Below are 57,671 nucleotides of genomic sequence, written 5' to 3'. Positions count from 1 at the left end.
TGATGATCTTGCGGGACAATGGACGCCGCAGATTATTGCGGATAACACCCGCCAGTGGCCGCGCCCCGTATTGCGGTGCAAAGCCTAACAAGGCTAAATGTTTTTTAGCCGCATCCGTCAATTGCAATATAATACCCTGTTTATCGAGTGAACTGTATAAACCACGTAATTGAATGTTGAGGATGCGTTCAACCATCTCATTGGTCATCGGTGCAAACGGACAGATCTCCGTTAACCGGCCCAGGAACTCTGGCCTGAAATAATTGCTCATGATCTCCATCAGCTGGGTAGAAGATGGAACCTGTTTTTTGTTAAACGAATCTACCACATATTGACTGCCGATGTTAGAGGTAAAGATGATCAGCGCATTGGAGAAATCGCCCTCCTTCCCCAGCTTGTCGTGCAGTTTGCCTTCATCCATGATCTGTAAAAAGATATCGAAGACCGACTGATGGGCTTTTTCAATTTCATCAAAAAGGACTACGGAATACGGTTGCTGCCTGATCTTGTTGATCAACAGACCGCCCTCTTCATAGCCAACATATCCGGGCGGTGCGCCGTATAACAAGGCGGCGGAATGTTCTTCCTTGAACTCCGACATATCGAAGCGGATCATAGACGCTTCATCCTGGAACAGGAAATCAGCCAGGGCTTTGGCCAGCTCCGTTTTACCGGTACCGGTAGGCCCAAGGAAGAAGAAGGAACCAATGGGTTGACCGGGTTTACCCAAACCTGCTCTCGATTCGAGAATGGCCTCGCTGATAGATCTGATGGCATGATCCTGCCCTACCACCCGTTGTTTCAGTATCTCCTCCATTTTCAATAAGCGCTCTTTTTCCTGCGCCTGTACCTTACCAATGGGAATACCGGTTTTATGCGCAACGATGGCTGCCACATCGGTATTATGCAATGTCTGGCGGTCATCGGCAGCCATTATCGACAACGAGTCATAAGCCATAGTCAGGTAAGCGATGATCTCAGCTGCGTCCGTCATTTGCATAGGATCCGCTTCTGCCTGTAGGGCCGCCCATAATATGGGGCTTATCTTGTTCCGCAGCTGGTTGTAATGCCATTTCCAATCGTCGGCAATATATTTTTCCGGTTCTTTGTTCATGTCATCAAAAGCCGCTTTCATTTCTTCCACCACCTGTTTACCGGTATCGCGGGCAAGCCGAAGGGCTGCCATGGAATGATCGGCCAGGTCAATAGCGGCATCGGGCAGGCGACGGTCTTTTACATAGCGCTTTGCCAGGCGAATGGTGTCATGAAGCGTTTCTTCGTCGATGGCTATTGCGTGGTGTTTACTGTAATGCGGCATGATCATTTGCATCATCCGGAACGTGGTGGCTGCATCGGGTTCCTCCACCTGTATTACATCAAAGCGCCGGGCAAATGCTTCATCTTTTTCAATATGCTTGCGGTATTCTTCCAGTGTGGTAGCGCCAATAACGGTGAGCTCGCCTCGCGCCAGTTCGGGTTTTAATAAATTGGCGGCGCCGGCCATGGCGCCCTGCTTATCCATCAGCACATGCATTTCATCAATGAACAGGATGGCCTTGTCAAATTGTTTCACTTCCTGGATAATATTCTTCAATCGCTCTTCCACTTCGCCTTTATACGAAGCGCCTGCTGCCAGTGCGCCGTTATCCAGCTCGAACACCTGGGCATTTTCGAGAAAGCGTGGTACTTTCTTTTGTTCTATGGCCAGTGTAAATCCATCTACCAAAGCCGATTTGCCAACACCTGGTTCGCCAATGATCAATACATTGGGTTTTGAACGGCGGCCCAGGATCTCCGCCATCGCCCTGATCTCTTTATCGCGCCCCGTAATGGGATCGATCTTACCTGCTTTGGCGCGTTCATTTTTATGTGTACAATATTTCAATAAAGCCTGGTGATTGCTTTGCTTTGCCTTACCATTGGTTGGCAAACTACCGGTGATCGCATTCAGGCTTGTAGCTGCAACGGACTGCTGTAACAGTTCCTGCCGCTGAACGGGAAAGGTTTTCAACTGCTCATAGCTGAATCCAACGCCGGGGGTGCTCAGTGCTGCCAGTACATGCAGCGTCTCCAGTTCATTGCTGCCTGTCATCAGCCGGATGGTATCGGCTTCCTCCATCACGGCTTTTACCGGCTCATCGGCGGTAAGCGTATCATCGAGGCGGGTAGCTTTTGGCAGCGATTCCAGCCGCACATCCGCCCATTCTTCCATATAATAAATGTCTTTATCCAGTTGCTTTAACAGGGATTGCAATCCGGCATCTTTATGCAGTAGTGCTTTTAACAAATGGGGTGGTGCTATATGCGGATGCATATGCTCGCGGGCAATTGCCTGCGCTATATGGTTCATTTTTTTAAACGAATCAGAAACCGTTATTCCTAATAATTGGTCAGTCATTTCTCTCTTTTTAAATTAACTAATCTTTATTTCTGATTCCGGGATTTAGAGATTTCGAGATTTACTTTTTTTGCAGTCTCATAACTGTTTCGGAATTACTAAATCTCAAAATCTCGAAATCAGAAATCTCGAAATCCTAAAATATGCCGAGAAATTCTTTTTTCATTTTCAGGCTTACATTCAGTCCGATCAGGCAATTGGTCTCGCTGCTCTTGATCTGTTGCACATTCAGTTGTTTGATCTTTTTATCTGTTTTGATAGAACTGAGTTTGTTACAGAACTGGGTAAATGTTATTTCGGTTCCATTCAAACTTACCGGTACATTCAGGTTGTTACAGAAGTAGGCCGAGAAATTTTCTGCTGTTAAATAATTGTTCACCACGCCACGCAGTTTCGTTTCCAGTTCCTGCTTGCTGATGCTTACACCCTGCGGTTTGGGCGGTTCTGTAATGGCAGGTTGCGGGCGGCTCTGTTCTTCCAGCGTTGGGGATTGCGGCCTGGCCGGCACTACGACGAAGGATGGCTGGCGCGACGGCATTCGTGCATTTGATCTTGCAGGCGCCACCGTTTTATCATTCACATACACTTTACAAACCCCCAGCTGTTTGGGATCATTGTTCAGGATGAGGGAAATGGTTTTTAAACCTGGCGTTTTATACACATAACTGGCGGTTGATGACGTAGCGTCAACTACAGCTGTTTCGCCAAAACGCCATTCCCAGCTATGGGCACCCGCGGTAGTATCCTGGAAAGTCACCGGCTTGCCTACTTCGGCCATTTGCGGACAAATAAACCGCGGCATCAACAGCGGGTTCTCCAATTTGGGCGCCTTGCTGATGTAGATGGTTTTGTATTCGGTGCAGGTACCATTGATGGTAAGGGCAACCGTATATTCGCCCGGCAGGTTATACGCATGAACCACCGAGCTGATGTTGGTCTGGCTGTTCTCATCGTCGCCAAAATCCCACTGAAATTCTTTGGCATACAGCGCATCGGTCTCAAAGCGTATGGGTTCATCGGTGCGGAAAAAGTTCGCTTTTGCTTTTATGTGAAAATCGAAACAATGTTCGTAGTTCTTGTATTTAAAGCCGGTGATCACGAGGCCCAGCAATGCCGTGATGATCATCGTAAGAATGACCTTTTCGTCGAGATAAGCCAGCTGTATTTTTTTATTTTCCATAATTTTACTTTTTCGTTCCCATTAGGTTTTGAGGGTGCGTTTTTTAAAACCGTATTTCTGTCAGCTATGAAACGAATCAATTTTCTTCCATACAGTTACCGTTCTGTTTGTAGTGCTCGCCTGCTGGCTTTTGCCACCAGCACTTTGTTGATTTTCCTGGCTTCCTGTTCCGGTTCCCGGAAATCAGCAAACACGTACGAGACCATTGTCGTAAAGCCGGCCGATGCTTCGCTGACCCTGCCCAATGCCAGCGCTGAAAAAAAGCTGATCGCCAAGTATGCTGCCTATCTGAAAACAGCGCCGGATAGTCTTTCGAACATCGTACTGTACTCGTTCATTGATAAATGGATGAAAACGCCGTACAAATATGGCGGCACTGATGAAAAAGGGATCGACTGCTCGGCTTTTATCCAGCGCCTGTTGGGTGATGTATACAATATTCACGTTCCCCGTACATCGGCGCAACAGTTCTTTACAAAAAATGTGGAGCCTTTTCATGATAAAACCTTTTTTTCTGAAGGTGACCTGGTTTTCTTTTCTACAGTTCCCGGACAACCTATTTCTCACGTTGGTATGTACCTGCGCAACCACTACTTCATCAACGCTTCTACTTCCAGTGGGGTGAGCCTGGCCAGCCTGGATGATCCTTACTGGAAGAAGCGCTTTGTGGCTGCCGGCAGAGTCAGGATCAACAGGCAACAGACAAATAAGCAATAAGCAAAAGGCAAAGTCATTAAGCGTGAAACCGGAAATAGGTTATAATTTTCGAGTTGTGGAAAGTTGTTGATTAATCCGAAAGTTGATAGCCATTCACCATTCACCATTGACCATTCACCAGCCTAAAACCCCGCTGCCGTACTGGCCCTTCTCAACAGATCAATATCCCGGCGAGCCTGGTCGAGGTCGCGCTGTGTTTGTTCAAACTTTGCTTTATAATCTTCCAGTTGTTTTGGCAGATCGCCCATGCTTACTACTTTATTGGTAGCGTCCTGGTAACGCAGGTACAGGTCGAGCACATTCTTGTTCATCCTGCTGTACATGCTGCTGTCCTTGTATTGCAGGTCGGTGAGCTCCCGCAGTTTGGCAGCGATCTGCTGGTTCAGGTACATGCTGTTAACACCTGGTTGTTTCAGGGAGTCGATCAGCATTTTGGCCTGATCCATACTGGTTACAAATTTTTCCTGGGCAAGGCTTTGGTTGCGGTAGCGGGTAACCTGTTCGCGCAATACCTGGTTTTCCTTGTATGGAATGCGCATGTCGAAATAAACAGCTCCTACAATGAGCCAGACTGCAATGATGAAAAAGAACAAAAATTTTAAAAATGCACGGTTCCTTTCCTTGTGATTTAAAATGGTTGGCATTTTTCTATTGGTTTATTTTATGATGTTCGTTTAATGTTAATCTGCCAGGAAACTTCTTCTTTTCTTTACGGGAGCGGCCTCGGTTTGCGGTATCAATACCTGCTCTTTTACAAATATGCCGGTCTCTTTTTTCTTGCCGATGTATTCCAGGCGCGACAGGCTGCTGAACAACGCTGAAATGAGCTGCGTGAACCGTAATACCTTGTCCAGCGCATCATTTATATCCAGGTGATTGTACTGGTAACTGCACAAGGTAGTGATGGCTGATTCCAGTTCGCCCTGGCTGACGCCGCACCATTCGGTGCAATAACTGATCAGTTCATCTTTGCTGGTGCCGGTATAAAAATCAATGGTGTTCTTGATAAGTCTTGCCATGCCTGTTACGGCTGTTATCATAAACACCGGTGGCTGGTAGATGTACGATAACTTAAAATTGGTGTACTCTGTAGCGGTGAACAGGCTCAGGTTCTCGCATATTTTATAAATGGCATCGGCCAGTTCGTTCTGTTGTTTTTTCTGCAATATTTTCTGAATGATCTGCAGGGCGTACAATTCCATCTGGCCAAAGAACTGTTCGAGCCCGGCATGTACTTCCAGTAATTCGAAATGACTGTTCACGGCAGTACAGGGCGGAATATAATTTTCCACCAGCCGTACGACCTGGTCTTCGACCATCACCTTGCCTACCGGAACCTGGAAATGCCCCAGCGAAAGCGCGCTGGTTTCCTGCGCCGGCAATAATGTAAGATCGTATACCGGCATGGTAAAAGGCATTCGTGGCGGCGTTTCCTTGGGATCGGCGGTACCAAACGGCACACGTTCATAGGGATCGATGCTTAACACTACATAATAGGAAGCTGACCGGTCTTTCAACTCACTGAAAGGAACCTGGAGCCCCGGGATGCCGGCTGACAACTGCTGGCCGGTGAGTGATGTATCCGTATCAAACTCCATAATGTAACCGCCTCTTGAAATAGCCCGGCATCGTTGAATGCGCAGGTGTACGGTTTGTTCATTATCCAGTGATAAAAATAATTTGGCTGATGTATGATGACGGTCAAATACGGGCAGTAAACCATAATTATGTTCGTTCAGGAAACTGCTTACTGTGTGCGCCTGGCGGTAAGTGAATGCATTGTCCTGTGCAATAAAATGCGTTTTATTGATCTTCATCCCATCTACCCAGTTTACGGGTAAGTATTCACGTGTTGGCTCCATGCGTAATATGTTAATTTGGTTCAACTTAATTTTCAATAATGCGGCTGCATACAATGACATCATTCTCCCGGATGCGGTTCAGGAAAATGGTCTTATCTGCATCCATATAAGTGGTTAATATGGTATACCATTTAGGCTTTTTGTAAAACATCCAGCCGTATGGTTTTCCACTGCCATTGGAATACAGGATCTGTCCCTGCGGATGGCGTTCGTTATAATCGTTTATGAAATAATAGAACAGCTGTCCCAGTTCCATATCTACCGGCGCCTTTGCCCTGAAATTGGTAAAATAGGATTCCTGGCCGTTCTTCTGAAATTCAAAGCTGATGAGCAGCATGTTCTTCAGTTTGCCTTCTTCAGGATCTTCCATGGGTTCATGTACCGGGTAATACCATTGGTTCAAAATTTTGGGCGGAATGGCCAGCGCCGACAAAAACGTATGCCATACAAATAATGGTATAATGAAAAACAGTGTCGACCACATCATTGGCAACTCCAGCCCTTCGCGGTTCACCCAGCGATAGGCTAACAAAAAGCAAATGGCGCCGGCCAGCAGGATGAGTGTGGTAAAGATGAAGTCGGGCAAAAAGGATTGCCTGTCTTTGCCCCAACTCATTTTCCGTTGCATCAGGTAAATGTGCAGGCTGCCATACGCCAGGAACATCACCTGGAAGAAGATAAAGTACCTGTTATAATTGGAAAAGAAACCGGCAGCAATGAATAGCCCGGTCAGCGCGAATACGGCCACTGAAATCAACAGATACCAGATAGCTCTTTTGCTGAATGGTTTGAAGCTGTTACGTATCTTTTTGGCAAACAGACCAATGATCGTTGAAAAGCTGATCAGGCCTATTCCCAGGTAAAGTAACAATCTGTTAAGTTCGGGTGATAACATAATATGATAATTTGCTAATGTGCTAATATGCTAATGAAATACAGTACCCTCTGGTTCTCTATAAAACCGCATAACCCAGGATCGGACTTTCTTCCTCATTCAACGCTACCAATGCCCGGGAACGGTCTACTTCTACATTGATGATAATATCTGCTTCTACCGGTGCGAAATAATTATTGAACACCTGCAACAGCAGGTCATTGTCGCCGCCGGTGCAATAATCAACAGGTTTTGAATGTTGCAAAGGACCAATATTGTATTGCAAACAGGGGTAATCCTCCGAGAATGTTTGTCCGCACACCAGGTCATTGCCCAGCTCACCGATGCCCAAACGAAATGCATCCCCCGGCGCTGTACATTCCCCCGGCGGCACCAATGCTATATTGACTTTTTCCTGCAACAGGATTTCGAGGCATTGCTGCATTAAATGCAGATCACCGGCAATGGCATGTGCATAGGGTAAAAGCAGCACGAGCAACATGGCCGAAGTTTTATTCAGTTTTTCCGGAAATTCCCAGAAAGTAAAAAAGTAATCATTCAGCAAGCCGTTGTTCATGCCGGCCAACAGGTTTTCTTCTTCCTGTTCTATCAGTACCCGTTGTCTGAAAAAACTGTTTTCAATGGGTTGAAAGAATTTCCGGGCGGCCATCTCTTTTTTGCGGTCAATGCGGCTTTGAGCGGCCATTTCCATCGCTGAGCTGTTTGGCCGGGCGTTATTGAACGGTTGGTGAAACAGTCCCTCGGGCACGAGATCATAGATACCTGACCGGGATAACCGAAGCTGTAATAACTGGCGCAGCCGGTTATCATCGATCATATTCATGGCATACAGATCGGTACGGTATTCCCGGTAAAAACGTCCATCGGGCAGCACGACAAAATCATCGGGATGCACGTGGTGCTGCAGCGCCTGGTTTACCAGCGCTTCTGCTTTGATATCGTAGACAAAAGCGGATAGCTCTTTGAGAAATGTTTCTATTGCGATTTGTCGGGTCATTGATTAATGTGCTGATTTGCTTATGTGCTGATTTGCTAATGAAATACAGGTTTGTGCTTCTGGCTTAAATTCGCATTTCTCCATCTTGTTCTATAAATACTCTAAATGGTGTTAAACTGGCCGATCTTTCTGTCAGCTGCAGCACCAGGCTGTCTTTCCAGTACTGAAGCTGGTTGTTGTCCTGTGCATCCATATAATCTTTCCGGCTCAGTTTGATGGTAACATCAATGGTTCGGGTAAAACCCTGTGATACCTGCCGGGGCACCATTACGCCTTTGACTACTTCAATGTGCTGGGCGATAGTACCCATTTGCAGGCGGCAGAATATTTTTATGTCTTCCAAACTGATCAGCCTGTCGCGCGACAGCAGGGCCGATTTGTAAGCCGTAATACTTTCTGATGCGCTCAGCCGGTTACGGCCGCCCAGGGTTGTTGTTACCAGGGTACAGCTGGTGTGGTATGGACTGTTCGTGTCATATACCTGCATGGTAGTGCCCGCTTTTATATCGTTGCCTTTATCACCACAGGTGCTCCAGTACTTGATGATCAGGTTGCTTAGTTTTTCATCGGCTTCTTTTCGTATCACCAGGAAGGGCGTGAACTCGCGGTTCAGGTCGCGGTTGATCATTTGCTGTTCCAGTTTGTAAATGATCTGCTGCAGCTGCTTCAGTTCGCCGGTCAAAAAACTGCGGCCTAATACAGAGAAGGCGGCGCCTTCATCGCTTAACAATTGCACAATGTGCTCGATGATCATCGAAGCATCCCGTTCATCGAACCGCCCTACTCCACCCTGCCGTAATATGACCGTTAGTTTCTCATGTACGTTTTTTTCGAGCGTGCGGATGTTGTAGATATTATCATCAAGGTCAGATATTTCATGCAGGTCAAAAAAAATGTCATTCGTGTACATAGGAACAATGTTCAATATGTCGCGAATGGCGTATGTGGTTTCATGTAATCTGGCATTCAGTACCGGAAAGCAATTGATATGGCATACTACGTCCTGTAATACGGTACTGGAAATATTTTCGGGGAACTGTATTTTGATCCAGTGCACTTTATCGGCCTGCAGGGCCTGCAAATCTTTCTTATCAAATGCCTGCGCCAGTGCTGCTGGCCAGCCGGGGTTTCCGCTTATCTTATGATTGTCCGGGTGGCGAACGGTAATGAATTTTTGTTTGTAATAGGCATTTACAAACTCCTTGAATTTCCAGGAGGCCGTGTTCTTTCTTACCAGCAATTGCTCAATATCCAGCAGTTCACCGCTGACGTTTTCCTTATTGTAACCGGGGCGTACCTGTAATTCCAGGTCGCCAAAGTACCAGCGGGCCTGTGGCAGGTTCTTATAAAATAATTCTTTGTTTACTTCATTCCTGATCTCAAAAAAGAATTGGGTATTGTGCAGGTTTATATGATCACCCGTGAGGCCGATCCATAATACCCGTTGCTCCAGCTCTTTTTCAGGCAGGCAATGGGTGATCACTTCTTTGGAGATCATCTCGCGGTAGCGGAACAGTTGATGCCCGGTAGCCAGGTAATTAACGGTAGCAGAAGTTATTTGAAAGTTAGCGGCAGGTGCAAAGTAGAAGTCCCTGTATCCGGCACCGGTAGTTTCATAAGAATTGCCTGTTTTTTGGGAGGTCAGGAACTGGTCGCTTTCGAGCAGCCAGGCTACTTCTTCCACTGTTTTGGCATGCATCACGGCATGGGCGGGCAGCGGCCCGCTCAATACTTCGGGTGATAACAATTGCACCATACGTTCCAGTAAGCGGGCCCGTGAGGTATGTACTTCATTGGAGATCTTTTCCAACTCCAATGCGCAGGCGGAGAACAGCACGTTCACCAGTGGATCGAAAGACGATTCGGTTTCATCTTCCGGATATCCCCACAGGCGCGCAGCCGTTTTCATCATCCGGTTCTTTATTTGCTCCCGATTTTCCATGTATGATTTTATCCTTTATTTTTTGGCTTCATGCCTGATCGCAGATGGCTGAAATTCCAATTTTTCGATTTTGAGATCTTTAGATCTTGCGATTTGTCAGACGGTCAATTTCAACTGAAACTGAAAACTGAAAATCCGGAAATCTCAAAACCTGCCTGCCGGCAGGCAGGTCGTCAAATCCCGAAAGTCTTAAAATGTTACGGATTATAGTTTATAACCACGCTACTTACAAAGGCTGTATACTAACTATATGATAATGGGCTCACAAAAAAGCTGTCGCGGAAAGTAATGTCTTCGCTGGTAGCCGTGAGTCGGCCGGTTATATGAATGTCAAGTCGTTTTTTTACCCGTCGTTCAGCAGAAAAGGCGTTTATCTCTTCCTGTTTTACCAATACATCTACTTTGATCCCGTCCAGTCTTTTTTCATGTTTGTGAACGGCCAGTAACAGCGATTCTTTCATCCATTCCTGTTGCCGGGTGCGGGCAGTAAGATTATCAAAATCATGATCCCAGATGGAGTTGCCAAAATCCTCATCGCTTTGCATTTCACCAAAGGCGGTGGTTATGATCAGGTGCAGGTTATGGCCAACCGATTGTTTGAGGTTACAACCGGGATGCTCTTTCTTTTGCATCAGTAATTCGGGATCCAATGGTAATGTATAATACTTAAGCCGCATGATCTAAAATGTTAATGTATCGGGTAAGACGAGTCAACGGAACCAGTGAAGCGTGTCAAAAGGGGAATGTCTTGATCATGCTCTCAGCAGCAAAACGAAATTAATACAAAAAAAAGATTCAATGTGTATCTTTTTAGTACCAATTTACGTGCCGTTTGAATAAACGGATGTTTTAAATTAAAATAAAAATTCGAAATTGGTGTAAAATTTGTTGACAAGCATGGGCCCTTCGGCTGCGCTTACGGTATACTTCGGCTCTGCTCAGGACAATAACACTGCTGGGCAGAAAATCTGAAGAACTTTCTGTTACGTTTATGTAATAAAGTCTGGGAATACCCAGATACCATAATCAAAACCTTTCTCATGAATTACAAATACATTGTAGTAGGTATAGACGGCACGGGCTCCCGTGACTGGATGCATAAAGATGGAAGCAATAGCAGCACCTATAAATTTATCCACGATGTTCATTACGGCGCCATGGGAATAGACCGCAAGTGGTTCCATGGTCCTTCCAGAGTAGTTACCGGCAGCGATAGTGAAGTGATACTACAGGAGGCATTGAATTTCATTTATCAACGGATCAGTTTTCTTTTCCCCGAAGTGCATACGCGTTCTGTTAAGCCCCTTGAAATGTTCGATGTGAACAGCTGCATGCAGAACCGCGAACGTACTACCCAGCAGATCATGGAAAGCCGCGGTTATCACGTAACAGCCCGGAAGCCGGTAACAGTCACTGCCGACATGCTGGCCAGCCAGCCGCTGACGACCGACGATGTGCGGGTTGTATTGATCGGGCATAGTCGTGGTGGTTTGGCCGTTACTGCGCTGGCGAGGATGTTAAGTCCATTGGTGCGGGTTTATTTTATGGGCTTGTATGATTCTGTAGATCGCCAGGGATGCCTGGATGGCATGCAGGTAGAAAATGTAAAGTTTGTCGCCCATGCCCGGCGCCATCCAGACGTAAAATCGCGTACTTTCTTTGGCAATACTTCACTCAGGTATATTGGCGTTGATCATGCTGAGGAACGTTTCTTCTATACCTCTCACGGCGGCATTGGAGGTTCATTCATTACCGATCCCAAAGAAATATCTTTATTCAGCGATTCCTCCTGCCTGGCAACGATCAAGGCATACCATAATGCCGGACCAAGAGGAACGATCAAACCGGTAGAACTGGTCAACAATCCCTCACTGGTGCAAAAGTTTGGAAAAAAGATGGACCTGGTTTGTACCGATGGCAGCAATGAAGCGGATCTGTTTATCAGAACACAGGCAAAGAAGTACGGAATTCCCGTTTAATGGGATTGTACGAGGTAACCGGTTGGCATAGCAGATAATATTTGCTTTACAAGCGGACTATCTCCGTTCTATAGAATTGGGCTAATGGTGATCTCTTTCATTGGTATTTTTGCAGGGCGGTTAACGGAATTTTTAATATCACCGTATAAACATTTAACTTCCCGCCAATGATACCTATAAGCGATCTCCTGCTGTTTGCACTGGCTGCCTTCGGACTGGTAGTCAGTCCGGGCCCGAATATGATCTACCTGATCTCCCGCTCCATCACCCAGGGGCGCAGGGCAGGACTTATCTCCCTGGCTGGCGTTATCTGCGGTTTCCTCTTTCACATCATTATGGTATCATGCAGTTTAACAGCTGTGTTGTTGACTATACCTTATGCATATACTATTTTGAAAACAGCCGGTGTTGTATACCTGTTATACCTGGCATGGCAGGCGATAAAACCGGGTAGTAAAAATGTTTTTGAGCCGCGCGCCGATCTGAAAGCCGATCCTCCCGGTAAACTTTTCAGGATGGGCTTTTTTACCAATGTGCTCAATCCTAAAGTAGCTGTCTTTTATTTATCCTTTTTTCCCCAGTTTATAAAGCCCGTTAATGGTTCTGTGTTCACCCAAAGCCTATTGCTGGGTGTTGTGCAGATCATGGTAAGTTTTACAGTTAATTTCATCATTGTACTGTTGGCGGCCAGGGCGGCCCGGTGGTTTTCTGCCAATCCCAAATGGATCCGCATTCAGAAATGGTTTATGGCTGGTGTGCTTACCGGCTTAGCAGCTAAAATGGCTTTTGATAAAGCTAAATAGTTTAAAGTTCTAAGTTTTAAGTTCTAAGTTATTTAATTTAGAAGATCAAAAGCAGTACTCAGTAGTCTAAAACTTAAAAATTAAAAGTTGTAACTGAATACTGTATACTTTGACCTATAATGACCGTACAAAAATGATACACCAGAAAGCATTAGCACTCGCAAAAATATTATGGAACTATCATCAGCTGCACCATACGCTGGAAAAAGCTGATTGTATTCTGGTGCTTGGCAGCCTCGATACCCGTACCGCCGATCGGGGCGCTGATCTTTATTTGCAGGGATACGCACCTATCATCATCTTCTCCGGGGGCCTGGGTAAACTGACCAAAGACCTGTGGACAGGCACAGAGGCTGACCTGTTCGCTACCATTGCACTTGAGAAAGGTGTTCCGCGGGAAGCAATTTTTATTGAGAATAAAAGCACCAATACAGGTGAGAATATATTGTTCACCCAGCAGCTTTTACAGGAGAAGAACCTGAACCCGGATAGTTTCATCGTGGTGCAGAAGCCTTATATGGAGCGCCGCAGTTATGCCACCTTTAAAAAGCACTGGCCCCATAAAAAACTTATCGTCACCTCTCCGCTGCTCAGTTTTGAAGAATATCCCACCAATGACATCTCCGTTGAGAAACTGATCAACATGATGGTGGGCGATCTGCAACGCATCAAGCTGTATCCTGAGAAAGGATTCCAGATTTACCAGGAAATACCAGATGACGTCTGGGGGGCCTGCGAAGAGCTGGTGGCTATGGGTTTTGATAAACAATTGATAAAACAGGATTGAAGATCATTTCTGATTTTGAGATTGCGAGACCTGCCTGCGGGTAGGCAGGTTTTGAGTCTTTGCGTTTACGCTAATAACAGATCTCAAATTCCCGAAATCAGAGATCTCAAAATGCTTCCGGTATTATTCAAAAACCACCGTCTTATTCTTATAAACAAACACGCGGTCTTCAAACACCAGATGCAGCGCCTTGGCCAGCACTGCGGTTTCTATTTCCTTGCCGGCTTTCATCATATCCCCTGCCGTATGCGAGTGCGTAACAGGAATGATCTGTTGGGCAATAATAGGCCCTTCGTCGAGCTCATTGGTAACAAAATGGGCGGTGGCGCCAATTAATTTCACGCCGCGTTCAAAAGCCTGCCGGTATGGGTTGGCGCCTACAAAGGCCGGCAGAAATGAATGGTGTATATTGATGATGCGACCCGTATACCGCGCTACAAATTCCGGTGATAAGATGCGCATGAATTTAGCCAGCACTATGTAATCGGGTGAATACTTGTCGATCAGCTGTGCCACCTGTCCTTCAAAAGCGGTCTTTTCTATTTGCTCATGCGATACGAGATAAAAAGGAATATCGAACCGTTGACAGATATTCTGTAAAACATCGTGATTGCCAATGACACATTGAACCCGGGCGCCCAGCGTTTTGAAATGGTGGCGTATAAGGATATCAGCCAGGCAATGGTATTCTTTCGTCACCAGCACCACCACTTTTTTCTCGGGCAGGGGATTTACTTTTATCACTGCATCGGATGGCAGCACCTGCTGCAGTTTTGATTCCAGCGCTTGCGAATCGGCTTCCTTTTCCAGATGGATCCTGATAAAAAAACGGTTTTCTACCTTGTCTACATGCTCCCGCAACGAAACAATATTCAATTGTTCTTTAGCCAGCACCCCGGTAATGCCGGCAACCAAGCCAACCTGATCTTTACATTGAATGACTATGATCATACACAAATGTTAAGAAAAGCAAGATAATCAAAAAAAGGTGTGCCGCACACTTCCAACCCGGACGCCTAAAGACAAAGCCCATCCGCCCATAGTTACCGGGCAGACAGGCCTTTGTCATTTTTCTCATGTGACCCTGGATTAGAAACATGCCGGGAGACTGATAAAGTAATAGCCTCCATTCATGCCGAACCGGGTCGCGTTCCGGCTGTACACAAAATGCCCATCAGAGGTATTGCTGTAAAAAGTGTTTGTTTTGTCACCATAGCCTACCTGGAAGCATTTCAGTTTATCAGGGTAAATATCAAACAGGTTATTTGCGTCAATGGGAATTCGGAGGAAAATATTTTGTACCAGTTCTTTGGCGACTTCGCGGTTGTTGAGTCGGTAGTAAGCGGCTTCGAAGATGGATTTCCAATAGGGGTATACCGTTCTTTAAAAGCCTTTTCATTATCGGCTTTTAGTAGCTGCAGCAGTATTTCGTCAGTCAGTACCCGGAGGTCCATAGCTGACCAGATTAATGATTTCTGATTTCGTGATTTAGAGATTTTGAGATCTTTCGATTTCCTCCCATGCGTTGCCTTTGAATCTCGAAATCCCGAAATCAGGAAATCTCAAAATGCTTACCTATAGTGCCCTTACTGGACAGAAAAGGCAGTACAAGCAAGCCACTGTTAAAAACCTTCTATAATAGATCAAGAAAGGCCAAATAGTAAAAACTTTATGATCAATAAATCCGGGAGCCGGTCATGCCGGGGTTATAATATTCCTGGTCATGGTAAAAAGAACGGGAGCGACTCGTTCTTCATCGCTGCGTAAGATGAATGGGTGTGATTACCTGACCCTCCTGCAAAAATATTGTTGCACCACATTCATGAACGCCACCGGCTGCCCGGATCATCATTCTATAGCCTAATATGGTAAAGAACCTGGTAGTGGTTGCTGCCACAACCATGACCCTGTTTTATAATAGAAGAGTACGAACCAAACACCTGTCGTCAGAAGCGTAGTGCGGCACTTATGACCCGTTTAGCTGGTGTGTAAAAGCTTTGAGGGCTTTATAGCGTAACCCGAAAAAGTTTGTACCGCAGCTACTGCTATCTGACTCTGTATGTATTGAAAACCGTCCTTTCAAATATCTGTATGCAATATACGAAGTTCTATTTATTCTGTTTGCACGATCTGTTTTGTTTTACTCACAAAAACACATGACCTATACTGTTAGAAATAAAAAGCATCCTTTCAAAGTTCGTTCACTTTGGCAAATTGTTTTCCCTGTCGTCAATTCCTCTTTATCCATGAAGCCCGTTCCGCCATTCGGTGGGCGATTTACTATATGTTTTTTTAAACATGGTGCTGAAACTGCCCATGCTTTTATAACCTACCAGAGCTGCTATTTCCTTTACACTTTTTTCGGTTTGCTCCAGCAGCTCTTTTGCTTTTTCCATTCGTAGCAGAATACGGTAATCATCGATGCTAACGCCATACAATTGCTTGAAGCCATATTGCAATTTGGTTCTGTTAAGCTGTGTTTGCTGACTTAGGTCACTAATGGTAATATGGTAACGCCGGTTCCTGGTTAACAAATCCTTTGCGAGCCTGATCCTTTCAATATCCTCTTTTTTCAATTTCATAAGAAAAGGTTTATTGCAATAACAATGTAGTGTTACAACCTGCAATGGGACAGCTCCGGTATACAAAGAGCTCGTTTCAGCACAAGTTGATCTATGCTGCAATAACATGGTTGTTGCTGTAACAATAATTGACCGTATGGTGGCTGCCGTATGCCGGCAGATCCATTTACTTACTGAGGAGTTGTTGCTATCCGTTTTATCGCGTGTTCATATGGTCGGACCTGTATCTATTTACCTGACTAACGTTGTACATCGTCATGAATGAAACCATTCCGGCACGTATTCCGTGCATTGAATACACGTTCGCTGATGGTTGTCCCATACCGTTCGTTTAAAACCTGCAAACAGATGATTGAGATCTTGCTTTTTAGAAATCTGCCAGTTGTACGGATTTAATAGATCAGCGCAAAATGAGAAGGCACACCAAAAATGCCCGCGGGCATATAAGAATAATAAATGAGATAAAAAGAGAAGAAGTGGTTTAAAGTGTTTAATCCGGTCCATCAGATAAGGTTTGTGCATCGGCTACATTACTCGTCTCACCATTTCTTGCTCACGTCGCTTGATTAGTGTTGCCAAAACAAAGATAGGAGGTCTTTTTGAATGTTTATTTTGAAAAAAAATATTTTCATAACCTTTTAGTTTTCGTCTACAGGTTAACCATTACAGATAGATTCAGGCGGCATTTGGAAAACTGCATTATCAGCTATTTCTTAAGAAATTATCATTTACCGGATTCTGTTATATATCGGAAAAATAAATATCAGCAATGTGTAAAGGTGACAAACGACAATTGCGTACAAAGGCGACGTGGATGGGCAATGGTCAATAGTCAATGGTGAATAGTCAATAGGCAATGGTCATAGCCACCTCGGCCGCTTACAGATAAACTGGCAAGCAGCTGGCGGTAACGACTAGCAGCAACAAAAAAGTCGCTCCCACCGGAAGCGACTTGCTGTGATTATTTTAAAACAGATTAATTCGCGATTGGTCGAAAATAGAAGCCTTCTTCATTCAGGATATGAGAATTGGGTACAAAGCTCATCAACGATTGACGAACCATATCTTCCGCAGCCATTTGATATCGGGTCCCTACTTCTGGATTCTTAATGGCAAATTTATAGCTCTGAATTTTGAGCAGGGCAATCTTACTGGCGTGCGCGATATGATACTCCAAAATCATAAATTTCTCGGCCAGATAATCGGTCTCGTTTTGGATGTACGGGGTCATAGGGATATTCGATTATAGGTTTTTACAGAATAGATGGACATCGGTATAACGAATTTTGTTACGTAAAATTGCGTGAATAAAACATAAATACCGAACGCAGGAAATCAAATTTTTCACGAATAAGGGTTTATCTATAGGTTCTTCTACTAATATGGCAACTAAAAATGCTAATGTTTGAATAAAATCTAATGAAAGCTATAGTTTAGTATATAAAAACTAATAATAGGGGTCTGTAAATGTATGCTTAACACTAAAGAGCGGCTTCTACCCTGCCTTCTTCAAATAAAAAAGAGAACCGAACGCCGTATTTAATGATCAAAACAGCTGCCTAATACCAGGAAAGCTTATTCCAAGACCTTTCAATTCTGATTTAATATTGGAATCGCATACAATCACTACTTGTACGATGTAAAGCGCTTATCCGCCGAAGCAACAAGTCGGAAGAGTGTATTATTTACTTGTGAACTTAATCCATTTTTAATAAGAACAACAGACATTGCTTTTTTAACAAATTCATTTTATAACTTGCCGCAAACCCGCACCCAATGCGCCATGCAGGAAATTGCGGTTGCTTTATAATAGTTAATTTGCAAAAGCCAATGCTATTTCAACCACACATAAAAAATACATTACAAAAAATTGGACAGGATTGCTAAAACTTTACATTTATAGCTCTAAACCAATACTCAATTTTTAAACTTAGTTTACTTCTATGGGGGATCTTCAGGTAAAAAAAAATGCGAAGCAGTATGATGCAATCATCGTAGGCTCCGGCGCCGGTGGCGGTATGGCAGCCTATGTATTGTCTCATGCTGGATTGAAAGTATGTTTGATTGAAGCCGGACCAATGTATGATCCAAGAACCAACGTAACCCAGCTAAAGAATCCGTGGGAATCGCCCCGGCGCGGCGCAAGCACCAAATTCAGACCCTTTGGTGATTTTGATGCCTGCTACTGGGGATGGGAAATTGATGGCGAACCCTACACTCATGCCGATAATACCAAATGGGAATGGTGGCGCGCCAGAATGATCGGCGGCCGTACCAATCACTGGGGCCGCATCTCGCTCCGTTTCGGACCCAAAGATTTCAAACGGCGCAGCATCGACGGCTTGGGTGATGACTGGCCAATTGGTTATGACGACGTAAAACCTTACTACGATAGAATAGACAAACTGATCGGTGTATTTGGCAGTAATGAAGGACTCGAAAATGATCCCGATGGTATTTTCCTGCCTCCGCCAAAACCCCGTTTGCATGAACTAATGATCAAAAAAGCGGCAACCGGTATTGGTATTCCGGTGATCCCTTCCCGCCTGTCGATCCTTACCAAAAAGATCAACGACTCCCGCGGTGAATGTATCTTTTGCGGTCAGTGTAACCGCGCCTGCTCTTATGCTTATGCCGATTTCTCTTCTTCCTCTGTATTGATAAAACCGGCCATGGAAACCGGTAATATCGATGTGATCACCAATGCCATGGCGCGTGAAGTGCTTACCAACAAAGAAGGATTGGCCACCGGCGTGTCCTATGTTAACAAACAGGATCTGCAGGAATACCAGGTAATGGGGCGCACCGTGATCCTGGCTGCCAGCGCCTGCGAATCGGCCCGTTTGTTACTGAACTCAAAATCGGCCCGCTATCCCAATGGCCTGGCCAACAGCAGCGGTGTTGTTGGAAAATACCTCCACGACTCAACCGGCGCCGACATGGGCGGTGTAATTCCTGAACTGTTCGATCGTAAACGCTACAATGAAGACGGCGTTGGCGGCGCACATATTTACACCCCCTGGTGGGGCGATAATAAAAAGCTCGATTTCCCCCGTGGTTACCATATCGAATACTGGGGCGGTTTTGGCCAGCCTGCTTATGGCTTTGGCGGCGGTATTCAAAGCATGAATGGTAAATTCCTCGTAAAAGGACAGCAAAAAGAAGCCGGTGGATACGGTAAATCATTAAAAGAAGATTATCGTTACTTCTACGGCGCCCGCGTTGGCATGGCCGGCCGGGGGGAAGCCATTGCAGTTGAAAGCAACTATTGCGAGATCGATCCCAAAGTGGTTGATAAATACGGTATCCCCGTTTTACGCTTTAATGTGAAACCAACCGAATACGAGATCAAACAGGCCAAACACATGAAAGAGACCTTCAAGGAGATCATGCATGAATTGGGCGCAGTGATCACATACGGCGGTGATGATGATGAAAAAAATAACTATGGTTTACATGCCCCGGGTAATATCATTCATGAAGCCGGTACGGTTCGTATGGGCAATGATCCCAAAAAATCGGTATTGAATAAATACAACCAGGCGCATGATTGTAAAAACCTGTTTTGTGTGGATGGCGGACCATTCGTTTCGCAGGCTGATAAAAATATCACCTGGACCATCCTCGCCTTATCTATGCGTGCTTCGGAATACATTATTGACGAAATGAAGAAAAGGAATATATAGTTGACCAGTTGACCAGTTGACTAGTTGACGAGTTATCGGTTTAAAAGTTAAGCCACATCTAATAACTTAAACTTATTATGGACAGAAGAAAATCCCTAAAAGCCATAGCAGTAAGTACCCTGTCGGCCAGTTTGCTGCTGGATGCCTGCAAAACAGATAATAAAAAAGACACCGCCGCCAAAGGTGCAGAACCTGGCGGACAGTTGACCCTTGACCGGGCTGAAGAAGAAAAGGCCCGGGAAAAGGAATTGATGTCAACCACCTTTTTCACCCCTCACGAAATGGCCACCATTACGGTGTTGGCAGATATCATCATTCCGCGCGATGAAGTGAGTGGTAGTGCTTCTGATGCCAAAGTGCCCGAATTCATAGAGTTCATGGTGAAAGACCGGCCCGAAAACCAGATCCCGATGCGCGGCGGTTTGCGCTGGCTGGATGTTCAATGCCTGAAGCGCTTCAATAAACCATTTGTTGATGGTACGGAACAGGAGCGCATGGCCATGGTTGATGAAATAGCCTGGCCCAGAAAAGCCAAACCCGAAATGGCGCAGGGCGTTGCCTTTTTCAACCTGATGCGCGATTTGACCGCGTCTGGCTTTTATACCAGCGAGATCGGCGTAAAAGACCTTGGGTATGTCGGTAATACCCCCAATAAATGGAATGGTGTACCCGATGATGTGCTAAAACAGTACGGCTTGTCGTATTCGGAGAAAGAATTGAAAGAATGCGCTAAGTATTAAGTTGATAAATAAGTACAGAAAAGCCTCCTGGTAAAGGAGGCTTTTCTATTAAGTTATTAAGTTATGACTTGGAGTTTGTAAGTTATCGCGAGGCCAAACAACGATAAACCATAAACTATAAACCATAAACTATTTAACGGGGATGAAGAAATAAAACGTAGCTCCTTTATCCGGCTCACTTTCTGCCCGCATAAAACCGTGATGGTTCTCTACGATCTTCTTACAAATAGCGAGTCCAATGCCCGATCCGCTGTACTCATTACGACCATGCAGCCGCTGGAACAGTTCAAAGATCTTTTCTGCATACTCCTGTTCAAAGCCAATACCGTTATCGGCAACTTTAAACCGGAAATAATCTTTGCCCGGCAGGGCGGCTTTCTCGTGCAGCTCTTTTGCTTTTATAAAATTTGCAGAAATGGTGATAACAGGCGTTACATCGGTCCGGGAATATTTCAGGGAATTGCTGATCAGATTCGACAGCAACTGCCTGAACTGAAAAGGAATGATGGTTAAGGTGGGCAGGTGCGCGGATTCTATCACAGCTTTTTTTTCTTCTATCCGGTGCGCCAGTTCTTTTTTTACTTCATCGAGCAATATATTCAGATCTGTTTTTTCAAAGCTCTTGCGCGCGGTTGTAGTGCGTGAAAATTCCAGCAGCGAATCGATCAGGTTTTGCATCCGCACGGCTGCTTTCACCATGCGATCGAAATAATCTTTGCTGGTATCACTTAAATTGGCAACATCACGGGCCTGTATCAGGTTGCCAAATGCCTGTATTTTACGCAGGGGTTCCTGCAGGTCGTGACTGGCCACATAACTGAACGACGACAACTCGCTGTTACTGCGTTCCAGTTCCCGGTTCTTTTGCTCCAGCTGTTCGGCATACATTTTCATGCGGTCTTCGGCATGTTTACGTTCCGTAAGGTCACGTGTAACTTTGGAAAATCCGATGATGTCGTTTTTGTCGTCGTGCAATGCCGTGAGCACCGTATAACCCCAGAAGGTGGTGCCATCCTTGCGAACCCGCCATCCTTCATAGGTTGATTTGCCAAACTCGCTGGCTTCGGCCAGCACCCTTTCTGCCAGCCCCTGTTGCTGGTCGGCCTGCGTATAAAATAACCGGAAATGCCGGCCAATGATCTCTTCGGCCGTATAGCCCTTGATCTTTTCAGCGCCTTTATTCCAGTTTTCAATGTATCCATCCTTGCTCAGGAGAATAATGGCATAGTCTTCCACTTCGTTTGTCATGCGCAGGTAACGTTCTTCACTCTGGCGCAGTTCTTCATGCCGTAACTCGAGCTGTTTGTTGATCTCCTTTAATTCGCGGGTAGTTTCTTCCAGCGCTTTGTTCTTGTGCGACAGCTCCTGGGTTCTTTCGGCTACCCTGTTTTCAAGCTCGATCCTGATATTTTTTCGTTCGTGAATGTCGATGCTTGAACCTATGTAACCAAGAAAGGTTCCGTCATAGGAATAACGGGGAATGCCATGGCAAATGATCCACCGGTATTCGCCATCAAACCGCTTCAGGCGGAACTCCACTTCAAAATCACGGCGTGCGTCAAATGCTTCTTCATACATGGCCATTCCGCTCGTGAGGTCTTCGGGAAAAATGCCTTCCTTCCAGCCGTCCCATAATTCAGCCTCCATGCTGCGGCCGGTAAATTCAAGCCATCGTTTATTAAAGAAAGTGAAGCGTTTTTGGGGGTCTGCCATCCATACCATCACCGGGGCAGAATTTACTACTACCCTGAACCGCTCTTCGCTTTCGCGCAAATTTTGTTCTATGCGCTTTACCTCATCAATATCGGTACAGGTACCAAACCATTTAATGATCTGGTCATTGTCGTTCCTGATAGGCCTTGCACGCACCAGGAACCACCGGTAGGTATTTGCAGGCTGTTTGACCTTGAACCGGAATTCAATTTCATAAGGTTCTCCTGACTGAACAACTTCTTTCCAGGAGGCCTGGCACCGGTCGTAATCGTTGGGGTGAACATGTGCCAGAAAGCTGTTGTCGCCAAACTGGTTCTCCTCCCCGATGAGTAAATACCATTGTTTGTTATAGTAATCCACAAAGCCGTCAGCAGTGGCCGTCCAAACGATCTGCGGCATGGAATCGGCGAGCTGCCGGAAGCGCTTTTCACTTTCCCGAACGGCGTCCTCAGCTATTTTGCGATTATCGATATCGATCACCGATCCAATGAAACCTTCGAAGATCCCGTTTTTATCAAACATCGGAAATGCAGAATCAAGGATCCAGCGGTAATGGCCATCTGACCCCCGAATGCGGTATTCCAGGTTAAAAGGTACCTGGCTGGCATTGGCTTCCTGGAAGCCCTTTTCCATCTCCTGAAGATCATCCGGATGCACGACAGACAACCATTTTCTGCCAAGGGTATTTTCGGGCGATTCTCCGGTATAGCTGAACCATTTCTGGTTTACATACGTGCAGTTGCCGTCAGGGCGGGTTATATACAACATTACCGGAACGGTATCGGCCATCCGGCGGTAATAGTTCTCACTTTTCTCCATTCGCTTATGCTCCAACACCATATCGGTCACCTCGCGGCCTACGATCATAACCCCATTTACAGTGCCATCCGGTTCCCGCAACGGATAAAACAATAGGTTGAAATAGGCCATCATTGGGCGGCCAAAGCGAAACTCCGTTATCGGCAGGCCGTTCTCAATATGCGTTTCACCGCTCTGCAGCACCTGGTCAATCAATTGATTGAAAAGCTGTCCTTTTAATTCAGGATAAAGTTTAAAAAGAGAGTGGCCGGTAACGGAGCCTGATTGCCTGCCGGTCATTTGTAAATACGAATCGTTAGCCATTTCCACCACGTAGCCGGGCATCCGGATAATGACTATGCCTATCGGGATCTGCTGTAGTATTGTATGCAGCTTGTAGTAATCAGCCATAATGCCGGAGGTATTTTCCGTGGCCGTGACCAGCATACCGCCTGGTTCACCGCTTTCCTGCAGGATGGGCATACAGGAGAAGGTAAAACTGCTTGCGACCGTGTACCCATTCCGGCTAATGCGCATCGCAACATCGGGCAGCGTTTCCGTATAGCCCTGCATCACACGTTCATAGCTGGTTGACAAAAGATCCCATATACCGTGAAATACATCTTTTGCCGCATGTCCGATGCCCTGCGCCGGTGACTGCTGGGTAAGCGGCTGGCAGGCATCGTTATAAAACAGGGTGCCGGCCGGCCCCCACAATACGAACATGGGTATATGTGATGACAACAGGATATTGAGCGTCGTGTGCAGGCTTTGCGGCCAGATTTCCGGCGAGCCCGCCGGCGTGGCCGACCAGTGCATCGACCTGATTGTTTGTCCTGCTTCACTGTTCCCAGGTAAAAATTCCAGTTTATTCGCGGCGTTCACCTTCATACAACATGATTGGAATACAGGTTACTGCCCGAAAAATAATTGACAATTTCTTACAGGCTCGTGCAGACCTTTCTTCACATTTCCTGTTAAAATAACTGTTATTCATGAATCCGGGCAAAATTTTTATATAACTGCGGGGCGCATTCTTTCCCGGAGCAATATTAACCCCGTATAAACAAATAAAAAATAGCTACCCGTAGGCAGCTATTCGTATATGCTAGGGCCTGTTGGTTCTATTGTCAATTAGCTGATTTGCCAATTAGCTGATGTGCTGATGTTCTGACCGTCTGAAATCAATAATCAGCATTGTATTCCATTAGCTAATTAGCACATTAGCAAATTAACGCATCACACAAGTTCTTCCTTCGCTGTCTTCGAATAATCGTCAATCAACCGGCGCTGTTCTTCAAACGGAACAGGCAGGTAGTCGAAGAACTTCATGGTGAACTTGGCGCGTCCCTGTGTGATTGAGCGAAGCGATGAAGAGTATCCATCCATTTCGGCCAGCGGCACTTTGGCGATCACTTTCTGGAAATGTCCCTGTGTATCGATGCCTTCTACCACGGCGCGGCGGCTTTGCAGGTCGCCCATAACGGCGCCGGTAAGGTCATCGGGACAAAGTACCTCTACCTGGTAAACCGGTTCCAGGATCTGCGGATCAGCCTGCTGGAAAGCCTGTTTAAATGCCATTAAACCGGCGATCTTGAAGGAAATGTCATTACTGTCAACCGGGTGCATTTTGCCGTCATAAACCGATACCCGGACGTCCCGCACATATGACCCGGTCAGCGGGCCTGTTTGCATTTTTTCCATAACGCCTTTTAAGATCGACGGCTGAAAACGATTGTCGATCGCACCGCCTACAATACAGTTATAATATACCAGTTTACCGCCCCAGTCAAGGTCATGCACATCGCGGCCCCGAACGGTTAATCCCTGGGGGTCGGGCATGCCTTCATACCAGGGTTCTATGCGCAGATGCACTTCACCGAACTGGCCGGCGCCCCCACTCTGCTTTTTATGCCGGTAGTTGGCTTCGGCACTGCGGCGAATGGTTTCCCGATACGGGATGCGGGGCTTTACAAATTTTACTTCTACTTTATGTAAATGCTCTATTTTCCATTTGGCTACAGCCAGGTGCATATCGCCCTGGCAATGGATCAGCGTTTGTTTCAGTTCAGGTGAAACCTCCACAATGAGCGTTGGATCTTCTTCTTTAAGCTGATGCAATGCCTGCGATAATTTTTCTTCCTCCCCTTTTTTCAACGTTTCGATGGCCACCGACATATTGGGGGGCGGGAATTCTATGGAATCGAGTTCGTAGTTCTTCCCTTTTACATGCAGGGTATTGTTAACATGCGTATTTTTCAGTTTCAGCGTTGCCCCAATGTCGCCGGCAACCAGCTCCGAAATGTTCGTGCGTTTGTTCCCTTCCACCAGGAATAACTGGTTCAGTTTTTCGGTGACGCCGGTGGTCTCATTTTCCAGTTCCATACCACTTTGTACAGTGCCCGAATACACTTTGAAGAAGGAAAGATCACCCACATGGGGTTCACTAATGGTTTTAAATATGAACAGACAAGCGGGACCGTTTGCATCACATGGTAGGGATTGCCCGCTTTTAGTGGCTTGCGGTGGCATTTCATTGGCGCTCGGACAAACATTGTCGATAAAGCCCATTAACCGGCCACTCCCCATATTCCGTTCGGCCGACAGGCAGAACAAGGGAAACAGGTCGTGGTTGATCATAGCCTTTTTCATGCCCGTCTTCAATTCATCTTCATCCAGTTCGCCTTTGTCGAAGTACTTTTCCATCAGCGATTCATCATTGCTGGCCACCGCCTCTATGAGCTCCTTATGCAACTCATCGGCACGCTGGCGTTCTTCTTCAGGAATGGGCAGCTTTTCGGGTTTGCCGCCGGTATCCTTGAATTTATACATCGTCATGCGCAGCACATCGATGATCTCATGAAAACCCGCTCCCTGCTGCCGTGGATATTGTACTACCACTACCTTGTTGCCAAAATGGGCTTTTGCTTCCCGGATGGTTCTGTCAAAATCGGCGTTGTCTTCGTCGAGTTTGTTTACAGCGAAGATCATCGGCGTTTTAAATTGTTCCGTGTATTCCCAAATGATATCAGTGCCCACTTCAACGCCCATCACGGCATTGATCACCATTACACCGGTGTCAGCCACGCGGAGGGCTGAAATCACTTCGCCCACAAAATCGTCGTAACCAGGGGTATCAATAATGTTGATCTTATAACCCCGCCATTTGGTATGCATAAGTTTGGAGAAGATGGAGTTACCACGTTCCTGTTCCAGTTCATGGTAATCACCGATGGTGTTTCTTTCGGCAATGGTGCCGCGGCGGGTAATCAGGCCTGCTTCATAAAGCATGCATTCCGCTAAGGTGGTCTTGCCGCAGCCGGCATGGCCCAGCAAGACCACATTTTTTACGTGTGAGGTATCAAATTCAGCCATAGCAAACAATTTTTTTAAAATGAAGAATAGATAGTTTTAAAAAGGTATGGATGCGGTCCTTCGCCTGCCGGCGCAGGACATTTTGGCTGTATTCAGGGGGAGTTAGTCAATTGGTAACAGGCAACAGACAATAAGCAATCATACGGCTTCGCTCAGGAGCTATAGATAATGGTAACGGGCCAGGAGAACTTCGAAGCCAAAACAGTCGTGTAATTCTTCAATATTAATTAGCATTTGCCAGTTGTCAATTGCTAATTGCCTATTGGTATTGTATGTGGCTCGCAAAATGCGAAAATTCCTGCTTTACTTCCTGCAGGGTATTTTCCAGTTGCTGATAGTCGTTGAATAATTTTTCGTGATCCGTAGTAGTGTCATCCGTTAGTTGCCCATTATTGTTTTCAGCCATTTCGTGATTGAGCCTGCGGTGGTGATTTTTAATGGCTTGTTTGAGGTCGTGAATGTTAATGAGCTGAATGTGGAACTGATTGTCGAGGTGTTCAATTTCCAGGAGTACGTCTCTGTTGGTTTGGTGCCCCGCGAGATCCTGGAGGCGGTTTTTAAGTTGACCGAATTCGTCTCGGTAAGAACGCAATGTCTCCCTCCAGGCATTGCATTCTCTTGATAGCTGTGCGATATCTGTTGTTACCATGGGAGAAAATTTTAAATGAAGAAATAAAAGAGCTTCCTAAAGTTGGTTGGTAAGGCGTTGATAGTGTGGTTGATTAAATTTAAGAAACATTTGCGATAAAAACAGGAGAACGACCATAAAAAATAACCCAATATTGAAAACGTCCGGAGTGGTTGTTACAACATCACTTTCCAGCATGCAGTAAATGAATATATACAATGACCTGTAAGTCATTAGATTGGTGGGAGCATGATCTGCAGGCAGGTTCGGCGGGTGTTTTATTTACACGGAACACCCTTTTCGATGATGTCTTTTTCGATGTTGTACACACTATCTATGAGATCCAAATGTTTCCTGTGTTTGCGAATGCCTAATTTCCCTGCCCCTTTCATTTCTTGTCCAATATCAATTCCTTTGAAATACCAATTGAACCCTAAATTTGCTACTGATGATCAGTCAGCAAACCATACAGCAGATCCTTAGCCGCATAGACATCATTGAAATCGTAGGCAGTTTCATAAAATTAAAGAAGCGGGGCGCCAACTATCTGGGACTTTGCCCTTTCCATGGAGAAAAGACACCGTCCTTCACCGTTTCTCCTGCCAAGGAGATCTATAAATGTTTCGGTTGCGGCCGTAGCGGCAATACCATCAGCTTTATTATGGAGCATGAGAAGTATTCTTATGTAGAAGCATTGCGCTGGCTGGCGGCCAAATACAATGTTGAAGTGGAAGAAACGGCTGTAAGTCCGGAAGTGAAGCAAATGCAGCAAACGGCCGACAGTTTGTTCATCCTGAATAATTTCGCACGGCAGTATTTCTCAGAGAACCTGTTGCAGAGCGAGGAAGGCCAGGCGATCGGCTTAAGCTACTTAAAAGAACGTGGTTTCCGCGAAGAGATCATCGAACGTTTTCAGCTCGGCTATTGTTTACAAACCCGCGATGTCTTTGCACAAACTGCACTGGCTGCCCAATACAGCCTCGAATACCTGCAAAAAAGCGGCCTGGTCGTGGTGCGCGATGGAAAGCCATTCGACAATTATCGCGGCCGCATTATTTTCCCTGTACACAATCAAACCGGTAAAGTAATCGGTTTCGGGGCGCGTATTATTGGTAAAAGTGATAAAGCCCCTAAATACATCAATACGCCGGAAAACGAAGTATACATTAAGAGTAAGATCCTCTACGGCACTTATTTTGCCCGGCAGGCCATTGATAAATACGATGAATGTTTACTGGTGGAGGGATATACCGATGTGCTCTCGCTGCACCAGGCCGGCATTGAGAACGTAGTGGCTTCGGGTGGTACTTCTCTCACGATGGACCAGCTGCGGCTTATTAAAAAGTACACGAACAATCTTACCATCATTTATGATGGCGATGCGGCGGGGGTTAAAGCGGCTTTGCGCGGGCTCGATATGGCGCTGGAAGAAGGTTTGAATGTAAAGCTGGTGCTGATCCCTGATAAAGAAGACCCCGACAGCTATGTGCATAAAGTAGGCGCCGCCGCCTTCCGCGAGTTTATCGATAAAAATAAAAAGGACTTCATTTTATTTCAGCTGGAAGTACAAATGAAGGATGTAGGCAATGATGCCAATAAAAAAGCGGTCGTTGTAAACCAGGTAGCGGAAACCATTGCCAAGATCAACAAGCTGGAAGATTTTACCAAACAGCAGGACTATATAAAAAAGTGTGCGGAGTTGTTACGGATCGAAGAAGGGGGCCTGGTTAACCTGGTGAATAAATTCATTCGTGAAAAAATTGCCAGGGACGAAAGCAGGCAGCAGCCGGCTGATATCGAGCAGCAGTATGAAGATAATGCCATGCGCGGCGCTGCGGCTGAATACAGTGATGAAAGCTTTAACCTGATCTTCAAAGATGAATTACAGGAAAAAGCATTGGTAAAGGTCTTGCTGGAACATGGAACAAAAGAATGGGATTCTCAAATGAAAATAGCCGACTATATCTTTTCACAGGATATTGCGGAAGAAATGATCGAGAACCAGGCGGTTATCAGGGTGCTGAATTTATACCGCGAAATGTTGAGCGAGATGCAGGAACCTACCGATAAGGATTTTGTGTTTTCCCAGGACAATGAAGTTAGTACACTGGCGGTGTCTATATTGAATACACCTTATGAATTAAGCGATCACTGGCAGGCAGAGAAACAGGTATTCGCCACGCTCGAACAGGGCTTTAGGAAATACCTGGGTATCGACTACAAGCACAAGGCATTGATGAAAGAAGAGAAAGGCTTTAAAGATGATGTAGTGTCGACGCTGCAATACCTTAAGCTTAAAAAAATAAAACGGTTATTAGAGCAGAACCAGGCCGACCTGGAGACAAACAATACCTACGAGAAGTTTTTAGAACTGCTTCCCCCGCATTTGCACATCAAGGAAATGGAAATGGAAATTACGAGGCTCACCGGCAGTGTATTCAAAAAACTTTAAAACGTTTAACGCTTAACGCCTAAGGTTTAACGCTGAATGCTGAACTCCGGAAGTGCTGCCCGCATTACTTTCCGGGATTTCGCGAGGTGCAGCCTAATGGCGCAAAATGCCAGTACGGGAGCAGGCGTTAAGCCTTAGGCATTCAGCGCCTGCCTGCCGGCAGACAGGTTCAGCATAAAACGATTTAACCCCGACGCTGGCATTAGCCGGTCGGGGTTAAGCAATAAATTTAATTAGCTGTCGTGATGAGACAGTTTACGATACATGTAAATAATGCACGGGAAAATTAGTCTACCATTGCCGGAGCAGGAGCAACCACTCTTTTTCTGCCGCCAGCTTTTACGGTGGCAACAGCCTTGTTGAACCGGATAGCGGTCCACACATGGTCTAAAGCCACTTCATCAGCGTTATCAAAGCCTGCGTTTCTAACGCCATCCCAACTACATACCCTGTTCAGATCGGTAGCAATTTTGGAAGTGCTTTTTGGATAAGCAATCCAGAATTTGCCGCCTTCCTGAAGGGCGGGAAGTACATCCCTTAAAATGCAGTTTAATTGATTTTCGTTTACTGCAAACACCAGAGCAAAGTCGATCTTACGGGTTTTTAACAGTGGTGTTACATTTTTGGCAAACGATAATTTGGCAAATTGCTTCTCGATTGAGGAAGGTAAACCCTGGATTAACACGTTTTTTTCTTCCTGTAATTGAAGCTTTTCTAACAAATTTTGCGACATGCCGAAGGTTTTTGTATAAGCTTTTCAGGTTTTAAAAATAGACGGGATTGCAAAGGTATGAAAATTTAGGCACTAGATAAAAAAAAATTTAACAACATTGGTGCAGATCATTCCATCCACACCAATGGTTGTTAAAATTTATAGGATGGTTTAACGCTAAAACAATAAGCATCAAGCTTCAAGAAGCTTGCTGGTAAAGACATTAGAAAGAGCTTAGATTTTCTATGCGCCTTTCAATACTGGCCTCACTAAGGGTTATATAAAGCATATTAAATATGTGTCTGTTTGACAAAATGCCCGCATTTACGCCCTGTTACTGTTCATAGCGGTGCTGCATTCGCTTGTCGTTATATCAATTCGCCGCAGGCATCGCTTCCGTTGAATCGAGCTGCACCTTTCTGAAACGATGGCTATCTTCCTCAGCCATCACTTTCGATGGTGCTGCTGTCAATGTCCATTTCTGGCGGCTTTTACCGGCCCAGGCGGTTTGCAAAACGGCAGCGCCATTATTGAAGGAACCGCCAAAAACGTCAAGCGTTTTGCCGCTTGCCTTGTTCACCAGCCGTAACTCGCCTTTACTACCTGCTTCCAGTATACGCCAAAGCTGGCAATCCTGATCTTTGATGTCTTTTAAATAGATCTGTACATTTTCGCGCGAGCCGCCCGGCACTTCCATGGCCCGGCCGCTCACCAGGCTGGTGATCTTGTACCAGCCATCTCCCGCATATTCAAAGCGCCAGCGCTCACAGTCCCTGCCCGTCCAGCCGCCTTGCGTTATTTTCGTTAACGGGTGACCTGCACAGTCACGGGTGTTTAATACTTTTTTGCTGTTGACATTGGTTATACGATAAATGCCATTGGGAATGGTCTTGAACGCGACTTCAGGATCAGCATCCTTTACATATTTCTCCAGCAGCATATCGGCGTACAAATTCCAGTTCCAGTATTTACCGGGGTCGGCATGGGCATTACCACTGTAGTGTTGATGGCCCTTTATATGTACGCCGGCGGTTTGAAAGCTGGTGGCTGTTGTAGCCGGTCCGCGAAAGCATGACCTTTCATCGATAGCGCGGCGTATACAGATATCACGTACCAGGGCAGCCGAAGCCATGTACATTTTATCGCTATACCATTTATTGCCGTATTCCATATATCCTTCGTGCTCCACGCCGACGGTATAGGCATTGGCCGTGTGAACATGCAAGGCCATATCGTGTTCCTTTACCATTTGGGTTATTTGTCCGTCTGAAGCACGAACGATGTAATGTGCTGATTGATGTGCATTCGCATTCCGCAGCCAGGAAATAGCAGCTGCATAACTGCCCTGGGCCGTATGGATGGTTACATGCGAAATTTTTGTTCCGTTGCGTCCACTTTGGTAGTTGGCGGCATTCGCCTTAATATAAATAGCCGGTGTATAATCTGATTCAACAGCTTCCGTTGCTTCATGGATGTTACTAATGTCGGGGATGTGATTGGCGGTGAAAACAGTGGTGCCATCGGCATTTACCGGGATTGCCTGAAACAGCACGCTGTCTTTTGCTGCATGCACCTGTATGGCGGGCGCCTGTAATTTGCGCAACAATGGCGCGGGGAACAGTTGCTCCCAGTGCACTTTCACCGGCGCTCTTTTGAGTGAAGGCGTGGTGAAGCCGCTGCGCAAATGATCGTAGATGTCATATTTGTACAGGGCGAGTGCATATTTGTTGATAGCCGAACTGTCGTCGGGAAATTCCGCCAGCTTATCGAAGATTACGGCAAATCCCTCTGCATTGATCTTTATATCCAACGGCCGCATACTGGCCTCCCGGCTTAAGAATTTGGCAACGGCCAGCACCTGTAACCGCACATCTTTTTTGTATTGTTCCGGCGTGATGCCGCTGTTCCGGCATACGGTGAGCAGATTATTCTTGAAATAACCATGGCCATTTTCTATCAATGCGTACAGGCCATACCGTTGCGGCATACCGGTACATACGTCTGCCTGGCCGGCGGATGGCTGCAGGTTAGTTAAACGGGAGGCAGAATAGGCTGCTGCTTCCAGTACTCCTTTGGGAATATTCGGGTATCGCCAGTACGCTTCTTCAAAATAAGTTTCTAAACCGAGAATGGTTTGTTGGGCCTGCACCAATAGCTGCAAAAATATTCCCACGGTTGTGAGGGCAAGCAATTTCCGCTTTCTCATATTAAACGGGTTTAATGATGAGGTGAAACGTAAGTCGTGAAACGTGAAATAGTGGCCTGGTTTTGATCTTTCTGACTGCCTGCCTGTTTCGCCTGTGTGCAGCAGTTAGCTTCCTTTCATGCTGAATCGGCATGAGGTGTGTGAAGAACATTAGTCTGGAAAACATTTCACGTTTGCCGTTTCACGATAAATGGATATATGGACCTTTCAACGGAACTGCTATACTTATTCAAACCGGCGTGGGGAAGCCGGCAGGTAAAACGGGTAGAAAATCGACCTTAACCACGCACTACAGTATAACAGCTTTTAGGGAAGATGCTGTTCCTGATGTAACCGGGGATAGAAAAACAAGCTATGTGCCACTTTTAATCATAAAGATCATAAAAAGGAGCTTTATCAGGCTTGGTTATGCACATTCAGGTGGAGCTGCTTCGGTTATTACTAAAACGAATCGTAAAACTACTTTTTTATAACGCATAACGATGTAGTCAACATCATTAAAATTATTACCTTTGTGCCTCATGACACGCCAATCACCATATTATCTCCTGACGATCATTGTAGCCTAACGCAGGTCCAAAAAGCGATTTCGCTTTAACACACTCCGTTTGCCTGCGTCATAAAGCCTTTAATTAATTTATTGTAACCGCTTTGCTGTGCTGTGCTGCACACGCAATGCAAAAATTGTTATTATCATGTCGACACTACAGTCGTACGGATGGAATGAGTATATTATGCTTAATCCCAAAATAAACCTGTCTCAGGACCTGGAAGCAGCCAGGGTTCTGTCTATCCAGGGATTTAAACACCTCTTGATCACCGCAGCAGGTAACGTGGATGCACAACTCTCAAGCGCCCTTATAAACAGCCGCGAACCGGAAGCCTACCCTAAAGTGGGCGATTGGGTGTTGGTAAAATGTTATGAAGAGGATGGGATCATTATCGATACACTGCCGCGCATCAATGAACTTAGCCGCAAAGCACCAGGCACTCAAAGTACCAGGCAGGTGCTCGCTGCCAACATTGATGCAGCGCTCATCGTGCAGGGGCTCGACCGCGACTATAACCTCATGCGGCTGCAACGCTACCTGCAGCAGATCGCACAGTGCAATATTCAACCCATCGTCATTCTCAATAAGGCAGACCTTGTTCCTGACCCGGAGATCTACCGGCAACAGGTGCAGGAGCTGGGGTACAACTGTCCGGTGGTGCTCACTTCTGCATTAAACCCCGCACAGCTGAATGAGCTCATCAGCCAATTCCTCCTGCCTCGCCACACCTACATCCTGCTGGGATCGTCGGGGGTTGGCAAAAGCACCCTGCTCAACGGCCTGCTGGGGCGTAAGGTGCAGGAAGAGGGCACTACCAGCTCTGCCAACAGCAAGGGTAAACATACCACCACGGCGCGGCATCTAGTATTGCTGCCTAATGGCAGTATGATCATCGACGCACCCGGTATGCGGGAGTTCGGCGTTACCGCAGAAGCAGGCGAAGGTGTAAATCACCCGCTGATTGACGAATTGGCGCCGCTATGCAGGTTTGGCAATTGCAGCCATCAGCATGAACCCGGCTGTGCCATCATAACCGCCGTTCATAACGGTGTGTTGCCCGAGCTTGTATATCGCAGCTACCTGAAATTGTTGCGTGAGCAAAACCACTTTCAGACCAGTGAAGCCGACAAGCGGCGATACGAAAGGCAGTTTTCTAAGATGGTAAAGCAGGTGGTTAAACACCGCAAGAACAGGAAGTATTGACAGGCCTTTAGCCAAAAAATAAAGACTGAGCACTTCGCTCAGTCTTTTCATTTAATATCAGTTGTATTCTTATATCCCGGAAAACCAGTTACTACTTGCCTACCGGTTTATAATACTTCATGGCTTCAGGCATCAGATCCCTCAATTTGGCAATACGGGTATCTTCGGCCGGGTGCGTACTTAAGATTTCCGGTGGTTTTGAGCTGCCACCTGCTGCTTTCATTCTTTCCCATAAAGGAATTGCTTCCTGCGGATTGTAACCGGCCATAGCAGAGAAGATCAGACCATAACGGTCGGCTTCGAGCTCCTGTTTACGCGAGAAAGGTAATAATGCGCCTACATTGGAACCGATGCCATAAGCGCTGAGCAAAAGGTTCTGGGCTGCGGCGCTTTTATTGGCGATGGCAGTCTGCAGGGCTACACCTCCCAGCTGCTGAACAGTTGCCTGGCTCATTCTTTCGTTACCATGTTTGGCGAGGGCGTGGGCGATTTCATGGCCTACCACCACCGCGAGGGCCGCTTCGTTCTGTGTTATAGGCAATAAGCCGGTGTATACGACGATCTTACCACCGGGCATACACCAGGCGTTCACCTCTTTTGAATCAACGAGGTTGTATTCCCATTTATAACCTTCCAGTTCCTGTGTAAGGCCTTTGGAAGAATAATATTGATTGATGGCTGCCACCAGTCTCGATCCTACCCTGCGCACCATTTCAGCATCTTTATTAGCGCTGGCGCTAACGACTTTGTTCTGGCTCAGGAACTGCTGGTATTGTTGTGCAGCCATTGATTGAATGTCGGCTTCGTTGTAAAGGGAAAGCTGGTTCCTGCCTGTGATAGAGTTTTGGGAACAGGAAGTTATACCTGTTGCCAGCACGGCAGCAATAATAACTTTATGCATAACTTGTTTCATTTCTATAAGTTTACTTCTATTTATTTAAACAATCCTTATACCAACCTGTACGGACAGATAATTTATAACTGCAAATTATGCAGTTTGTAACTCATTCTTTAACAAACTTATAAAATGAAAACGGCAACATCAAATTATTGCACTACACAAAAGCTTTGCTTTATAACAACGCAGACATTTTAGCTGAGGGAATTAATTCCACATTTAAGCAGTTATTCAGTTCTTAAGTTATTCAGTTCGTGAGTTAAATGATAGTAGGGAGTCCAAAAGATTGAACAACCACAAACCACAAACCATAAACCACAAACTATTATTGCTTTCGTCTACGTTCTCTGCGGCGGTCGCGGTACTTTAAAATGGGTACTTTGCTTTCGCTGCCACGCAAGAGGCGGGAAATATTCTTCTGATGTGTAAGTACTACCAGTAAGGCCACCGCAATGGCAAAGGCCCGGTATAACGGTTCCTTTTCATTAAAAATAACCAGGATGAAAACGGCGAATGCAATGCTGGCCAGTATTGAACTGAGTGATACGAAGCGTGTGAGGTATAAAACGAGGAGGAAGATGCCTACGCACAGCACAGCCACCACAGGCTGAATGGCGAGGATCATTCCAAAAAGGGTGGCAACACCTTTCCCGCCCCGGAAATCGGCCCAGATCGGGAAAATATGGCCTAATACAGCGGCTAAACCGAGACCTACCATAAAATTGGTGCGGTCCCATTCATTGCCGCCACTCATATAATAAGGAAGCAAAATGTAAAGACTGGTGGCGGCTACGCCCTTTAACATGTCAATGATCATGACAAAAGTGCCCCAGCGGGAGCCTAAAACACGGAAAGTATTGGTAGCACCGGCATTTCCGCTGCCATATTCACGGATATCGATTCCAAAAAACGCTTTACTAACCCAAACTGCTGTTGGAATAGAGCCGATCAAATATGCTATTACAATGAGTAAAGCTTCTTTCATTGAATAGTTGGTTGAAGTTAGATGACGAAAATATGGAAAAAAAGTTAATTAATTGGTAACTATCAGCATCTTGCAGTTATTATTTTTTTAACAGTAAACACATCCAATCGCCCCTCGTCTTACTGGCAAGCACTGATAATCCACTATCCTTAGCCGACTTTTCAATATCAGGTCTGTCCCCGATCAAAAGTCCGCTCATTATTACAACGCCATCCAATGTTAAATGTTGTTTAATTGCATGCATATTTGCAATAAGAACATGCTTATTGATATTGGCCAAAATAATATCGAATTCAGTTGACATGTCTAAAGTATCTGCCTGCTGAATGGTAATGTTTGAACAGTGATTAAGCGCTATATTCTCTTCTGCATTATTAATGCTCCATTCATCGTTATCTATTGCGAGTATCGGCTTTGCTCCCAGCTTTTCAGCCAGTATTGCCAGAACACCCGTGCCGGTGCCAAAATCAAGTACGGTTTTATCGGTGAAGGATAGCTGCTGCATGGACGCTATCATCAGGTGCGTGGTGGCATGATGCCCCGTTCCAAAGCTCATTTTAGGGGTGATGATGATCTCGTGCTGTACCTGTTGTAAAGGCGCATGAAAATGCGCGCGGATGCCGCAGAAGTCGTCGATGATGACCGGGTGAAAATTCTGTTCCCATTCTTCATTCCAGTTGCGGGGTGCAATTACTTCTTTGGAAACAGCAGCGTCAGTACCTGCTGTTAATTCATAGGTAGCTGCTTCATTGAACTGCCCTTCTGGTATATAGGCAGAAATGTAATTGAAACCTTCTTCAAATCCTTCATAGCCCAGTTCGTTTAATTGTGCGATCAGGATCTCCTGTTGTTCCCTGGTTACAGGTTGGAATTTGATATGGATGTAGTTCTGCATAGTTGAAAAATTGGGGTGTCAGGTGTGCCACGCTTTCTAAGTGATAGAGCTGTAAGGTATGCCACACTTCTAAACTGTGGCACACCTGAAACGGCACAGCTTAAATAAAAAAAGGCCTGCAATTTTAGTTACAGACCTTTGTATTTTTTGCCTATTGCTTATTGTCTATTGCCTGTTGGCTTTTATGACGCCGGCGATTCAGGCTTTCTGCCTTCCGGTTTTGGCATCAGGATCTTACGGCTCAGTTTGAATTTGCCGGTCTTGTGATCGATGCCTATCAGTTTCACTTTCAGTTTATCGCCTTCTTTCAGCACACCTTCCATACTTTCGAGGCGTTTCCAGCTGATCTCACTGATGTGTAACAAACCTTGTTTGCCAGGCAGGAATTCAACAAAGGCGCCGAATTCCTTAATGCCTTTCACGGTGGCTTCGTACACTGAACCTACTTCAGGAACAGCAACGATGCCTTTGATCCAGGCAACGGCTTTTTCAAGGCCTTCCTTGGCCGGACTGAAGATACTCACCTCACCATAGTTACCGATTTCCTCGATGTTGATGGTGGTTCCGGTTTCACGTTGGATCTCCTGGATGATCTTACCCTGGGGTCCGATCACAGCGCCAATGAATTCCTTGTCGATGAACAGTTTTTCCATTCTCGGTGCATGTGGTTTCACCTCAGCTCTTGCTTCAGCAATACATTCATACATGGCATCGAGGATGTGCAGGCGGCCGTTGCGGGCTTGCGCCAACGCTTCACGCATGGTATCCATGCTTAAACCGTCTATCTTGATATCCATTTGCACACCGCAAATACCTTCGCGGGTACCGGTTACTTTGAAGTCCATATCACCCAGGTGATCTTCATCGCCCAGGATGTCGGTAAGAATGGCATATTTACCATCAGAGGCGCGGGTGATCAATCCCATGGCCACACCACTTACGTGTTTGGGAATGGGTACACCGGCATCCATCAACGCCAGTGAACCGGCGCATACGGTAGCCATAGAAGAAGAACCATTCGATTCCAGGATATCGCTTACCACGCGAACGGTGTAAGGATATTCGTTACCCGGCATCATTTGTTTCAGCGAACGCATGGCCAGGTTACCATGACCAACTTCGCGGCGGCCGGGCGCACGCATCATCTTCACTTCACCGGTTGAAAAGGGCGGGAAGTTATAATGCAGAATGAATTTGGTATAATCAGAAGTGGCGGCGCTTTCAACCAGCAGCTCATCCAGCGGCGTACCTAAGGTAACTGTGGTTAAAGACTGCGTTTCACCACGGGTAAATAACGCCGATCCGTGTGGAGAAGGCAGAATATCTACTTCCATGTTCAGCGGACGCACCTGGTCGAGCTGACGGCCATCCAGACGGATGCGGTCATCGAGGATCATGTTACGAACCACTTCCCATTGCAGGTCGTCGAAATATTTCTTGGCTTTTTTCTTTACTTCATCTTCAGCTTCTTCGCCAAGGCTTTCGATCAATTCTTTTTTCAGGTTATCGATGGCGTCGTTCCTGTCATGTTTGGCAGAAGCACCACGGGCGATCTGGTAGATCTTATCTTTTGCAAAATCGATCACTTTTTGTTGCAGCTCAGCATTCTGCTCGGGTTTGGTGTATTCCCGTTTGCCCTGTACGCCCACTTTGGCGCGCAGTTCTTCCTGGGCTTTGATCTGAAGGCGAATGGCATCATGCGCAATTTCCAGTGCTTTCACCAGGTCTTCTTCACTGCATTCTTCAGATTCACCTTCCACCATCATCAGGTTCTTGTCGGTGGCGGCGATCATGAAATCCATGTCGGCGTTGGCCAGTTCGCTGCGGGTGGGGTTTACGATGTATTGACCTTCCACGCGGCCTATACGTACTTCAGAAATGATTTCTTTAATGGGAATATCTGAAACGGCCAGTGCTGCAGATGCCGCCAGGCAGGCCAGCGCATCGGGCATAACTTCTTTATCGCTGGAAATAAGTGTTACCAGCACCTGAACGTCACAGAAATAATCTTCCGGAAAAAGCGGGCGCAAAGCGCGGTCGATCAACCGGCTTACAAGTACTTCATAATCGCTCAGTTTTCCTTCGCGTTTGAAGAACGAACCGGGGATACGGCCGGCAGCCGCAAATTTTTCCATATAATCTACTACCAGGGGAAAGAATTCCTGTCCTTCCTTGGGTTCTTTATTGGCAACAACAGTGGCCAGCAAGATGCAATTGCCCTGGCGAACCGTTACGGCTCCGTCTGCCTGACGGGCCAGGCGGCCGGTTTCAATAGAAACCTCGCGTCCGCCCCCTATATCAAAAGTTACGCTAATTGGTTGAGAGAGCATATTCTAAAATTGTAGTTTATGGCAGCTGATACCCTTCGGCATAGGTGGGATGTAGAGCCTGACGTTCATCAGCAACCAGGTTATTAAAGCAACAAGTTCAGAAAAAAAAGTATAGCAAAAACAACTATTCCCAACCGTCGTTCAGTTGGGAATAGTTGTTTATTATAATATACACTTATTTTCTGATGCCAAGTTTTTCAATTAAAGCGCGGTAACCTTGCAGGTTATGCTTGCTTAAGTAGTTGAGAAGGCGTTTACGTTGACCCACCATTGTCATCAGACCGCGGTGAGTTGAGAAATCCTTCTTGTTCTGTTGAAGGTGTAAAGAAATACTGTTGATGCGTTCTGTCAGCAACGCGATTTGTCCCTCTACGGAACCTGTGTTTTTAGCATCGCCACCATATTGTGCAAAAATGCTCGAAACTTTCTCTTTTGTTAAATAAGGCATCTCAATTTGTTTAAAGACATCCAAAAATTTTCTTCTTAATTTGGCGGCAAAGGTATATAATAAATTCTAATTGAGTGGATAGTATGGGGAAAATTTTTTTAAAAGACTATTTTCGCGTTCAATAGCTTGCCTCGCTATTTCGGGTTCCAGGTTGCAGGTTTCAGGTTCCAAGGCTCAAAGTGTTGACACCCTGATTATTCAGCAAAGTCCCTGTAACTTGTAACCGGGAACCTGTAACTGCAAGGTAGCCAGCATAAACATTCATTTTCAAACAAATACAAACTTTAGAACCCTTTACCGGCCAAATGAAACACCTGGTTTTTGCTGTAACCAATGAACTCAACTATGACCAGCGGATGATACGCATCTGTACTTCCCTGGCGCAAGCCGGTTATAAGGTAACCCTCATCGGACGCCGCTGGACCGGCTCCCCTGCCCTGGTACCCCGCTCTTTTCAGCAAAAAAGGCTGTATTGTTTTTTCACGACCGGCAAGATCAGTTACCTGGAATATAACCTCCGGTTGTTTTTCTATTTATTATTCAAAAAGGCCCATGCCGTTTGCGCTATCGACCTTGATACGATCCTTCCTTTTTATTTTATATCGAAGCTGAAGGCCATACCCCGGGTGTATGATGCCCATGAATTATTTTGCGAAATGAAGGAAGTGGTCAACCGGCCGGCGGTTTACCGCATCTGGAAAAAGGTTGAAAAATTCACGGTGCCTAAGTTCAAACACGGCTATACCGTCAATGACGCCATTGCCCATGAGTTTTACCGGCTGTACCAGGTGCAATATGCCGTAATTCGGAATGTGCCGGTTCTACATCCCATTACCATACCCGAAAAACCGGAAAAATACATCCTTTACCAGGGAGCGGTGAACGAAGGCCGAAGTTTTGAAACGCTGATACCTGCCATGAAACAGGTGAACGCCCGGCTTGTCATTTGTGGTGACGGAAATTTTATGCAAAGCGCCCAACAACTGGTAAAGGAACACGCACTTACTGATAAAGTGATCTTTAAAGGCCGTATTCTGCCGGCCGAATTGCGACAATATACTTTGCAGGCCTGGGCGGGGGTCACCTTGTTCGAAAACAATGGCCTGAACAACTACCATTCGCTGGGAAACCGGTTCTTCGATTACCTGCATGCCGGGCTGCCGCAATTGTGTGTAAATTACCCGGCTTACCGGGAAATAAACAATCAGCACGATGTGGCTGTTCTAATTAACGACCTGCTCCCTGAAACAATAGCCAGGGGGCTGAATGAACTATTAAATAACAAAAAATTATATACCCGTTTGCAACAGAATTGTTTACAGGCACGAGAAGCCATTAACTGGCAGCAGGAAGAAAAAAAGCTATTGGAGTTCTATAAAAATATAATCTAGCCAGTGGAAAAGCATTTACATATTATCTCATTCGACGTACCCTACCCTGTTGATCATGGCGGCTATTTTGACCTGTTTTATAAACTGGTAGCGCTGTATCAGCAAGGCATCCGTATCCATTTACATTGTTTTGAACACAAACGGCCACAACAGCCCGAACTGGAACAGTATTGTGCAGAGGTACAGTATTATCCCCGGCAATGCGGACATAAGGGCTTCTCTCATAAATTGCCTTACATCGTAGCTTCCCGCACCAATGCCCAACTGGAAGAACGGCTATTGAAAGATTCCCATCCCATCTTACTGGAGGGCGTACATTGCAGCTATCTGTTACACGACGATCGGTTCAACAACCGGAAAATAATTTTGCGGCTGCATAATGTAGAGTATAAATATTATAAGCAGTTGTTCCGTGCCAGCCATTCGCTTTTTCGCAAAATGTATTACCTGAACGAAAGCAGGCTGCTGAAGCAATACGAAAAAGCCATTGCCAACAAGGGACTGGTATTGGCCGTATCAGACCAGGATACCAATACCTACCGCAAGGAGTTCGGCGCTGAAAAAGTGGCCACCTTACCGGTGTTCTTACCATATACCCAGGTATCGGCGCCCGAGGGCGTGGGTTGTTTTTGTTTGTACCACGGGAATTTGTCGGTCATTGAAAATGAGCAGGCCGCCATCTGGCTGATGGAAAAAGTGTTCGACGATCTGAAGGTGCCGTTGGTGATCGCAGGAAAAAATCCTTCCCAAAAATTACAGCGCATTGCCAACAATCACCGGAATACCTGCCTGGTGGCTGATCCTTCCGAGCAGGAAATGCAGGATATGATCGGAAAAGCGCAGATAAACATCCTTCCATCCTTTAATGTAACCGGAGTAAAGCTGAAGCTGCTGAATGCACTGTTCAACGGGCGGCATTGCGTAGTGAATGAAGCTACGGTACAAAGCACAGGGCTTGAATCGGCCTGTCATATCGGGACGAACGCCAATGCTTTCAAAAGCCTGGTTGTACAATTATACCGGCAGCCATTTGCAGAAGAAGAGATCCGTTTGCGGAACACATTATTGCTGTCAACATTCGATAACAAGCGCAACGCCCAGCGTCTTATTCAATGGATATTTTAGCGTTGTCGATCACCCGGCCTCTTTCGGTACGAACCGTGCGGGCCGGGTATTTATTGATAACGATATAGTCGTGCGTGGCCATTACTATGGCAGTACCATAATCGCGGGAGATATGGAACAGCAGCTGCATGATCTCATCGGATGTTTCGGGGTCGAGGTTTCCGGTGGGTTCATCGGCCAGGATCAGTTTGGGCGAATTGAGCAGGGCGCGGGCAATATCAACGCGTTGTTGTTCACCGCCACTGAGCTCAAACGGCATCTTGAAGCCTTTGGCCTTCAGGCCGACTTTATCCAGCACGTCGATGATCTTTTCATCCATCAGCTTTTCGTCTTTCCAGCCGGTGGCCCGGAGTACGAAACGCAGGTTATCGTTTACGTTACGATCGGTGAGCAACTGAAAATCCTGGAACACTACGCCCAGGTTACGGCGAAGGAAAGGCACTTTTTTCCAGTCCATTTCCCGCAGGTTGAAGCCAACAACTGTACCATCCCCTTCTTTCAGGCGCAGGTCGCCATACATGGTCTTTAACAGGCTCGATTTACCGGTGCCTGTTTTTCCAACCAGGTACACGAACTCCCCTTTCTGAACTTTAAAATTTACATCCTGTAAAACAAGATTGTTCCCCTGATAGATATTTACGTGCCGTAGGTCAATGATGTTCTCCTGCATACTGATCCGTTAAGTTGAAACAAAAATAAGCAATTCGCTTCAGTTCTGTAGTTTGTGTTTTACCACCACTATCCGGTATAATGTGAATAAACTCAGTTATGTATGTCGTTTTCCAGGTCTCAATTGCCTGACAGGTCAGGCATTTATAGCGGGGTTAAAGGCTGGTTAGCAATGGCTCGTTTGGGCTGTAATATATTGTTAATTTTTTATGTCAGCAAATAGTTGGAAGCGATAATCCGGACCATCAGAGGGCAAAAATCAGACGGGCGCCCCGCCATACAGGGGCCTGTTCACCATTCACCATTGACCATTCACCATTGACCATTCCATCGCAGGAACCCCTATTTGTATTCATAGGAGAAATTGAGATATTCCGGAGATATCCCCGAGTTGTCCCGCTGTTATCTCCCCTCTTTTTAGATCCGGAATATCTACAGTTTAGTACAATCATGCCATTTAGTTGTTTCTATAATATGTGACTGGTATCCCAAAACGCAAATTCATTCACCATTAAACCAATACATATATGGCACTGTTAGAAGGTACAATTCAGTTTACAGGTTCCCTGCAGAACCTCAGCTTTTATAAAATGCGTGGTACAAACAAGATCGTTGTGCGCAAAAAAGGTGGCCCTTCCAGAAAGAAGGTAAAGCATTCTCCAGCGTTTGCGAACACCCGCCGCAATAACAATGAATTTGGTGGAAGGGCTAAAGCTGTGCGGCATATAAAAGATATCTTGTCTCCCCTGCTTTTTCTCGCTGATTATAATATTACCGGTCCGTTAAACGCGTTGCTGAAACCCATTCAGGAAATGGATGGGGAAAGCGATTTGGGAAAACGGCATATTTTGATCTCAAAGGAGCCCCGGTTACTGGAAGGGTTTACATTAAACCGCCGGTACTTATTTGAATCCATTGTAAGAACGCCTGTATCCTGTCTTATGCAAAAAGAAAAAGGCCTGGTGACTATCAATATCCCTGCTTTAATACCAGGTATCAATTTTATAGTGCCGGGCAATTATGACTGGTTCCAGTTCATTGCAGTGGCAGGACCAGTGCCCGATCTGTTTTTTACTGGTACCAGGTACAGGACTGAGGGAGATCAGTGGTATGGGCCTGAGATTGCAAATACACAGTGGTTACCCGTGAACGCCCCTGCTGCGGGCAGCCAACTGACGATAAAACCCGACACAGCATACACCTCATGCAGCACGCTGGTTGGCCTGGGCATAGCCTTTGGCACTATGCAGCGAAACGATATTGAACCGGTAAAATATGTTGGCGGGGCGAAGGTAATTGGGGTAGAATGATTATATTTTGTGTATTATTGGACCATGTTCGACTTTCGACTTAAAGTTTTTTATACCGTTGCCCGGAGATTGAATTTTACAAAAGCGGCGGATGAGCTGTTCATTACACAACCAGCGGTAACAAAGCATATTCACGAAATTGAAACCTATTACAAAACGCAGTTGTTTCAGCGGAACGGCACCCGGATCAAACTGACGCCCGCAGGCGCTGCTTTGATGGAATACGCAGAGCAATTGTTCGAGATCTATAGAAAGATAGAGTTTGAGTTGGCCGCCATCAATGAAAATGTAAAAGGAACCATTCGCATAGGCGCCAGTACTACTGTAGCTCAATATGTGTTGCCTAAATACCTGGCCTCGTTCAAACAAAAATTCCCTGATATTAAAATTGCTCTTACAACAAACAATACGGAGTTTATTGAAAACGCCCTTATTACCAATAAAATTGATTTTGGGATAATAGAAGGACAATCAAGACGGCCACAACTCAAGTATCTTCCATTCCTGAAAGATGAAATGGTACTGTGCACCAGAACGGGCAATCCGTTCATAAAAAAGCAATCTATTTCCCTGGCGATGTTAAAGGAGTTACCCTTGCTGATACGGGAACAGGGCTCCGGTTCGCAGGAAGTGATCACCACCGCTTTAAAAAAGGCGGGCCTCAACGCTTCGAAATTGAAAGTTGATATGGTGCTGGAAAGTACGGAAAGCATTAAGTCCTATTTATCCAGCTCCGATAGCTTTGCGTTTCTTTCCATTCATTCCATCCTGAAAGAATTAAAAAGCAACGAGCTAACTGTTATCGATATAAAAGACTTTACTATCGAAAGGTCTTTTTACTTCGTAAAGCAACAGGGCGATAAACAACCGCTGCCGGCGTTGTTCATGAAATTCATGTCGTCTGATAACTTTTAGTTATTGAACATTACATCTATTGATTTCTTTGCCGGTGCTTTGTGTTCCACCTTTGTGCCTGGAATGAATACAAGCAAGATGGAAAAGGATAAACTAACGCAAAACGGCAGAAGAACATTTTTAGATAAAAGCCTCGTCCGGACGAAGTTCAGTAGGGCGGGCATTACCACCCGGCAACTGATCTTTTTACTGGCCCTTGTTTTTTGCGTTTCACCACTCATCTCTCCTCCCGTGGCCTTATTATTGGGATTGGTCATTGCCCAGTTTATCGGGCACCCCTATCTGCATTTGAACCATAAAGTCACACATATTTTACTGCAGGCATCTGTCGTGGGACTGGGTTTCAACATGAATGTAACCACTGCCCTGGATGCGGGCAAAGACGGATTCCTTTTGACAGTCGCGTCTATATTTGGTACGCTGATCGTTGGTATTTTAATTGGCCGCATTTTTAAGATCAATGCCAAAACAGGCTATCTTATTGCGGCAGGTACAGCCATCTGCGGCGGCAGCGCCATTGCTGCCATTTCACCGGTAATAAAAGCAGACGAAAAACAAATAAGTGTTGCCCTGGGTACCATCTTTATATTAAATGCCAGTGCATTGGTATTGTTTCCGCTGGTTGGGCATTATTTGTCGCTCGATCAAACAAGATTCGGGTTGTGGTGCGCCCTGGCCATTCATGATACCAGCTCAGTGGTAGGTGCCGCCACTAAATATGGAAATGAAGCCCTCGAAATAGCCGCCACCGTAAAACTCGTGCGGGCATTATGGATCATTCCGGTAGCATTTTTCAGTATGCTGATCTTCAAAAATAAAGGGGGCCGGATCAAAGTCCCTTATTTTATCGGGTTCTTTGTAGCGGCCATTTGTTTGAATACGCATGTACCTGCCATGCAAAATATCAGTAACGCTATTGTCACCATTTCAAAGGGCGCGCTTACGGTCACCCTCTTCCTCATCGGTTGCGGTCTCTCAGGCAAAACGGTTATGTCGGTTGGCTGGAAACCCGTTGTACAGGGACTTATTTTGTGGTTGATCATTTCAATGGCCACTTTGGTTACCATTGTTTATTTACATTAACGGCGAATATCCCAATTACCTACTTTTGTGTTCTCCTCGCAGCATCCGTATCCCTTTGCAGTTAATCATTTCTTCATTAGAAAAAGGGTTGCCATGCTGAAATATCACATCCTGTCTTTCATAATGTTATGCCTGTCATATTCTTTGCATGCACAGCACAATTCCGGCGCAATGAACAATGCGCTTCCCCTTATTCCGGCTGTAGAACCGCAGCCGTTGCTGGCACAAGCCTTCCGCCTGAATGAGGCCCTTACATTTTTGGGCAGCTCGCTGTCGCCGTCAGCGGTAAAACAATTGAACGCCCTGCAGCATAAACCCCTCACCAAAGAAACCGTGAAACAGGTGCAGCGCATCCTCGATCCATATTGTATTGCCATGGTGAATATCAATCCGGAAGCCCGGGTAAAAATAACCAGGGGACCAGCCATGGCGAGGCTAATGCAGCATGGGTGGACAAGCTTTCTGGTTAAAGTGCACAATGAAGCCGGCGTTACGGCGCAGTTAAACGCAGAAAGCGTACATGCACAACCGGTACTGCATGTATCTACTTTTAACCAGCGGGCAATGGAAAAGAACCTGTTAACGCCCGGCCAGGTAGCCAACCGGTTCCTCGAGATCAACCTATATCGTAACAGGCCGCTGCTACCCCATCTTTCAGGCCTTGCACTGGAATATGCTGTAGTACAGTTGTACAGTAAAGATGCAGGACAACGCGAAGCAGAAATTGGATTCAATATCGGCCAGGGAACGCAGGATATCGGTTTTAGGAACACCATAAGCATTTTATTCAATATACTTCCTTCAGTAAAGGTGCAATTGAATGTGAAGGATGAAGATGGATCCCCCGCCATGGCTTCTTTTATTTTTTCCGATGGCATCGAGCGCATCATCGATGATTCTGCAAAGGCCATTAACCGGTCGGATATCGATTACCGATTTACCAGCGCCCAGCTGGAGTACTGGGAGTCCTGGCTGCCGGCAACCGGATATACCGTTCCGGCCCGGCTCACAGGCATTTATCCCCTTCCGTCGCGACGGGTTGCCGCTTTTGACGAATACCCTGATTTCTTCTTTCAACCCCAGGTGTATCGCAAAGATGGCGAACATGTATTGCTGCCACCGGGAAAGTATACCGTTCATTTTACCCGGGGGCCTGAGTATATAGAGCAAACAAAAGAGATCACGGTCCCCAAAGGCGTTGATTCCGTACAGCTTTTATTTCAGTTAAAGCGCTGGGTGCATATGGCCCGATTGGGCTGGTACAGCGCCGACCACCACGTGCATGCTGCCGGGTGCAGTCATTATGAAAGTCCGGAAGAAGGCGTAAAACCACCAGACATGTGGCGACAGGTACTGGGGGAAGACCTGGGCATCGCAGCTGTATTGGCCTGGGGCCCCGGATGGTATCACCAGAAGCAGTTTTTTACAGGTAACACAGATTCGTTATCCACCCCTGACAATGTAATGCGCTACGATGTGGAAGTATCGGGATTTCCCTCTTCACATGCCGGACACCTGGTATTGTTGCAACTGAAAGAAGACGATTATCCCGGCACCCAACAAATTGAAGACTGGCCCAGCTGGACGCTACCCGTATTACAATGGGCGCGGTCGCAGGGCGCTATTACCGGTTATGCCCATTCGGGAAACGGACTGCAACCTATGCAGGCAACTACATCGCTTCCGAATGATATTACGCCGAAAATGGATGGCATAGGAGCTAATGAATACATTGTAACGGTCACCAAAAACCTGTTGGATTTTTATAGTGCAGGCGATACGCCTGCCCCCTGGGAGCTGAATATGTGGTACCACACCCTCAATTGCGGATTCAGAACAAGATTGAGCGGCGAAACAGATTTTCCCTGTGTATATGATGAAAGAGTGGGCATGGCAAGAAGTTATTTTAAAAGCGATAGCGCTTTAAGTTACGCCGGCTATGTTAAGGCCATCAAAGAAGGAAGATCCTATGTGTCGGAAGGCAATGCGCACATCATTGACTTTTCAGTAAACGATGTGGAAGCAGGCACACGCAACAGCGAGTTAAACCTTAACGGCAGCGAGCCTGTAACCGTTCGGGCAAAAGTGGTGGCCAAACTTCCGGTTCAGCAGGACGAATATGGGTCCGCCCTTGCACAAAGGCCCATAGACCGGCAGCCTTACTGGCATATTGAACGTGCGCGTATCGGAAGATCGCGAAAAGTGCCTGTAGAACTGATCGTGAACGGAATACCCGTTGATACCACTGAAATTGTCGCGGATGGACAATGGAAGGATATCCGCTTTAACTACACCTTGAACGGGCCGGCCTGGGTAGCATTGAGAATTTATCCCAGCGCTCATACCAATCCCGTTTTTGTGTCAGTGAACAACCAGCATGTTCGGCTGAAAAAAAGTGCGGAATGGTGTAAACGCGCCTTACAGCAGTGTTGGAAAATGAAACAGGCCAATATCAGGCCTGTAGAGAGGAATGCAGCAGAGGAAGCCTATAAAAGTGCTGAAAGAGTGTATGAAGAGATCATAAAGACAGGCCAATAATTGCAAAGGCTATTTTATCAATTCCACTTTTGTGTTATATCGGCGGCGATGAAAACAATAGTACCCTTTTACATTGCCTTGTAATACTGCTGCCCATGACCATTTCAGGGCAGGGCCCGCTTACAGTGACGAAAATCGATAAAAGCAATGATTTAATGAATGGCGATATTTCATAACTTTCGTATACAAGGTTCTTACTTCTTTCCCATCGCATATTGAATGCCGCCCCACAAATGCTGTTGGAACAAAGGATCGGCATAAGATTCCTCTGTATGTCCTAATGCGGTATAAAAAGCCCGCCCGCCATCATAATTATGATACCAGGCCATAGGGTGATTGGCGCCGTTGCCTCCACCACTGTAAGATGTTTCATCTATGGAAATAAGCACGTGCAGATCGCTTTGAATATTCTTGAAATTATACCATTCATCAGTCCTTTTCCACGGGTTGGGTAAATGACTGGTGGCAATGTGTTTGGGGTCGTTGATTTTTAACACCGCTTCCTGGATCTGCGGATGGTTTCTAAAGTAAGCGCCTACCAGTTTGCCATACCAGGGCCATTCATACTCGGTATCTGTTGCTGAATGCACCCCCATGAATCCGCCGCCCCCTTTTATGTATTGTTCAAAGGCTGTCTGTTGCTCATCACTCAATACGTTGCCGGTAGTGTTTAAAAAGATCACGGCGGAATATTGCTTCAGGTTGCTGCTTACGAATTTAGTTGAGTCAGTAGTGGTATCTACATCGAATTTGTATTTCATGCCCAGTTCCTGGATGGTTTTCATGCCTACACCGATTGATTTGTGATGAAAGCCGGCTGTTTTTGAAAATACCAGCACCTTGTCTCTCGCCGGGGGATCTACTTTGCAGGAAAGGGAAATAAAAGCGTTCAATATAAAAAGCAAATGGCAAACTACTGTCGTTTTCTTCATGTATTTAAATTTTTTAATGCAGTGATACGGCCCCGTAAGATACCAAATTAAAGCATAAGAGAATCGGAGGTGTGCCACACTTTCAAAGTGTGGCACACCTGGCAGCTCTACCGGTTGGTTTGCGAGCTGTACGTACTTTCAAATATTTTATCCGCATTGCCGGCTTCAAACCCTTCACGGCGGTGCTCGCGCCTGAGCTGGTCTTTCGGCAAATGCGCAAATTGCGGCAATACGCGTCTTTCGGCAAATTCTACATACGAACCGGATATTTTATGAACGTCGCCACCGGCAAACCGGGCATCGATCATTTCGGCCACTGTAGAACTTTGCAACAAGCCGCCATCCGGACTGGTCTTTATCTTTCCCCCTGCATTATTTAATGTAAATCCGTTGCGCTCTAGGAACTCGTTGAATTGGGCTACCGTGTTATAGCCTTCTTTGAGATTATGTACGCTGATGGTAAAATGGTTCAGGTAATACCGGTTGTAAATGACCCAGGCTGCATATTCGCTTTGTTTGCCCAGCGCTTCAAAATCCTGCCAGGTGGGCAAACGCCACAAGCCGCTGTGCAGGAACTGATCTACCGCCTTTGCATCATCCAGGTTTAGCTGTTCAACCGGATCGGCCGTCACTTCATTGGTATAACTGGCGATGATCTGTTGTATTTCGGGCAACAGGTCATTGACCCGCAGCTCACTTATGAAAATACGGGGATATTGCGGGGATGGCGGCGCATACCAGTAAGCATCCAGTTTCTTTTCCGGGAAATGGAGGTAGTCCCTTTTCTGATAGCCATAATGCAAAAAGATCTTTTCCAGGGATTGGATGCCCAGGTGAGGGACGCCCATAGTACGAAATGCAATATGGTCATTTTCAATATCGGATGGTTGTTGTATGATGTTTTCCTTTATCATGGCATTCACAATGCCCGATACAGCCGGTACCCGTTCACGGTAGCGGGACATCAGGCCGGATAATACATTATCTAAAGTGGACATATCTATTAGAATATAGTTTTTGTTTTTAATTCGCAGTTACCGGTTTACATGTTTCTCATAGCCTCTCTTTATTGTTTATTGGCATACAGACTTCCATTCTTCGTCTTCAGAAACTTTTCAAACGGAATTTCTTCCTGTTTGATGAATCCCTTTTGCGGTAATTCTTTATTGGCCACCATTTCTACTACGGCGGCTACGGAAGCAGCTGTAGTCCAGGAAATGGCCCGCCATTCCTGGCCATTGATCTCGATGGGATGATACGCCTGGTAGAATTCTTCCCGGGCCAGTTCCTGCCCTTTCCAGCCTTCGACCACCGCATATACGTACACGACATCTTCCCGCACAGGCGGTTTTGCCTCTGTTAATATTTGTTCAGTTAAGGCGCGTTTGTCTTTCAGGATCAGTTCATATAATAAAAATCGCATCAGACGGGCATGGCCCGGATACCGGATGGTCTTATAATTGAGCGTATCTACTTTTCCTTCCAGGGTTTCGCATAATGTGCCTAAGCCACCGCTGGTACTGAATGCTTCAAATTCCTGCCCTTCTATATTGATCTGTTCAATACCGTCCAATGAAGGCACCATTTTGCGGATGCCGTTGTGTATCACTTCGGCGTCATTGATGTATTCATTGATAACACCGGCGGGTGACCAGGTGAATGAATAGGCCAGCAATCCATTGGGAAAGCGGGGTAATGCACCTACGCGCAGTTCAACATCGCGCAACTTGGTAAATCGATGGCAGAGATCGGCGCCCACGATACCAATAAATCCGGGGGCGAGTCCGCATTGCGGCGCCATAACGCCTTTGGATGTTTCAGCCATTTTGCGGATAGCGCTTGTGGTGGGCACATCTTCAGTAAGATCGAAATAATGGATACCGGTTTTATAAGCAGCTTCGGCCACCGGTAAATTCAGGTTGTACGGCAAACAGGAAACCACTGCATCGTACTTTGATAACAACTCTTCCAGAAACTTGCTGTCATTTACATCGCCGGCAATTGTTTCAAATGGTACATTGGCAGGTTTGTTTTTATCAACACCAGTAACAGTAAATACATTACTCAGCAAAGTGGCTACCAGTGAACCCACTTTGCCCAGTCCGATAACGGCAATATGTTTCATAATTTTTTTTATTACAGTATGAATATAATACAACCCTGCGACTTTCGCTCAGGAGGCTAATCGTTCAGGGCTTATAGCAGGAAGATAATTGAATATGTAGGTAAGACGTGAATACTATGGCACGTTTGCGCATGCGCTTCGCAGAAATGCCAGGTAAGAATAGAATATTTTAACTATATCATTCACTATGCGAATGTATAAAAAAAACGCTAAACGCAAAACCTGCCTGCCGGCAGGCGCTGAACGCTTAACGCGAAATAGAGCTAAAGGCTAAAGGCGGAAGGCGAAATACAGCCAAACGCAAAATACAGCTAAAAGCTAAGGGCGTAAGGCTAAAGGCTACCGATTGGCCTGCTGCCTCGCTTTCCGAGCTTCGCGAACGTTCAGCAAGCAGACGCAGACAACGCTAAGCGATAGTGTATTTGCCTTCAGCTTTAAGCCTTCAGCCTTCAGCGATTTTTAAAGATCCCCGTACATTTTCTTCAACCCCTTTTTTATATAATCCGGCAAATTCATTTGTGCTCCAACACGTTTAAAGAAGGATCTGTCAGAGGCTACTGTCAATGCATCGAGTTGGATCGGCGTGAGCACTTCCGGTGTTATCTCCATGGCAGCTATCTTTCTGAACGGCAGGCCGTGCCTGGCCATGGGATCGAAATTGGGGCGAACGGCTTCCCCTTCGTCTTCATTATGATCAAGCACCAGTACCCATTCCGGTTCGGCACTCGCTGCGCTCGCTTCGGGCCCCGCTTTCAGTGGCACCAGAAAACGGTTGCCCTGTTTGTCTATCATACCACGTAATGGCAACGACCCTGCAGCCAGTTTTTTAATATTACGCAACCCGTTTCTGACCCGTTCTGTAGCTTCTGACAACGTAAGCTCTCCTACTACCGGATCCTGGGTCAGTTGTTGCAGGTTGAACAGTTTTTGTTTTTTGCTGATGGTCTTGGCCTCTGTTCCTTTGGTATCAAATGACCGCATCAAAGAGGCGTCACCATACCTGGGCGTACCATTGATCACAACCAGGCTAATGCTTTTCTCCGATGCCTGCAGCAGCGTTTTGTAAGGTTCTTTCCCCTGTCCGTTTATTACAACCAGGTCGGCCCGTTTGCCTTTTTCCAGCGTGCCCAGTTCTTTATCCCATTTTATGATGCGGGCGGCATTTTTAGTGGCCATGGCTATCAGCTCATAATCACTGAACAGCTTTCCGTTTGCCTCACTGTATAATTTTGCCACTTTCAATTCTCCCAACATATTCTTGCTGCCGCTGGGCGACCAGTCGCTTCCCAATGCAATGGTGATGCCGCTTGCTTTCGCGCTTTTGATATCGGCTGTTTGTCCGTATAACAGCAGGTTACTGAAGGGCGACCATACCATGGAGGCGCCTTTTTGTTTCATGATGGCAAAATCGGGCGGCTGCAGGGCTACGCAATGGATGCCGGCCAGTGATGGCCCGATGGCCCATTGGTTTTCGCTGAACTGCAGATTGGTAAAATGCTTGCGGGCTGAAGCGTTTGTCCCTTCGCTTAAGTGCAGCAGCATGCAGCTGCTCTTTTGTATTTGTTTTGAAAATTTTTCTGCATCGCGGGCAACAATATCGGGGATATGCGCATCTACGTCGGGCAGACCGGGATCGGCGGTTGCTTCTACGTTACGCACAATGCCGCGGTAATATTTTTTGATGCCCGCGTTGCTGAACAGCATAATACCCTGCGAAGTGGTTACACCGCCGGCAAGACATTTACATTCCACATAACGAACAATGGCTTCTACATAACCTTTTGTTTTGCCCAACAGGTTCATCGGATAGCTGATCTTCTGTTTATACGGATCGATGCCACTCCATTGCGCCCGGTTCTCATATTTTTTGGGCACTTCCCACATGGGCAGACAATTATAACTTAAATGATTGTGCAGCTCAATAAATCCCGGGAAGATCGTGCCTTTCGTTTTGATCACCGGGTAACTGGTGAGGGCTTCCGGAACCGGTTTACCATCGGGTATGATGGCTTCTATACGGGCTGCGTTTACAAACAGGGTTCCTTTGATGACCTCGTTGGGGCCGGCCATTGTTACAATGATGCCGTGTAGTGCGTAGTGAGGGCTTTCCAGCGGGTCAATGATGGGTTTTTTGGGCATATCAGTTGAATTTGGGGGCTTTCCATAATAACGTGTGACGGTCATCGGGAGAAGGCCGGCTTACACTGTTCATGCCCCGTTTTTTTCGAAAGAAGGCATCGTTGCCGAACCACTCGGGCAAACCAAATGGCAGGTCAATGCGCGGAATGGCCGCATAGTCCTGCTCTGCGAACCTGCTTCCGTATAAGGGCAATGTAGTAGAAGCGCCTGCATCGGGAGTAATGAGCTCACGCAAGGCGGTAACCACCCGGTTCCAGTCGGCAAGCATCTTTTTCTCACCCGCTGCGCCACCCGAATGGTAACTGGGATGATACGTTTCAAACACCTGTACAGCGCCTTTATTATCCCACAGTTGTACGGCTTTCTGGGCCACTGCGCCAAATGCGACTACCGCCTTTAGCGGCGGCTTTTTAAGCATGTTGAACAGTTTGTTACGCCAGGCGGTTTGTTCCGGCTGGCTGATCAGTTTCAATCCCTGGCTGAGATGGCTTGGAAAAAGGGCATAAGCAAATCCGTTCAAACAAACATAAGATTCTGTAAGGCCGATCTTATGCAGAAACCCCTGCACCCGCTGACCGGCATTGCCTACGAGCGTTCGGCCGGCAATACGTTCTGTTGGTCCGGGGTCAGAAGCCACACAAATGATTTTGGCGCTTCCGTCGAGGCGGCCCCGATAGAACACCGGGCCCCAATCGTACCAGAAATGTTCTTTGATAGCATCGTAATCAGGCAGGGCGGCAAAATGTTTGGCAAACGCTGCGCCGGGGCCTTTATCGAACTGGATCATCTTAATGTTTTAATAGTATATGATTGAATCGTGCTTTGTATTCAAAAATGAATTGTCTCAAATCAAGTCTCAGTTGCCGGGTTACCGGTTGCCGGTTACCAGGCGCCAGAAAGCTGCTTGCACGCCTTTATTAAAGCTGCAATTAAATTGAGTCCCGGTAACTGGTACCCGGAGACAGGTAACTAAGGGCGGATTGTGGTTAGTTCATCAATAGAGAAAGTTAGTTGGGTGGGACCTCAATGACTAAAGCTACTAATTTCTATTCTTACAGAACAACCGTAGTTTTACTGAATTTGGCGTTTTACGTTAAGTGTTCAAGGTCGGCAGGCAGGTTAAGCGTTTTGCGTCTAATTATCATTTCCTTTGCTCTCAAACCAGCTGAACACGGCGCTGTTGGTGGTTGGAGCTCCGTTTGACGTTGCATACATAGCATACATACAGCCTACAAAACCGCCCGCAGTAGCGGTGCTGAGGAAAGTCGCATCAACCCCTTCTTTAATCGTTTTCCAGTTATTGCTGCCCTTTTCTGCAAAGTGAAAGGAATAAGCATTACCGTTGGTCTGGATCTTTAACTGCAGCGGCTTATTGCCTGTTTGTATCTTATAAACCTCCAGTAATTTCGGCTGCCCCCCTTCCTTACCCGGGCCTTTGTACAATTGCAACACCGGCTGGTTGTTGTCTATCGACTGGCACAGGAAGTAATAATGCTGCTCATTTTGAAACACCAGTAATCCTGCTTTTTCCTGGGCACTGGCGGGTGTGAAAGATAATGCCGTGGCGGCATAACCGCGTTGGTGCGATTGCCTGAAACCAATGAAAGCCGGGTTTCCTTTATCAGCACATGTCTCGGGTTTCAATTGCATGGTGAGCTGTCCGGCAATACTGTTTATATGATACCAGGGCTCTTTTACGGTGCGCAGGAACTGGTACCGGTAGTTCAGCCTGGTGTTTTTGAAGTCATCCTTAAAATGATAATCAGCGCTGAAAGGCAGTGGATCTTTCGCTGTAGCGCCGGAAATACTTATTTTGTTGGGCACTGTTTCGTTGGGTGCAAGGATCACCGGCCAGTCTTCTTTCCATTGAACCGGCGCCATGAACGTTTCGCGGCCTGTATTGTAATGTCCTGCATTATAAGGCCGGCAGCCCAGGAATACGGCATACCAGTTACCATCGGGCGCTGTTACCAGGTCGGCATGGCCGGTAGACGTTACCGGCTTTCGCCTGTTTGCATCCAGGGTTCGCTGGGTAAGGATGGGATTGCCTTTGTAAGGTTCATAGGGACCTTCCACTTTTTTACTTCTGAATACAACAGCGGAGTGATTGAATTCCGTACCGCCTTCTGCGCATAACAGGTAGTACATCTTGTTGTATTTGTAAATATGCGGTCCTTCTATCCATACCGGTTTTTGCGAAATGTCGGTACCACCGTTTACCAATAATACCTCTTCGCCTTTTGTTTGCAGGGTACTTAGATCTACTTCATACATTCTTATCGTTCTATGGCCATCATATAGGGGTTTGTTATCGGGGGCAACACTGTTGTAAACAATATAGGCTTTACCGTTATCATCGAAGAACATGGAGGGATCGATGCCATTCATATTGGGTAAATAAACCGGGTTGCTCCAGGGGCCTTTGGGATTTTTGGCGGTAATGATAAAGTTGCCGCCTTTATCAACCTGCGTACAGGTGATATAATAAGTGCCCTTATAAAATCGTATGGCAGGCGCAAACAAACCGCGCGACACCTGTGCGCCATGCAAATCCAGCTGTTCGGGCCTGTCCATGGCAAAACCGATCTGTTCCCAATTGGCGAGGTCTTTACTGTGAAAGATCGGCAGGCCGGGATAATAAGCAAAGGTAGAATTGACCATATAATAATCATTGCCCGCCCGGCAAATGGATGGATCGGGATAAAACCCCGCCAGGATGGGATTGCTGACCCTGGCTGTTTGCGCGAGGAGACTTTGGCCGACAAATACGCTGACCAGAAAGAATATTGTTCTCATTGGCAAATCGTGGTAGGTACATGCTAATTTACGATTTATGATTTTGAGATTTCGAGATTTTGTGATTTGCTCCTGTTCAGCTTTCCGACGAATCTCAAAATTCCAAAATCTTCAAATCCCGAAACAACAATTTACGATTTATGATTTTGAGATTTCGAGATTTTGTGATTTGCTCCTGTGCAGCTTTCCGACGAATCTCAAAATTCCAAAATCTTCAAATCCGGAAATCAACAATTATCATCACATCTTTTTTACCCTGCCATTTTACAGATTATCGGTTTTCCCTTTCTGTAATCGATTGAAACAGATGCCTTCGGCATCGGGAAATTCAACCAGCATCGGCTGCAACCGGTTCCAGCTGGTGAGTATTTTACAGCTGTCTTTTTTACTCAGACTGAATAATACATCGCCTGGATTGAAATGAGTAGTTCCATCAAGGTATTTGTAATAAACGACATCTACTTTTGAAGAGTCACCCGAAAGCGTCGTCAATAATTTTATATAATTGGTCAAACCGGTTATTTCCAACACACCCCAACAGGTATCACGTTGCTGCGACACTGATAACTCCCATTGCATGATCTTGTTAATGCCGGTGGCGGTGGGCACCGGGTCTTCATGAAATGCATACGCTCCTACCCAGTTAGTGCAATGAATAAATGTATTGTTCTTTGAACAGGAACACAAAATGACAAATAACACAAATACAGGTATTACTACAAGTAGCGATCTTTTCATAGATACGATAAATTTATTGTTACCGGCTGCGCGCAGCCTTCGAGGTTATTGATAAAGGGGCAGAATGCGATGGTTCGGGGTGAGGTTATTACAAATGCCGATAATTAAAATGAGCGCATTGTGTTTTATGCGCAGCAATTTCAATATT

The 57,671-nt window shown here is 46.1% G+C and carries 45 protein-coding genes (1 of these 45 only partly in view); 15 read left to right on the top strand and 30 right to left on the bottom strand.

All coding sequences use genetic code 11. The features are described from left to right. Positions 1-2,398 carry the 5' portion of an ATP-dependent Clp protease ATP-binding subunit gene (locus JUB15_RS16430; protein ID WP_207513587.1) on the bottom strand. Its footprint begins 83 nt before the window's first position, so the window shows 2,398 of its 2,481 coding nt (coding positions 1-2,398); it begins with the start codon at positions 2,396-2,398; the stop codon falls past the left edge of the window. 136 nt (positions 2,399-2,534) lie between these two features. Then, positions 2,535-3,578, bottom strand: coding sequence for a PKD domain-containing protein (locus JUB15_RS16425; protein ID WP_207513586.1), 1,044 nt, complete (start codon positions 3,576-3,578; stop codon positions 2,535-2,537). 66 nt (positions 3,579-3,644) lie between these two features. Between JUB15_RS16425 and JUB15_RS16420 the strand changes: the two genes are divergently transcribed. After that, on the top strand, positions 3,645-4,295 hold the full coding sequence (locus JUB15_RS16420) for a C40 family peptidase (protein WP_207513585.1): 651 nt from the start codon (positions 3,645-3,647) through the stop codon (positions 4,293-4,295). A gap of 122 nt (positions 4,296-4,417) precedes the next feature. On the opposite strand, the gene tssO is transcribed toward JUB15_RS16420, so the two are convergent. From tssO to JUB15_RS16390, 6 genes are all read right to left on the bottom strand, one after another. Further along, complete coding sequence (gene tssO / locus JUB15_RS16415) at positions 4,418-4,939, bottom strand: type VI secretion system TssO (RefSeq protein ID WP_207513584.1); 522 nt, start codon at positions 4,937-4,939, stop codon at positions 4,418-4,420. Positions 4,940-4,975: 36 nt separating this feature from the next. Further along, on the bottom strand, positions 4,976-6,157 hold the full coding sequence (locus tag JUB15_RS16410; protein ID WP_207513583.1) for a hypothetical protein: 1,182 nt from the start codon (positions 6,155-6,157) through the stop codon (positions 4,976-4,978). 25 nt (positions 6,158-6,182) lie between these two features. Beyond that, positions 6,183-7,052, bottom strand: coding sequence for a TssN family type VI secretion system protein (locus JUB15_RS16405; RefSeq protein WP_207513582.1), 870 nt, complete (start codon positions 7,050-7,052; stop codon positions 6,183-6,185). 58 nt (positions 7,053-7,110) lie between these two features. After that, a complete protein-coding gene (locus JUB15_RS16400) occupies positions 7,111-8,049 on the bottom strand; it encodes a hypothetical protein (RefSeq protein ID WP_207513581.1) in 939 nt (312 codons plus the stop codon). 64 nt (positions 8,050-8,113) lie between these two features. Continuing rightward, positions 8,114-9,991, bottom strand: a complete 1,878-nt coding sequence (locus tag JUB15_RS16395; protein ID WP_207513580.1) for a type VI secretion system baseplate subunit TssF — start codon at positions 9,989-9,991, stop codon at positions 8,114-8,116. A gap of 242 nt (positions 9,992-10,233) precedes the next feature. Beyond that, the gene (locus JUB15_RS16390; protein WP_207513579.1) at positions 10,234-10,668 is read right to left on the bottom strand and encodes a GPW/gp25 family protein; all 435 of its coding nucleotides are present in this window, start codon (positions 10,666-10,668) and stop codon (positions 10,234-10,236) included. 363 nt (positions 10,669-11,031) lie between these two features. Here JUB15_RS16390 and JUB15_RS16385 point away from each other — a divergent pair, with 363 nt between their 5' ends. The 3 genes from JUB15_RS16385 to JUB15_RS16375 all read left to right on the top strand — a co-directional run bounded on the left by JUB15_RS16385 (position 11,032) and on the right by JUB15_RS16375 (position 13,560). After that, complete coding sequence (locus JUB15_RS16385; RefSeq protein ID WP_207513578.1) at positions 11,032-11,970, top strand: hypothetical protein; 939 nt, start codon at positions 11,032-11,034, stop codon at positions 11,968-11,970. Between the two features lie 167 nt (positions 11,971-12,137). Continuing rightward, the gene (locus JUB15_RS16380; RefSeq protein WP_207513577.1) at positions 12,138-12,773 is read left to right on the top strand and encodes a LysE family translocator; all 636 of its coding nucleotides are present in this window, start codon (positions 12,138-12,140) and stop codon (positions 12,771-12,773) included. Between the two features lie 133 nt (positions 12,774-12,906). Next, positions 12,907-13,560, top strand: a complete 654-nt coding sequence (locus tag JUB15_RS16375) for a YdcF family protein (RefSeq protein ID WP_207513576.1) — start codon at positions 12,907-12,909, stop codon at positions 13,558-13,560. 123 nt (positions 13,561-13,683) lie between these two features. Here the strand turns inward: JUB15_RS16375 and purU are convergent, their stop codons facing one another. The 4 genes from purU to JUB15_RS16355 form a co-directional block, all read right to left on the bottom strand. After that, on the bottom strand, positions 13,684-14,511 hold the full coding sequence (purU, locus tag JUB15_RS16370) for a formyltetrahydrofolate deformylase (protein WP_207513575.1): 828 nt from the start codon (positions 14,509-14,511) through the stop codon (positions 13,684-13,686). Positions 14,512-14,792: 281 nt separating this feature from the next. After that, on the bottom strand, positions 14,793-15,014 hold the full coding sequence (locus JUB15_RS16365; protein ID WP_207513574.1) for a hypothetical protein: 222 nt from the start codon (positions 15,012-15,014) through the stop codon (positions 14,793-14,795). 786 nt (positions 15,015-15,800) lie between these two features. Continuing rightward, positions 15,801-16,142, bottom strand: coding sequence for a helix-turn-helix domain-containing protein (locus JUB15_RS16360; RefSeq protein WP_207513573.1), 342 nt, complete (start codon positions 16,140-16,142; stop codon positions 15,801-15,803). Between the two features lie 976 nt (positions 16,143-17,118). After that, positions 17,119-17,373 (bottom strand): hypothetical protein, encoded by a 255-nt coding sequence (locus JUB15_RS16355; RefSeq protein ID WP_207513572.1) that lies wholly within the window; start codon positions 17,371-17,373, stop codon positions 17,119-17,121. A 712-nt stretch (positions 17,374-18,085) separates the two neighbouring features. Between JUB15_RS16355 and JUB15_RS16350 the strand changes: the two genes are divergently transcribed. Next, positions 18,086-19,828 (top strand): GMC family oxidoreductase, encoded by a 1,743-nt coding sequence (locus JUB15_RS16350; protein ID WP_207513571.1) that lies wholly within the window; start codon positions 18,086-18,088, stop codon positions 19,826-19,828. Between the two features lie 77 nt (positions 19,829-19,905). Beyond that, positions 19,906-20,568, top strand: coding sequence for a gluconate 2-dehydrogenase subunit 3 family protein (locus JUB15_RS16345; RefSeq protein WP_207513570.1), 663 nt, complete (start codon positions 19,906-19,908; stop codon positions 20,566-20,568). A 129-nt stretch (positions 20,569-20,697) separates the two neighbouring features. Here the strand turns inward: JUB15_RS16345 and JUB15_RS16340 are convergent, their stop codons facing one another. The 3 genes from JUB15_RS16340 to JUB15_RS16330 all read right to left on the bottom strand — a co-directional run bounded on the left by JUB15_RS16340 (position 20,698) and on the right by JUB15_RS16330 (position 27,103). Next, on the bottom strand, positions 20,698-23,970 hold the full coding sequence (locus JUB15_RS16340) for a PAS domain S-box protein (protein ID WP_207513569.1): 3,273 nt from the start codon (positions 23,968-23,970) through the stop codon (positions 20,698-20,700). Between the two features lie 348 nt (positions 23,971-24,318). Continuing rightward, positions 24,319-26,454: an elongation factor G2 gene (gene fusA2, locus JUB15_RS16335; protein ID WP_207513568.1), complete on the bottom strand. Its 2,136-nt coding sequence runs from the start codon at positions 26,452-26,454 to the stop codon at positions 24,319-24,321. A gap of 259 nt (positions 26,455-26,713) precedes the next feature. Then, the gene (locus tag JUB15_RS16330; RefSeq protein ID WP_207513567.1) at positions 26,714-27,103 is read right to left on the bottom strand and encodes a hypothetical protein; all 390 of its coding nucleotides are present in this window, start codon (positions 27,101-27,103) and stop codon (positions 26,714-26,716) included. Between the two features lie 427 nt (positions 27,104-27,530). Between JUB15_RS16330 and dnaG the strand changes: the two genes are divergently transcribed. After that, complete coding sequence (dnaG, locus tag JUB15_RS16325; RefSeq protein WP_207513566.1) at positions 27,531-29,534, top strand: DNA primase; 2,004 nt, start codon at positions 27,531-27,533, stop codon at positions 29,532-29,534. Positions 29,535-29,820: 286 nt separating this feature from the next. Here the strand turns inward: dnaG and JUB15_RS16320 are convergent, their stop codons facing one another. Then, a complete protein-coding gene (locus tag JUB15_RS16320; RefSeq protein WP_207513565.1) occupies positions 29,821-30,267 on the bottom strand; it encodes a hypothetical protein in 447 nt (148 codons plus the stop codon). A 352-nt stretch (positions 30,268-30,619) separates the two neighbouring features. Beyond that, positions 30,620-32,452, bottom strand: coding sequence for an RICIN domain-containing protein (locus tag JUB15_RS16315; RefSeq protein ID WP_207513564.1), 1,833 nt, complete (start codon positions 32,450-32,452; stop codon positions 30,620-30,622). A gap of 140 nt (positions 32,453-32,592) precedes the next feature. Between JUB15_RS16315 and JUB15_RS16310 the strand changes: the two genes are divergently transcribed. Together JUB15_RS16310 and rsgA are read left to right on the top strand one after the other, a co-directional pair. Further along, entirely contained in the window at positions 32,593-32,925 is a 333-nt protein-coding gene (locus tag JUB15_RS16310) for a hypothetical protein (protein ID WP_207513563.1), read from the top strand. Positions 32,926-33,147: 222 nt separating this feature from the next. Next, a complete protein-coding gene (rsgA, locus tag JUB15_RS16305) occupies positions 33,148-34,206 on the top strand; it encodes a ribosome small subunit-dependent GTPase A (RefSeq protein WP_207513562.1) in 1,059 nt (352 codons plus the stop codon). Positions 34,207-34,297: 91 nt separating this feature from the next. Here rsgA and JUB15_RS16300 read toward each other — a convergent pair whose 3' ends face one another. The 5 genes from JUB15_RS16300 to rpsO all read right to left on the bottom strand — a co-directional run bounded on the left by JUB15_RS16300 (position 34,298) and on the right by rpsO (position 39,762). Beyond that, positions 34,298-35,119: a M48 family metallopeptidase gene (locus tag JUB15_RS16300; protein WP_207513561.1), complete on the bottom strand. Its 822-nt coding sequence runs from the start codon at positions 35,117-35,119 to the stop codon at positions 34,298-34,300. A 310-nt stretch (positions 35,120-35,429) separates the two neighbouring features. Next, positions 35,430-36,089 (bottom strand): glycerol-3-phosphate 1-O-acyltransferase PlsY, encoded by a 660-nt coding sequence (gene plsY / locus JUB15_RS16295; RefSeq protein ID WP_207513560.1) that lies wholly within the window; start codon positions 36,087-36,089, stop codon positions 35,430-35,432. A gap of 79 nt (positions 36,090-36,168) precedes the next feature. Beyond that, positions 36,169-36,984, bottom strand: a complete 816-nt coding sequence (gene prmA, locus JUB15_RS16290; RefSeq protein ID WP_207513559.1) for a 50S ribosomal protein L11 methyltransferase — start codon at positions 36,982-36,984, stop codon at positions 36,169-36,171. Between the two features lie 182 nt (positions 36,985-37,166). Then, entirely contained in the window at positions 37,167-39,314 is a 2,148-nt protein-coding gene (pnp, locus tag JUB15_RS16285; RefSeq protein WP_207513558.1) for a polyribonucleotide nucleotidyltransferase, read from the bottom strand. A gap of 175 nt (positions 39,315-39,489) precedes the next feature. Then, on the bottom strand, positions 39,490-39,762 hold the full coding sequence (gene rpsO / locus JUB15_RS16280; RefSeq protein ID WP_205509713.1) for a 30S ribosomal protein S15: 273 nt from the start codon (positions 39,760-39,762) through the stop codon (positions 39,490-39,492). A 305-nt stretch (positions 39,763-40,067) separates the two neighbouring features. Here rpsO and JUB15_RS16275 point away from each other — a divergent pair, with 305 nt between their 5' ends. Together JUB15_RS16275 and JUB15_RS28795 are read left to right on the top strand one after the other, a co-directional pair. Further along, positions 40,068-41,153, top strand: coding sequence for a glycosyltransferase (locus JUB15_RS16275; protein ID WP_242696377.1), 1,086 nt, complete (start codon positions 40,068-40,070; stop codon positions 41,151-41,153). Positions 41,154-41,156: 3 nt separating this feature from the next. Beyond that, the gene (locus tag JUB15_RS28795) at positions 41,157-42,278 is read left to right on the top strand and encodes a glycosyltransferase family 4 protein (protein WP_207513557.1); all 1,122 of its coding nucleotides are present in this window, start codon (positions 41,157-41,159) and stop codon (positions 42,276-42,278) included. Here JUB15_RS28795 and JUB15_RS16265 read toward each other — a convergent pair. Further along, positions 42,259-42,948: a cell division ATP-binding protein FtsE gene (locus JUB15_RS16265; RefSeq protein ID WP_205509711.1), complete on the bottom strand. Its 690-nt coding sequence runs from the start codon at positions 42,946-42,948 to the stop codon at positions 42,259-42,261. The two genes, JUB15_RS28795 and JUB15_RS16265, sit on opposite strands and share 20 nt — an antisense overlap. A gap of 526 nt (positions 42,949-43,474) precedes the next feature. Here JUB15_RS16265 and JUB15_RS16260 point away from each other — a divergent pair. From JUB15_RS16260 to JUB15_RS16245, 4 genes are all read left to right on the top strand, one after another. Then, on the top strand, positions 43,475-44,257 hold the full coding sequence (locus JUB15_RS16260) for a hypothetical protein (RefSeq protein ID WP_207513556.1): 783 nt from the start codon (positions 43,475-43,477) through the stop codon (positions 44,255-44,257). A gap of 24 nt (positions 44,258-44,281) precedes the next feature. Next, positions 44,282-45,172 carry a LysR family transcriptional regulator gene (locus JUB15_RS16255; RefSeq protein WP_207513555.1) on the top strand — a complete coding sequence of 297 codons (891 nt, stop codon included), beginning with the start codon at positions 44,282-44,284 and terminating at the stop codon, positions 45,170-45,172. Between the two features lie 3 nt (positions 45,173-45,175). Then, positions 45,176-46,255 (top strand): YeiH family protein, encoded by a 1,080-nt coding sequence (locus JUB15_RS16250; RefSeq protein ID WP_242696376.1) that lies wholly within the window; start codon positions 45,176-45,178, stop codon positions 46,253-46,255. 93 nt (positions 46,256-46,348) lie between these two features. After that, the gene (locus JUB15_RS16245; RefSeq protein WP_207513554.1) at positions 46,349-48,793 is read left to right on the top strand and encodes a CehA/McbA family metallohydrolase; all 2,445 of its coding nucleotides are present in this window, start codon (positions 46,349-46,351) and stop codon (positions 48,791-48,793) included. Positions 48,794-48,987: 194 nt separating this feature from the next. Here the strand turns inward: JUB15_RS16245 and JUB15_RS16240 are convergent, their stop codons facing one another. The 7 genes from JUB15_RS16240 to JUB15_RS16210 form a co-directional block, all read right to left on the bottom strand. Continuing rightward, on the bottom strand, positions 48,988-49,725 hold the full coding sequence (locus JUB15_RS16240) for a ThuA domain-containing protein (protein ID WP_207513553.1): 738 nt from the start codon (positions 49,723-49,725) through the stop codon (positions 48,988-48,990). 107 nt (positions 49,726-49,832) lie between these two features. Next, the gene (locus JUB15_RS16235; RefSeq protein ID WP_207513552.1) at positions 49,833-50,723 is read right to left on the bottom strand and encodes a DUF1338 domain-containing protein; all 891 of its coding nucleotides are present in this window, start codon (positions 50,721-50,723) and stop codon (positions 49,833-49,835) included. Between the two features lie 68 nt (positions 50,724-50,791). Then, entirely contained in the window at positions 50,792-51,850 is a 1,059-nt protein-coding gene (locus tag JUB15_RS16230; RefSeq protein WP_207513551.1) for a saccharopine dehydrogenase family protein, read from the bottom strand. Between the two features lie 459 nt (positions 51,851-52,309). Continuing rightward, the gene (locus JUB15_RS16225) at positions 52,310-53,989 is read right to left on the bottom strand and encodes an amidohydrolase family protein (protein WP_207513550.1); all 1,680 of its coding nucleotides are present in this window, start codon (positions 53,987-53,989) and stop codon (positions 52,310-52,312) included. A 1-nt stretch (position 53,990) separates the two neighbouring features. Further along, positions 53,991-54,776: a uracil-DNA glycosylase family protein gene (locus tag JUB15_RS16220; RefSeq protein ID WP_207513549.1), complete on the bottom strand. Its 786-nt coding sequence runs from the start codon at positions 54,774-54,776 to the stop codon at positions 53,991-53,993. 347 nt (positions 54,777-55,123) lie between these two features. Continuing rightward, complete coding sequence (locus tag JUB15_RS16215) at positions 55,124-56,785, bottom strand: glycoside hydrolase family 43 protein (RefSeq protein WP_207513548.1); 1,662 nt, start codon at positions 56,783-56,785, stop codon at positions 55,124-55,126. A gap of 264 nt (positions 56,786-57,049) precedes the next feature. Further along, positions 57,050-57,523: a DUF5991 domain-containing protein gene (locus JUB15_RS16210; protein ID WP_207513547.1), complete on the bottom strand. Its 474-nt coding sequence runs from the start codon at positions 57,521-57,523 to the stop codon at positions 57,050-57,052. Between the last annotated feature and the right edge of the window lie 148 nt (positions 57,524-57,671).

Source organism: Longitalea luteola, from assembly GCF_017356035.1.
In the GTDB taxonomy this organism is placed as follows: domain Bacteria; phylum Bacteroidota; class Bacteroidia; order Chitinophagales; family Chitinophagaceae; genus Niastella; species Niastella luteola.
Note: the sequence above shows the minus strand (reverse complement) of the source record. Positions and strands in the feature narration are given on the sequence as shown.

Excerpts from the sequence above, each read along its gene's own strand:
- rpsO (WP_205509713.1), bottom strand. The coding sequence starts at position 39,762 with ATGCCTTATTTAACAAAAGAGAAAGTTTCGAGCATTTTTGCACAATAT.
- JUB15_RS16330 (WP_207513567.1), bottom strand. The coding sequence starts at position 27,103 with ATGGTAACAACAGATATCGCACAGCTATCAAGAGAATGCAATGCCTGG.
- prmA (WP_207513559.1), bottom strand. The coding sequence starts at position 36,984 with ATGCAGAACTACATCCATATCAAATTCCAACCTGTAACCAGGGAACAA.
- JUB15_RS16235 (WP_207513552.1), bottom strand. The coding sequence starts at position 50,723 with ATGTCCACTTTAGATAATGTATTATCCGGCCTGATGTCCCGCTACCGT.
- JUB15_RS16210 (WP_207513547.1), bottom strand. The coding sequence starts at position 57,523 with ATGAAAAGATCGCTACTTGTAGTAATACCTGTATTTGTGTTATTTGTC.
- pnp (WP_207513558.1), bottom strand. The coding sequence starts at position 39,314 with ATGCTCTCTCAACCAATTAGCGTAACTTTTGATATAGGGGGCGGACGC.
- rsgA (WP_207513562.1), top strand. The coding sequence starts at position 33,148 with ATGTCGACACTACAGTCGTACGGATGGAATGAGTATATTATGCTTAAT.
- JUB15_RS16315 (WP_207513564.1), bottom strand. The coding sequence starts at position 32,452 with ATGAGAAAGCGGAAATTGCTTGCCCTCACAACCGTGGGAATATTTTTG.
- JUB15_RS16380 (WP_207513577.1), top strand. The coding sequence starts at position 12,138 with ATGATACCTATAAGCGATCTCCTGCTGTTTGCACTGGCTGCCTTCGGA.
- JUB15_RS16255 (WP_207513555.1), top strand. The coding sequence starts at position 44,282 with ATGTTCGACTTTCGACTTAAAGTTTTTTATACCGTTGCCCGGAGATTG.
- JUB15_RS16275 (WP_242696377.1), top strand. The coding sequence starts at position 40,068 with ATGAAACACCTGGTTTTTGCTGTAACCAATGAACTCAACTATGACCAG.
- JUB15_RS16245 (WP_207513554.1), top strand. The coding sequence starts at position 46,349 with ATGCTGAAATATCACATCCTGTCTTTCATAATGTTATGCCTGTCATAT.
- JUB15_RS16300 (WP_207513561.1), bottom strand. The coding sequence starts at position 35,119 with ATGAAACAAGTTATGCATAAAGTTATTATTGCTGCCGTGCTGGCAACA.
- JUB15_RS16340 (WP_207513569.1), bottom strand. The coding sequence starts at position 23,970 with ATGAAGGTGAACGCCGCGAATAAACTGGAATTTTTACCTGGGAACAGT.
- JUB15_RS16385 (WP_207513578.1), top strand. The coding sequence starts at position 11,032 with ATGAATTACAAATACATTGTAGTAGGTATAGACGGCACGGGCTCCCGT.
- JUB15_RS16425 (WP_207513586.1), bottom strand. The coding sequence starts at position 3,578 with ATGGAAAATAAAAAAATACAGCTGGCTTATCTCGACGAAAAGGTCATT.
- JUB15_RS16320 (WP_207513565.1), bottom strand. The coding sequence starts at position 30,267 with ATGTCGCAAAATTTGTTAGAAAAGCTTCAATTACAGGAAGAAAAAAAC.
- JUB15_RS16350 (WP_207513571.1), top strand. The coding sequence starts at position 18,086 with ATGGGGGATCTTCAGGTAAAAAAAAATGCGAAGCAGTATGATGCAATC.
- JUB15_RS16265 (WP_205509711.1), bottom strand. The coding sequence starts at position 42,948 with ATGCAGGAGAACATCATTGACCTACGGCACGTAAATATCTATCAGGGG.
- JUB15_RS16395 (WP_207513580.1), bottom strand. The coding sequence starts at position 9,991 with ATGGAAAATCGGGAGCAAATAAAGAACCGGATGATGAAAACGGCTGCG.
- JUB15_RS16355 (WP_207513572.1), bottom strand. The coding sequence starts at position 17,373 with ATGACCCCGTACATCCAAAACGAGACCGATTATCTGGCCGAGAAATTT.
- tssO (WP_207513584.1), bottom strand. The coding sequence starts at position 4,939 with ATGCCAACCATTTTAAATCACAAGGAAAGGAACCGTGCATTTTTAAAA.
- plsY (WP_207513560.1), bottom strand. The coding sequence starts at position 36,089 with ATGAAAGAAGCTTTACTCATTGTAATAGCATATTTGATCGGCTCTATT.
- fusA2 (WP_207513568.1), bottom strand. The coding sequence starts at position 26,454 with ATGGCTGAATTTGATACCTCACACGTAAAAAATGTGGTCTTGCTGGGC.
- JUB15_RS16405 (WP_207513582.1), bottom strand. The coding sequence starts at position 7,052 with ATGTTATCACCCGAACTTAACAGATTGTTACTTTACCTGGGAATAGGC.
- JUB15_RS16400 (WP_207513581.1), bottom strand. The coding sequence starts at position 8,049 with ATGACCCGACAAATCGCAATAGAAACATTTCTCAAAGAGCTATCCGCT.
- JUB15_RS16345 (WP_207513570.1), top strand. The coding sequence starts at position 19,906 with ATGGACAGAAGAAAATCCCTAAAAGCCATAGCAGTAAGTACCCTGTCG.
- JUB15_RS16420 (WP_207513585.1), top strand. The coding sequence starts at position 3,645 with ATGAAACGAATCAATTTTCTTCCATACAGTTACCGTTCTGTTTGTAGT.
- JUB15_RS16230 (WP_207513551.1), bottom strand. The coding sequence starts at position 51,850 with ATGAAACATATTGCCGTTATCGGACTGGGCAAAGTGGGTTCACTGGTA.
- purU (WP_207513575.1), bottom strand. The coding sequence starts at position 14,511 with ATGATCATAGTCATTCAATGTAAAGATCAGGTTGGCTTGGTTGCCGGC.
- JUB15_RS16260 (WP_207513556.1), top strand. The coding sequence starts at position 43,475 with ATGGCACTGTTAGAAGGTACAATTCAGTTTACAGGTTCCCTGCAGAAC.
- JUB15_RS16365 (WP_207513574.1), bottom strand. The coding sequence starts at position 15,014 with ATGGACCTCCGGGTACTGACTGACGAAATACTGCTGCAGCTACTAAAA.
- JUB15_RS16360 (WP_207513573.1), bottom strand. The coding sequence starts at position 16,142 with ATGAAATTGAAAAAAGAGGATATTGAAAGGATCAGGCTCGCAAAGGAT.
- JUB15_RS16220 (WP_207513549.1), bottom strand. The coding sequence starts at position 54,776 with ATGATCCAGTTCGATAAAGGCCCCGGCGCAGCGTTTGCCAAACATTTT.
- JUB15_RS16240 (WP_207513553.1), bottom strand. The coding sequence starts at position 49,725 with ATGAAGAAAACGACAGTAGTTTGCCATTTGCTTTTTATATTGAACGCT.
- JUB15_RS16225 (WP_207513550.1), bottom strand. The coding sequence starts at position 53,989 with ATGCCCAAAAAACCCATCATTGACCCGCTGGAAAGCCCTCACTACGCA.
- JUB15_RS16215 (WP_207513548.1), bottom strand. The coding sequence starts at position 56,785 with ATGAGAACAATATTCTTTCTGGTCAGCGTATTTGTCGGCCAAAGTCTC.
- dnaG (WP_207513566.1), top strand. The coding sequence starts at position 27,531 with ATGATCAGTCAGCAAACCATACAGCAGATCCTTAGCCGCATAGACATC.
- JUB15_RS16375 (WP_207513576.1), top strand. The coding sequence starts at position 12,907 with ATGATACACCAGAAAGCATTAGCACTCGCAAAAATATTATGGAACTAT.
- JUB15_RS16390 (WP_207513579.1), bottom strand. The coding sequence starts at position 10,668 with ATGCGGCTTAAGTATTATACATTACCATTGGATCCCGAATTACTGATG.
- JUB15_RS16410 (WP_207513583.1), bottom strand. The coding sequence starts at position 6,157 with ATGGAGCCAACACGTGAATACTTACCCGTAAACTGGGTAGATGGGATG.